The following is a 54,884-nucleotide window of genomic DNA, read 5'->3' as shown; positions in this document are numbered from 1 at the left end:
GCTCGCGCAGCCCCTCGGGCAGGCAGCTCGCGTCGGGGTCCACGGTCAGCAGCCGGTGCATGACCCCGCCCAGGGTCTCCCCGTGGAACGGGTCGTGCCTGGTGGCCGCGAACAGCACCACCGCCCCCCACGCGAACACGTCGGCCGCCGCTCCGGCCCGCCCGCCGGTCAGCGTCTCGGGCGCCAGGTAGGTGCGGGTGCCGTCCACCGTGCCGGCGGCCGGCAGCCCCAGCTCGATGACCTTGGGGCCGGCGGCGGACAGCAGCACGCTCTCCGGGTTGAGGCCCTGGTGCGTCAGCCCCGCCCCGTGCAGCGCCTCCAGCGCCGCGGCGAGGGCGTCGGCCAGCGCCAGCAGCTCGGCGCCCGCGTACGGGCCATGCAGCTCGACCGCCCGCCGCAGGTCGGGGCCGTCCACGAACTCGGCGACCACGTAGGGGAGCCGGCCGTCCACGCCGACCGCGACCACCTCGGCGAGCTGCCGGCAGGAGACGCGCTCGAAGCGCCGCCCGGGAGCCTGCCCGCGCGGCACGGTGACGGCGTAGCGGCGGCCCTCGTCGTCGTAGGCGTCGTAGACCACGCCGCGCCCGCCCGCGCCGAGGCGGCCCGCCAGCCAGAAGCCGCCAAGCCGTTCGGGGTCGCCGGGCACCAAGCGCATAGTCACTAGCGTTTAGATGCGTGGCGCGGGTGGATGGTTGACGAGACGGACGCCACAGGCCCCCCGCGCGCCTCGGGGGGCCCATGCGTCATGATCATTATGCCAGGTGCCGGGAGCGCAACTCCCGCAGCACCTCGTCCCGCACCTGCTCCGGCCGCATGACACCCACGTCGCAGCGCAGGTCGGCCACCTCCTCGAAGTAACGCTCGCGCCGCGCCCGCATGTCGCTCGGGGCGAAGCCGGGACGGTGGTCGCTGGAGCGCATGCGCTCGGCGAGCACGGCGTCGTCGGCGTCCACCCACACCACGAACGCCTCGTGCAACGCCTGCCGCACCTTCGGGTCCTCGACCGTGCTGGCCGCCGCCGCGATCACCTTCCGCTCGCCGGCCAGCTCGTGCAGGACGTGCTCGGCCTCGTAGCGGTGCAGGGCGTCGGCGCCCTCGCGGGCGGCGATCTCGGCGGCGGTGCCGCCGTAGCGGGAACGGAGGAAGGGATCGCTGTCGGTCAGGGGCAGCCCCAGCGCCTCGGCGATGAGGCGACCGGCGGTCGTCTTACCCGATCCCATCAGCCCGATCACCACGACTGGTTTGTTTTTCGACATGTGGATAGAAGTTCCTCGTGTCAAGGAGGTAAATCAAATGACCATCGCCGGAAGCATCATCCTCATCATGCTCGGTGCGATCCTCGCCTGGGCCGTCGAATTCGACCTCGCCGGTCTCGACATCAACGTGGTGGGGGTCATCCTCATGCTCGGCGGACTGGTCGGTCTCCTGTTCGGCATCTACCGGATCGCCGTCACCCGCAGGGCGGTCGGTCCGATCGACGAACCGGTGCACCGCCATGAGATCGTCGCGGAGCCCGAGACCCGCCGGACCACCGTGTACGAGGAGCGCCGCCGCTACGACGAGCCGCCGCTGTAGGAGGTGAATCGGCATGCCAGGTGTCGAAGAACTGCCGTCCACGGTCAAGCGCTCGCCCAAGAAGGCGCAGCGTACGTGGATCAAGGCGCATGACAGTGCCGTGAAGGAGTACGGGGAGGGCCGGCGCGCGCACATGACCGCGTTCGCCGCCTTGAAGCACTCCTTCGAGAAGGTCGGCGACCATTGGGAGCCGAAGGCCGAGAAGGGCCCGTCCGACAAGGGCGCGACGGACAGGTCCGGACGCACGGCCGAGGGCGTGGACGCCAACGCCAGCAAGGAGCACCTGCTGGGCGTGGCGGCACGGCTGGGCGTGCGAGGCCGTACCAGGATGAAGAAGCAGGAATTGGTCGAAGCCATCAAGAAGGCCAACAGGAAGGCCACCGCAAAGGCGCGGTGACCTCCTGTCCCCCTGACGGACCGGGCCGATCACAACAACCGCTTGACCGCCGCGACGATCGCGCGGCGGTCAATGCGTGCCTCGGCGAGCTGCTCCTCGGGCGTCGCGGAGGCGGGCAGCCCCGTCACCCCCAGCTTGACCACCCGGGGCCCCAGCTCGCTGACGGCGGCCAGCACGGCGTCGCCGAGCCCGCCCTCCAGCCGGTGGTCCTCCACCGTGATCAGGTTGCCGGTGGTGGTGGCCGCCTCGGTCAGCGCCGCCGCGTCCACCGGCTTGATCGAGTACAGGTCGATCACCCCGACCGGGAGGCCGGCCGCGGCCAGCTCGTCGGCCGCCGCCAGCGCCTCGTGGACGGTCACGCCGGCCGCCACGATCGTGGCCCGGTCGTCCGCAGAGCGCCGCAGCACGCGCGAGCCACCCACGGGGAAGCGCTCGCCCGGCTCGTAGATCACCGGCGTGTCACCGCGCGTGGTCCGCAGGTAGGACACGCCGTCCAGGTCGGCCAGCTCGGCGGTCAGCGCCGCCGCCTGGTTGGCGTCGCAGGGGTAGAGCACCGTGCTGCCGTGCACGGCCCGCATCATGGCGAGGTCCTCCAGCCCCATCTGGGACGGCCCGTCCTCGCCGATGGACACGCCCGCGTGCGAGCCGACCAGCCGGATGGAGGCGCCGCTCACCCCGGCCATCCTGATGAAGTCGTAGGCCCGGGTCAGGAACGCCGCGAACGTGGCCGCGTACGGCTTCCACCCGCGTACCTGGAGCCCGACCGCGGCCGCCACGAGCTGCTGCTCGGCGATGTACATCTGGAAGAAGCGCTCGGGGAACGCCTCGGCGAACGCCTGGGTCCTGGTCGAGTCGGCCACCTCGCCGTCCAGCGCCAGCACCTCGCCCCTGGCCGCGCCGAGCGCCGCCAGCGCGTCGCCGTAGGCCGTGCGCGTCGCCACCGTGTCGCCGACCTTGTAGGCCGGCAGCTCCAGGGGGCCGTCGCCGAACCGGAACGGCGCCGGGGCCGCGTCGGGGACGTGCACCTCGACCCGCACGTCCCGCGTCCCGCCCAGCTCCTCGACGGCCTTGTCCGGGTCCTTCAGCGCCTTGCCGTGCGCGCCCTCGCGGTTCTCGACCTCCAGCACGCCCTCGCCCTTGCGGGTCTTGGCCAGGATGACGGTGGGCCGTCTGCGGGTGTTGCAGGCGTCGCCCAGCGCGAAGTCGATCTGCCCGGGATCGTGCCCGTCGATCTCGATGGTGTGCCAGCCGAACGCGCCGAACCTGCGGGCGTAGGCCCCGGTGTCCCAGCCGTGCCGGGTGGGGCCGCGCTGGCCGAGCCGGTTGACGTCCACGATGACCGTGAGGTTGGCCAGGCCCTCGTCGCCGGCGTGCTCGGCGGCCTCCCATATCGAGCCCTCCGCCAGCTCGCTGTCGCCGCAGAGCACCCACACCCGGTACGGCAACCGTTCCAGCCGCCCGGCCATCGCCACGCCGACGCCGATCGGCAGGCCCTGCCCGAGGGAGCCGGTGGCCACGTCCACCCAGGGCAGGCGCGGAGTGGGGTGCCCCTCCAGGCGGCTGCCGCGCCGGCGGAAGGTCAGCAGTTCCTCGTCGTCGATGGCGCCCGCCGCCTTGTAGAGGGAGTACAGGAGGGGGGAGGCGTGCCCCTTGGAGAAGATCAGGTGGTCGTTGGCCGGGTTGCCGGGGTCGCCGAAGTCGTAGCGGAGGTGGCAGGTGAACAACACGGCCATGAGGTCGGCCGCGGACATCGACGAGGTGGGATGACCGGAGCCGGCCGCGGCGGCGGCGCGGACGGAGTCGACGCGTAGCTGCGCGGCCAGCTCGGCCAGGTAGGGAAGATCGCGCTCAGGCATCAGGACCTCCTGGAAGACGGTTCTGCCCCGCCTACCCCGACCGGCCCGGTTAACTCTGAGCGCCTGCCGCCGGACGCGCGCGCGTCAGGGCCACTTGGTGTCGCCGGAGGGCTCGACCGGGCCGTTCAGCACGCCGAGCCGCTCCAGCAGGGTGATGAACGTGGCCGCGTACGGCGAGTGCGCCGTCACCGCCGCCACCCGCGGCCAGTCGACCTGCTCGCGCAGCGCGCGCACCTGGGCCAGCAGCGACCCGTAGTCGCAGGCGTGCTCCGACAGCGGCAGCAGCCACGAGATCACCAGGTCGGTGGCCTCCAGCACGGGCACGATCACGGCCGACGCCTTGAGCGGCTCGGCGCGGTCGAGCAGCTCCTCCGTGATGTCCATGTCGGAGACGCGGAAGATCAGATCCACCAGGCGGCCCTCGTCGTAGGCCTTGACCAGCCAGTCCTCCGGGGGCTTGGCGGTCTCGAAGCCGAGCTCGCGCAGCGCCTGGAGGGCGGCCGGCACGTCGTGCTCGGTGAGGACGAAATCAACGTCATGGAGGGAGGGGGCGGCACCTCTCGCGTAGGCCGCGCAACCCCCGGCCAGCGCGAACTTCACCCCGGCGTCCTTGAGCCCCGAACTGGCGCGCTTCAAGGTGTCCAGGATGGCGTCGGTGACCTCGTGACCGTGGCTGCTCATGAGTGCGGGCTACCCACGCGAAGGTCAAGTAGGCGTTGAACTCGGCGGCAGGAGGGTAGCAGCGAAGACTATGACGGAAATGCTGGAGAAGACGGAACAGGCATATCAGGGCGAGCACCGCCGGCCGCTCGGCGGCTACCTCGGCATCCTCGCCGCCTACGGCGGCACGGTGGCCGTCGCCGCGGCGGCGGCCGCGCTCGCCGGGCGGCGGGCGCCCGAAGGGATCGGGGTGATGGACCTGGCGCTCATGGCGGCCTGCACCCACAAGGTGTCCCGGCGCATCGCCAAGGACCCGGTCACCAGCCCGCTGCGCGCCCCCTTCACCCGCTACGAGGGCCAGAGCGGCCCGGCCGAGCTGCAGGAGAGCCCGCGCAGCGCGCTCGGCGAGCTGCTCGCCTGCCCGTTCTGCCTGGCCCAGTGGGTCGCCACCGCGTACGCCGCCGGCCTGGTGATCGCGCCGAAGGCTACCCGCCTGGTCGGGGCGACGATGACGGCGGTGACGATCTCGGACTGGCTGCAGCTCGGCTACGCCAAGCTCATGAAGTCCGCCGAGTGAGCCGCGTTCCGCTCTCCACCCGATGAGCTCCGGCGCGGGCCCCGATGCGGACGGGGGCCCGCGCCGGTCCGTTCCCGGCGGCCGGACCGAGCGGCCGGACCGAGCGGCCGGACCGAGCGGCCCGGCCTCAGCGGCCCGGTCTCAGCGGCCCGGCCTCAGCGGCCCGGTCTCAGCGGCCCGGCCTCAGCGGCCCGGTCTCAGCGGCGATCCGGTCTCAGCGGCGCCTCAGCAAGGCCGCCGCGCCCGCCGCGACGGCGCCTCCCGCCAGCCCCAGCAGGACCGGGCGGCGGTGCTGCGACAGCCAGAGCTGCGGGCTGCGCCCGGTCGAGCGCTGGTCGAACGTGCCGTGCGCGCCGTAGTCCGTGTCGTCGTCGGCCGGCTCCCACAGGTTCGACACGCCGGTCGGCGTCTTCTCGTCGGTCTGCTGCGACTCGATGCCCGTCCGCGCCAGGTAGCGGTCCACCAGCGCCGGGGCGACCCGCTGCGCCATGAGGGTCGCGGCGGTCATGCCGCCCACCCAGTACTCCTTGCGCTCCGGGTGCTCGGCCGCGTACACGATGGCCCTGGCCGCGACCTCCGGCTGGTAGATGGGCGGCACCGGCTGGGGGTGCCGGCGCAGCTTGCTGCGCACCCACTCGAACTGCGGGGTGTTGACCGCCGGAAGCTGCACGACCGTGATGCGGATGTTGCTCTTGTCGGCCAGCAGCTCGGTGCGCACCGACTCGGTGAACCCCTGGATCGCGTGCTTGGCCCCGCAGTACGCCGACTGCAGCGGGATCGAGCGCTGCGCCAGCGCCGAGCCCGTCTGGACGATCGCCCCCTGGTTGCGGGGGCCCATGAGGTCCAGTGCCACCTTCGTGCCCCAGACGTACCCCAGGTACGTCACCGCCGTGGTCCGCTCGAACTCCTCCGGCGAGATGTCGGTGAAACGGGCGAAGACGCTGGAGAAGGCCGTGTTGATCCAGACGGAGATGGGGCCCAGCTCCTTCTCGATGCGCTCGGCCGACGCCCTCACCTGCTCGTAGTCGGCCATGTCCGTCTCGTAGACCTGGCCGATGCCGCCCGCGGCTCCCACGTCCACCGCGGCGGCCCCGAGCCCGGTCGTCCCACGCGCCAGGAGCGCCACCTTCGCGCCCTGTTTGCCCAGCTCACGCACGACCGCGCGGCCCACGCCGCCGCTCGCGCCCGTCACCACGACTACTCGCCCGCGCAGTGGTGCCATGGACAGATCAGCCCGCCTCTCCGTCTCCGCGTCGTTGCTTCTGGCGCCGTACGGCCAGGATCATGTCGATGACCGTGACCACGGCGAGTGCGATGGCGATGCCGGTGATGACCGGTGCCCGCGCGATGAGTCCCAACACCGTGAAGGCGAACAGGAACACCAGCAAGAACGACCCCACCCTGATGTGTACGACATCGCGGGGGGTCGCCGGCACCATGGCGTGGCCCCTGGCGGACCGCTCCTCGTGCCACTCTCCCTTATCAGACATGCCGCTCACCTGCCCGTCCTGTTTGCCGCCTAACGTGATGGGTAGCCCGGCCCTTGTGTCCGAGCTGCAGCCGAGTGACCGAAGTGAGCCGGGAATCGTCCGGCGACGCCGAGGGCGCGGGTTCAGCTATGTGGACCCGAGCGGCGCTCCGGTCCGCGACCCCGAGACCCTGGCCAGGATCAAGGCGCTGGCCATCCCGCCGGCCTGGACCGACGTGTGGATCTGCACCGACCCCTACGGGCATCTCCAGGCGGTCGGCACCGACTCGGCGGGGCGCCTCCAGTACCGCTACCACGACCTGTGGCGCGAGCAGCAGGACCGTGCCAAGTTCGACCGGGTGCTGGAGGTGGCCGAGCGGCTGCCGGCGTTCAGGAAGGTCGTGGACGAGCAGCTCCGCGGGCGCGGCCTGACCCGGCAGCGGGTGCTGGCCACCGCGGCCCGGCTGCTGGACATCGGCTTCTTCCGCATCGGCGGCGAGAGCTACGACACCTACGGCCTGGCCACCCTGCGGATGGAGCACCTGACCTTCGCCAAGGACTACGTGGTCTTCTCCTACCAGGCCAAGGGCGACATCCCCCGGGAGGTCGAGGTGGCCGACCCCGGCGCGTGCGCGGTGCTGCGCGCGCTCAAGCGCTCCGGCGGCGAGGGCGAGCTGCTGCGTTACCGGCGCGACGGCGGCTGGGCCGACATCCGCAGCGAGGACATCAACGACTACCTCCGCGGGATCATCGGCTACGAGGTCACCGCCAAGGACTTCCGCACCTGGCACGCCACGGTGCTGGCCGCCGTCGGGCTGGCGGTGTCCCGGCCCGCCGTCGAGGAGGGGGAGGCCAAGAAACAACGGGCGATCACCCGCGTGATGCGGGAGGTCTCCGAGTACCTGGGCAACACGCCCACGGTCGCCCGGGCGTCGTACGTGGACCCCCGCGTCATCGAGGCGTACGACCAGGACAGGACCATCGGCGCGGCCCTGACCGAGCTCGGCGCGGCCGCCGACTTCGGGCAGCTCGCGACCGCGGGGCCGGTGGAACGGGCGGTTATCGAGCTGATTCGTGCCGTTTGAGCTGTTCATGCCCGGGCACGCGACGACAGAGTGAGGAGGCGAAGCATGGAAGCTCCGCAGTACGTCGCGGCCCGCGTCCAGCAGGCGCTGGCCGAGGACGGACGCACGCACGAGCTGGGCATCCGCGTGGACATCCGCGGCGACCAGCTCTTCCTGCGCGGGCAGGTGAGCGGGGCCGAGCAGCGCGAACGGCTCGGCCAGGTGGCGCACGAGGCCGCGCCCGACCTGCGCGTGCACAACGAGATCATGATCGTGGAGGTCACCGAACCGGGAGAGGATGAGCACCTTGACTGAACTGCGCATTGCGGCCGTCGGAGACATCCACCTGGGTGAGGACGTTCGGGGCCAGTACCGCAAGCGCCTGGAGGGCATCGAGGAGCGCGCCGACGTGTTCATGCTGGCGGGCGACCTCACCCGGCACGGCACCCTGGAGGAGGGCCGGCTGGTGGCCGACGAGCTGCGCGGCCTGCCCGTCCCGACGGTCGCCGTGCTCGGCAACCACGACTACCACTCCGACCTGCAGTACGCGATCGCGAGCGAGCTGCGCGACGCCGGCATCATCGTGCTGGAGGACGACGGCGCGGTCATCCAGTGCGGCGACACCAAGCTCGGCGTGGTGGGCGGCAAGGGCTTCGGCGGCGGCTACGCCGGCAAGTGCGCGAGCGAGTTCGGCGAGCGCGAGATCAAGAACTTCGTGGCCCACACCCGCAACATCGCCGAGGCGTGGAAGGTCGCGCTGAAGGAGATGACCGCCGACCTGAAGGTGGTCCTGTCGCACTACTCCCCGATCAAGGAGACGCTGGACGGCGAGCCGCCGGAGATCTACCCCTTCCTCGGCAGCTACCTGCTGGCCGAGGCGGTCGACACGGCCGGCGCCGACCTGATCCTGCACGGGCACGCCCACAAGGGCAGCGAGAAGGGCATGACGCCGGGCGGCATCCGGGTGCGCAACGTCGCGCTGCCCGTCCTCGGCCGCGCCTACGCGGTCTACTGCCTGCGCGAGAGCGAGAAGGACTGACCCCCGCCCCCCGCCGGAGCGTGCCCCCGCTAGAGCACCCGCGCCGCCATGACGCACACGTCGTCCTCGGCGTGGTCACCGCCGAGCCGGCTCAGCAGGCAGTCGATCATCGCCTCGGGATCGTCGCCGACGCAGAAGCGCGCGGCCTGCACCAGCGCCTGGATGCCGTCGTCCAGGTCCGCGCCGCGCCGCTCCACGATGCCGTCGGTGTAGAGGACCAGGACGTCGCCGGGCCGGAGCCGGGTCGTGGTCGGCTCGTACTCGGCGGCGTCGAACGCGCCGAGCATCAGGCCGGTGGCCCCGGTCAGCGCCTCGGCGCGGCCGTCCCTGACGAGCACGGGCGCGGGATGGCCGGCGTTGGTCCAGCAGTACGTGCGCTCCTTCGGGTCGTAGTGGCCGACGATCGCGGTCCCGGTCACCGTGACGCCCTCGTTGCCGTGCACGATGAGGTCGTTCAGCCAGGTGGTGAGCTGCCCGGCGGACGCGCCGGTGTAGGCCAGCCCGGCCAGGCCCGAGCGCATCTGGAGCATGAGGCTGGCCGCGGTCAGCCCGTGCCCCATCGCGTCGCCGATGCAGAGCAGGACGCGGCCGTCGGGGATGAGGCGGGCCTTGAACCAGTCGCCGCCGAGCCGGGTGAGCTGCTCGCCGGGCAGGTAGCGCACGCCCACGGCGAGGTCCGGCAGGTTGAGCAGGCCGCGGCGCATCGGCAGGATCGTGTTCTGGAGCTGCACGGTGACCCGGTGCTCCTCCTCGGCGCGCCGGCGCTGGGAGCTGGCCTGCTGGTGCGCCACGGCCAGGGCGCGCTCCCTGCGGCGGCTCCTGGTCACGTCCTGGGCCAGGCAGCGGACCTTGACCGGCACGCCGTCGGTGTCGAGGATCGGCTCGCTGAAGACGCTCAGGTGACGTACGCCGTGGCGGTGCTGGATGCGGTATTCGGTCTCGACCGCCTCGCGGTGCTCCAGCAGGGAGCGCATCTGCTCCTCGACGAGCGGCAGGTCCTCCGGGACCACCATGCCCGGCAGGTCCTCCAGCGCCATCGGGCCCTCGGCGCGGTCGCGGCCGAACATCTCGTACATCTGGGAGGTCCACAGGGTGCGCTCGGTGGCCAGGTTCCACTCGCCCCAGCCCAGCTCGGCCAGGCGCTGGGCGCGTTCCCAGCCGGAGACCAGCAGCTCCTCGTCGTCCAGGGCGCGCCAGCTCACCAGCAGGCCGTCGTCCACGCGGGCCGCGCGCACGCTGAGCGTGGCCGGCCAGAGCAGGTGGTCCACGACCTCCACGAACTCCAGGGGCTCGCGGCGCATCGGCTCGCCGCTCTCGTACGCCTCGATGTAGTCGTCGAGCAGGCCGGAGCCAGCCACGCCGGGGCTGGCCGTCATGAGCCGGCGCCCGGTCAGCTCGGCCGCCGTGACGCCGGCGGGCGTGCGGGCGTGCCGGTTGGCGGCCAGGATGCGGAAGTCGACCACCCGGCCGGCTCCGTCGGCGACCGGGAGGAGATAGAGGGCGGAGGCGTGGACGGCCTCCAGCATGCCGCGCACCCAGGCGGGCACCTCCGGCGGCGCCGCCGGCTGGTCCTCCGGCGGGCGCTCGACGCCTTGGGCGATCTCGACCAGGTCGAGTCCGCTGTGCTGAGCCATCCTGGCGAGCTGCTCGGCGGCCTCGCCCGGTCGGATGTTCATCTCGGTGGCGAGCCGTGCCGTGGCCTCGTCGAGGATGGCTTCCCTGCGCATGTGGTGACGCAGCCTGGCCAGCTGCTCACGCACTCTCGCCGTGGCCGCACTGGTCTCGTAACGGCTCAACGGCGGGTACTTGCTCACATAGCTGTCATGCCCTGAGGGGCAGTGACAAAGTTCGTTTCAGACTCTTCTTTAGTAAACAAACGGTGTGGAGCCGCTGGGCCGCTCTCGGAGGACCGGCCCAGCGGCGGTACGGAACAGAGCTTCGGGCGGCAGGCGCCCCTAGACATTGAAGATGCTGACGCCACCCGGGCCGACCAGGAACCCGAGGACGATGAGGACGATCCCCCACAGGAGGTCGCGACGGGCCAGAATCACGTAGATCCCGGCGATGACGAGGATTACCGCGATGATCCAGAGCAAAGTAGCCATGCGCCTTCACTGCCCCCAGCGGAGGCTCCATAACATGTTTTTCAGCGGACCAAGGGGCAGGGTCATTTCATGACCACTTTCGGCTATTTCCTGTCCTGCGAAGAGCACGGCCCGAAGGAGCTGGTCCGGCAGGCCAAGGCCGCCGAACGCGCCGGCTTCGAGGCCCTGTGGATCTCCGACCACTTCCACCCCTGGCTCGACGAGCAGGGCCAGGCCCCGTTCGTCTGGTCGGTGATCGGCGCCCTGGCCGAGGCCACGTCCCTGCCGATCACCACCGCCGTGACCTGCCCGCTGGTCCGCATCCACCCGGTCGTCGTCGCCCAGGCCGCCGCCACCACCGCGGCGCTGACCGGCGGGCGCTTCCGGCTCGGCGTGGGCACCGGCGAGGCGCTCAACGAGCACGTCGTCGACTCCCGCTGGCCGCCGCTCAGCGAGCGGCTGGAGATGCTGGAGGAGGCCGTCGAGATCATGCGCGAGCTGTTCACCGGCAAGCTCGTGACGCACCGGGGCCGCCACTACAACGTCGACACCGCCCGCCTCTACACGCTGCCGGACGAGCCGGCCCCCATCTTCATGTCCGGGTTCGGGGAGAAGTCCACCGAGCTGGCCGCGCGCATCGCCGACGGCTACATCACCACCATGCCGGACGCCGACGCGGTCAAGCGCTTCCACGAGGCGGGCGGCGCGGGCAAGCCGGTCTGCGGCGGGCTCAAGGCGTGCTACGCCACCGACGAGGCCGAGGCCCGCAGGACCGTCCACCGGCTGTGGCCCACCCAGGGCATCAAGGGCGAGGCCTCGCAGCTGCTGCCCCTGCCGCGGCACTTCGAGCAGCTCGCCGAGATGGTCGGCGAGGACGAGGCCGTCGGCTCCAGCCCGGTCGGGCCCGACCCCGACCAGCACCTCCAGGCGATCCGGCAGTACGTGGACGCCGGCTTCGACGAGGTCTACGTCAGCCAGATCGGCCCCGACCAGGACGCCTTCTTCGACTTCTACGCCAAGGAGGTGCTGCCCCGCCTGCGTTAGAGGGGGAGGCGGAGGCCGGGTCAGCCGCGCCGGGCGGCGTTCTTGACCCGGCGCAGGATGCGGTCCCACTCGGTGCCGAACGGGTTGTCCTGCACCAGGTACGTCCACGTCGCCGCGGGCCGCCTCAGGTCCGGCTCCGGCGACTCGAACGCCTCCAGCGAGCGCCGCTCCACCTCGGCCAGCAGCGACTTGTACTCCGCCACGGCCTCGCGGTGGAACTCGTCGATGGGGCTCATGCGGCCCAGCGCCCGCAGGTGGATGCCCTCGCGCAGGTCCTGGAGGAAGGCCAGGTGCTCGGTCCAGCAGGTGTCGATGGCGTGCAGCACGATCTGCCGGGCCGTCTCGTCCCTGGTGTCCTCGGGCAGCTCCGCCCAGCGCTCGGCGTCGGCCGCCTCCAGCGCCCTGGAGGCGGCGTCGCCGTGCAGGACCTTGTCGCGCCACTCCAGGATCAGCTCGCGCTGCTGCTCCAGCAGCCGGGTGTAGCGCCAGGTGTTGCGGTGGATCTCCAGGTTGACGCCCTCGGCGACGCGCTGGGCGTGCCCCACCAGGTAGGCCCCGCGCCGGTGCCGTACCACGCCGTCGGGATCGGCGGCCGGCGGCCGCTCGTCGGGGACGAACTGCGTGATCAGGTCGTCCTGCATGCTGACGAAGAAGACCGAGCCGCCCGGGTCGCCCTGGCGGCCGGCCCGGCCGCGGAGCTGGTCGTCCAGGCGGCTGCTGGCGTGGCGGCCGGAGCCGATGACGTACAGGCCGCCCAGCTCGGCCACGCCCTCGCCGAGGCGGATGTCGGTGCCGCGCCCGGCCATCTGGGTCGAGACGGTGATCGCGTCGCGCTCGCCGGCCCGAGAGATGATCGCGGCCTCCTCGGCGTCGTTCTTGGCGTTGAGCACGACCGGCTCCATGCCGCGCCGCTGGAGCAGTCTGGCCAGGTTCTCCGACTCGGCCACGTCGAGCGTGCCGATGAGGATAGGCCGGCCGGTGGCGTGGACCCGCTGGATCTCCTCCACCAGCGCCGCGTCCTTGTCGGGGACGGCCGGGTAGATCCGGTCGGGCTCGTCCTCGCGTACGCACGGCCGGTTGGACGGGATCACCGCCACCTTGAGGCCGTAGAACTCGCCGAGCTGCTCGCTCACCGCGACCGCGGTGCCCGTCATGCCGCAGATCTGCGGGTAGCGGCGGATCAGGCCCTGGACCGTGATCGAGTCGAGGATCTCGCCCTTCTCGCTGGGCGGCAGCGCCTCCTTGGCCTCCACCGCCGCCTGCAGGCCGTTGGGCCAGCGCTGGAGCAGCGCCACCCGGCCGCGCGAGGGGTTGATGAGCTGCACCTTGCCGTCGCGCACGATGTAGTCGACGTCGCGGGTCAGCAGCGCGTGGGCGTGCAGGGCCAGGTTGAGCTCGATGAGCGCGCCGGGCTCGTTCTCGTCGTAGAGCTCGACGCCGAGCAGGTTCTCCACGCTGTCGGCGCCCTTGGGCGTCAGGTAGACGTTGCGGGCCTGCTCGTCGATCTCGTAGTGGTAGCCGCGCACGAGCTGCCTGACCAGCGCCGCCATCTCGGGCACCGCGTCGCCGGGGTCGGCCGCGCCGGCCATCACCAGCGGCACGCGGGCCTCGTCCACGAGCACGGAGTCGGCCTCGTCGATCACCGCGACCTCGGGGGCGGGCACGATCAGCTCGGCGGCGTCCGTACGCAGGCGGTCGCGCAGCACGTCGAAGCCGATCTCGCTGACCGGCCCGTACGTCACGTCCTTCGCGTACGCCGCCCGCCGCTCCTCCGGCGAGGAGTTCTGGTCGATCCAGCCCACGCTCACGCCGAGCGCCTCGTAGAGCGGCGCCATCCACTCGGCGTCCCGGCGGGCCAGGTAGTCGTTGACGGAGATCACGTGGACCCGCTTGCCCTGCAACGCGTAGCCGGCCGCGGCCATCGCGCCCGACAGCGTCTTGCCCTCGCCGGTGGCCATCTCGGCCACCTTGCCGTCGAGCAGCGCCAGGGTGCCGAGGAGCTGCACGTCGTACGGCCGCAGCCCCAGGGTGCGGTCGGCGGCCTCCCGCGCCACGGCGCAGAACTCGGCCAGGTCGCCCATGCCGGGCCTGGGCAGCTCGGCCAGCCCCTTGATCCGCTCGGCGCGCTCGCCAGCCGCCTTGACGACCTTCTGGTAAGGGGTCAGGGGGACGCCGCCTGGACGGTCCAGGAGATTCCTGAACATTCCCTTGAATGAGGCCACAGTTCCTCCAACGCACGCTTCGCCGTCACCGTTCCCCCGATGGCGGGGTGGGAGCGCAGCGGCGACGCGGGCGCGCGCCGCCGTACCGGACCTTAACCCATCCGGCCGCGTGGACCGATCGACTCGCGCCGCCGCCCCTGCTCCGCCCCCGCCCGGGCCCGCCTCAGCCGGTCTCGGGCCGGGCCGCGAGGACCGCCACCGCCGCCAGCAGCAGCGCGCACCCGCACCAGGCGAGCGGGGCCAGCCGCTCGCCGAACAGCAGCACGCCGAGCAGCGCCGCGCCCACCGCCTCGCCCAGCGAGATGATCGAGACGGTGGTGGCGCGCAGCACCGTCAGCGCGCGGAAGAACAGCCCGTACGCCAGCGCCGTCGGCACCGCGCCCAGGTAGAGCAGCAGCGCCACCGAGGCCGGGCTCACCTCCGGCACCACGTGACCGGTCAGGGCGAACGGCGCCAGGCAGGCCGCGGCCACGACGAAGCCGCCGGCCGCCGTTCCCGCCGGGTCGTCGTCGCGGCGGTGGCGGGACAGGAGGGTCACCCCGGCGTAGCCGGCGGCCGAGGCGAGCGCGAAGCCGATCCCGGCCGCCGCCGAGCCGCCCGCCCCGGGCCCAGTTCCGTTCAACGCGGCGCTGTTCGATACGGTCCCGTTCAACGCGGTTTCGGCCGTGAGCAGGACCAGCCCGGCCAGGGCGGCGGCCAGCGAGCCGAGGGCGAGCGCGCCGAGCCGCTCGCGCAGCAGGAAACGGCTGCCCAGCGCGGCGAGCACAGGCGTGGCGCCCATCGTGACGACCGTCGCCACGGCCACCCCCGCGCGGTCGATCGCGGCGAAGTACGCGGTCTGGTACAGGGCCATCCCGGCCCCGATCGGCACCACGCGCCGGCCGAACCGCGCGGGCCGGGGCGCGAGGGCCAGCAGGAAGGCGGCGCCGAGCAGGTAGCGCCACAGGGACACGCCGACGGGGCCGAGCCCGCCGAGGTCGAAGAGAAGGGAGCCGGCCGCGCCGCCGGTGCCCCAGGCGGTCGCGGCCACGGACACGTAGACGGCGCCCCGCCGGGCGGAGACATGGGTCATGACAGGAGCTCTCCGGAGGAGGTGGTGGAAAGGGGCCCGTACGCGGGCAGCGACCACCCCCGGATCACTCGGATCGGATCCGGAAAGTCCGTGCGAGGCCGCCCGCTACAGGGCGGGCGGCGGGGAGCAGATCAGACGTCGCGGCACGACGCCCAGCCTAGCGACGTCCCGATCGGCGAGCATCACGGTTTACGGGCCACGCCGCCGAGGAGCAGCTCCTCCCAGGGCGCGAGCGGCCCCGGCACGCGCTCGTCGGGCCGCCACTCCGGGAAGTGCACGACGCCCGGCTCCTCCAGCGCCAGCCCGTCGAAGTAGGCGGCGATGACCTCCCTCTCGCGGAAGTAGCCGGTGCCCATCGTGGCCTGGAGCAGCACCTCCAGCGCCTTGGCCTTGGGGCTGGGGGAGGCCATGAAGTTGGAGGCGGCCAGGTAGCTGCCCGGCGGCAGGGCCGCCATGTAGCGGCGCACGAGGCCGTGCGGGTCGTCCTCGTCGGGGAACAGGTGCAGCAGCCCGACGGCCATGATCGCGGTGGGCCGTGACAGGTCGATGAGCCGGGTCAGCGACGGGTGCCCGAGCACGGCCGCGACGTCGCGGGCGTCGGCGGTGATCGCGTCGGCGTACGGGTTGCCGTTCATGATCGCGCGGGCGTGCGGCTCGACCATGGGGTCGATGTCCACGTACACCACCCGGCAACCCGGATCGGCGAACTGGGCGACCTCGTGCGTGTTCTCCACCGTGGGCAGCCCCGCGCCCAGGTCCACGATCTGGCGGATGCCCGCCTCGCGCACCAGGAAGTCCACGACCCGGCCGATGAAGGCGCGGTTGCACCAGACGAGATCGACGACCTCGGGCACCGCGTCCTTGAGCCGGCGGGCCACCGAGCGGTCGGAGGCGAAGTTCTCCATGCCGCCGAGCAGGGCGTCGTGGACCCGGGCCACGCTCGGCCGCGACGGGTCCACGCCGGGTGGGGCCCACTCTCGCGGGCTGTCGAGACTCACCTGACCCCCTCGTCGCGCTCGCTCCGATGCGCGGATCGTATCCGCACCCGGCGCCCCGATGCCCTCTCTGGCGGTCGTTTGTCAGGAGAGTCAGGCCGGGATGTGGGCGGTCACGCGGCGGGCGCCCCGGCCGGGAGCGCCCGGGGCGCCGGCGCGAGGAGCAGGCGCCGCAGTACGGGCGCGAGCGGCCGCTCCACGTACCGGTGCACCGCGTACGCCGCCCCCAGCATGGCCAGGACCAGCCCGGCCACCAGCACGTGCGCCTCCACCCGCCCGCCCAGCCTGGCCAGGACGACGAACCCGACGTGCGCGTGCAGCAGGTACAGCGGGTACGTCAGCGCCCCGGCGGAGGCCAGCCACGGCCGCCCGAGCCGCCGGGTGGCCCGCAGCGCCACGAGCGTCATGACCAGGAAGGCGGCGACCACCACGGCGGTGACGACCACGGGGGAGTACTCGACGCCGTAGCGCCGCCCGACCGCGTCGGCGTACCCGAGGGCCCGGTGGACCGCGTTGCCCAGGCAGATCGGCACCAGCAGCGCGATCTGCGGGCTCGGCCCGAACCGGTGGAGCAGGAACAGCGCCATCCCCGCGATGAAGTAGTGCGCGAACTCCGACTGCACGAGCAGGTCCGCCGCGCGCGGCAGCAGGCCCGCCTCCACCGCGAACGCCAGCCCCAGCCACGTCCACATCCCCGCCAGGACCCGGGCCCGGCTCGTCCCGACCCAGGTGAGCAGCAGGACGACCAGGTAGAAGCGCAGCTCGGCCCAGAGCGTCCAGTAGACGACGTCCACGTTGGGGACGTCCGGCACCGCCTGGAACATCGTCAGGTTCGCCAGCACCTGCGGCAGCGTCACCCGGAACAGCCCGTGTCCCAGCGCGGCCGTGACCAGCGCCGTGACCGCGACGCCCACCCAGTACGCCGGATAGAGCCGCACCACCCGCGACACCAGGAACCGCCGGGGGCCGCGCCCCCACGCGCTCATCAGCACCACGAACCCGCTGATCAGGAAGAACAGGTCCACGCCCAGGTAGCCGTACTTCGACCAGCCGCTCTCGGCCGCGAGGACGACGGGGCTGGTCCCGCCGGCCCAGCCGGAGAAGGTGTAGTGGAACAGCACGACGGCGAGCGCCGCCAGCAGCCGCAGCCCGTCGATCTCGTACAGCCGTCTCTGCGCGACGGCACGGTTCTCCATGACGGCACGGTGCGCCCGGCCGGTTGCGGGCGGGTTGACGGCAAGTGCTTTGCAAGACGTTTAGGCGGCCGTTGCCCGGTAAGTCGGAGGGAGCCCGAGGAAGAAGACGAAAGAGAGAGAGGAGCGAGCTCTCATGGAGCTCTGGGACTATCGACCTGACGTCTACGACCGAGGCCAGAGCCTGGATCTCGTGGGCTACCACGTCCAGGCGACGGACGGCAAGATCGGGTCCATCGACGAGGCGACGTACGACGTAGGCGAGAGCTACGTCATCGTCGACACCGGCCCCTGGATCTTCGGCAAGAAGGTCATGCTCCCGGCACAGGTCATCACGAGCATCGACCCCCAGGAGCGCAACGTGTACGTGGCGCGCACCAAGGCCGAGATCAAGGACGCACCGGAGTTCGACGAGGCCCGGTTCAAGGAGCCCGACTACCGCGCGGGACTCGGTGACTACTACTCCCGGTTCCCCCGGTAGCTCCTGACCTGCCGTGAGAGGGGCCGCGCCCGCAAAGGGCGCGGCCCCTCGCCGTTCCCGTTCCCGTACCTGACAAAAGATGGCAGGTACGGATGGAACGCTGGAGCCATGACGACGAAGGCGAAGCTCCTCGCGGTCAGCATCGACTGCCCCGAGCCCAGGAAACTGGCCGAGTTCTACCACGGGATCACCGGCTGGGAGATCACGTACGCGGAGGACGAGTACGCCGCCGTGAGCGACGGCACGACCAACATCTACTTCGGCCGCGTCCCCGGCCGCGAGCCGGCGGCCTGGCCCAGCGACCACAAGCAGTTCCACCTGGACCTCCAGGTGCCGGACGTGGAGAAGGCGGCGGCGGAGTACGTGGCGCTCGGCGCCACCCGGCCCGACTTCCAGCCGGGCGTCACCGAGGAGGGGACGCGCTGGATCGTCCTTCAGGACCCGGCGGGCCACGCGTTCTGCGTCTGCCGCGAGACGTCCTGAAACATCTGCGGTGAGGCGCCCCGCGAGGGGAAGATGTCGGTGCAGGTCGCGGGGGCGGCCGAGCGATATTTAGGCAACGATCCGCCGAAAGTATGATTCGCACGCTCCACGAGCCTCCTAAGCTGGAGCAATGCTCGTGGAAGGATCCCTGCCCCTGCGTGGGCGCCCATGACCTGGGCCGGCCTGATCATCGCCCTGGTGGGCGCGCTGGGCTACGCCCTGGGCGCCGCCCTGCAACAGTACGAGGCCGTGGCCGAGGGCGCCTCGCTCAAGCTCGTCCGCCGCCCCCGCTGGTGGATCGGCGGCGTCATCGGCTTCACCGGGGCCTGCCTGCACGCCGTGGCGCTCAGCCTCGCCCCGCTGGTCGTGGTGCAGCCCATCAGCGTGGCCACGCTGGTGTTCGCGGTGCCGCTGGCCGCGTTCCTGTACGGGCGCAGACCGTACCGGGCGGAGATCATCGGCTCGCTCGCCGTGGCCGTGGGGCTGCTCTGGCTGATGCTGCTGGTGCCCGAGCACGACGTGACGCCGCGTCTCGGCAACGGGAGCGCGCTCGGGTTCCTGGCCGTGATCGGCGGGATCGTGCTGGTCACGCAGCTCGCGGCGGCCCGGATGCACGGCCCGGGGCGGGCGATGCTGCTGTCCGTCGGGGCGGGCGTGGTCACCGCGAGCGTGTCCACGTTCGTGCGGGTCGTGGGCGGCGGCATGGAGGGCGACTGGGGGCGGCTCGTCCATTGGTTCACCCTCGCCGTGCCCGTGCTGCTGGTGTGCGCCGTGGTGCTGCTTCAGCGCTCGTACGCGGTGGGCTACTTCGGCATCGCCTACGCCGGCGTGCAGGTCGTCGATCCCATCACCTCGGTCCTGGCGGGGGCGCTGCTGCTCGGCGAGCCGCTGCCGACCAGCCCGGCCACGGCGGTCCCGGCGATCCTGGCCGCCGCCCTGACCATCGGCGGCACGGTCACCCTGGGCCGCCTGGCCCCCGACCACACCCGCCCGGCCGCCTCCGCCGCGGCCACGGCGCCGAGCCCGGTCACGGCCGCCTCGGACGCTCACTGACCGCCTGCCGCTCCTGGGAGGCCGCGGGCGGCTCGCCCGGGGGGCGCCAGGCCAGCACCTCGTCCAGGGAGCGCACCAGCAGGTCCGGCATCATCCTCGCCCCCAGGGACACCGCGGCGTCACGTACCCTCACGGCGACCGGGTTGCGCAGCTTGGTGGCCCGGCAGACGCTCCACGACCGCCGCGCCACCTTCCGCGTACGCGCCAGCCGCGCCGCCGTGTAGGCGCCCAGATCGCCGCCGGCCGCCGCGTGCGCGAGCACCACGGCGTCCTCGATGGCCTGGCAGGCGCCCTGCCCGAGGTTCGGCGTCATGGCGTGGGCCGCGTCGCCCACCAGCACCGCCCTGCCCCGGTGGTAGGCGGGCAGCGGCTCGGCCAGGTGGTGGACGTCGTTGCGGATGATCCGCGCCGGGTCGGCCGCCCGCAGCAGCGCCGGGATCGGCTCGTGCCAGCCGCCGAAGCGGCGGATCAGCTCCTCCCGCTCGTCGGCGAGCACGGCCCCCTGGGGCAGCACGTCGGTGGCGTACACGTAGACGAGGTCGCCGGCCAGCGGGCTCACCCCGAACACCCGCCCCCTGCCCCAGCTCTCGGTGCTGCGGATCTCCAGCTCCCCCCGGGGGACCAGCCCGCGCCAGGCCGTCACCCCCGAGTAGGCCGGGCCGGGGTGCCCGGGGAACATCGCCCGCCTGACCGGCGAGTGGATGCCGTCCGCGCCCACCACGAGGTCGGCCCGCAGCTCCTCGCCCTCCTCGGTGCGGACCACGCCGCCCTCGGGGTCCACCCGCGACACGGCCGTGCCGAGCCGCAGGGCGTCCGGGCCGAGGGCGTCCACCAGCACCTCCATCAGCCTCGCCCGCAGCATCACCACCACCGAGTCGTCGTACCGGCCCGCGGCGGCCTCGGGCGTGGTGCGCATCAGCCACCGCCCGTCGGCGCGCTTGATCCCCACCTGGCCCTGGATCCTGGACAGCGCCCGGATCCGGTCGCCGAGGCCGAGCGTGTCGAGCGCCTTGAGCGCGTTGGCGGAGATCGCCAGCCCCGAGCCGACCGGCTCGATCGCGGGCGCCCGCTCCAGCACGCGCACCTCCCAGCCGCGCTGCCGCAACGCGATCGCGCCGGCCAGCCCGCCGATCCCGGCTCCGATGACCACTGCCTCCGGCATGTCAGGTCCTCCCGCTCACTACGTCTGTAGTGACAGGCTACTACGCCTGTAGTCCGCCCGCACTACCGCTGTAGTATCGACTTCCGTGAGACGCTCGGACCTCGTCGCGGACACCGCCATCGCCCTGCTGGCCGAGCGCGGCATGCGCGGCCTCACCCACCGGGCGGTGGACGAGGCGGCGGGCCTGCCGCCCGGCTCCACGTCCAACCTGGCCAGGACGCGGGCCGCGCTGCTGGAGCTGACCCTGGCCCGCCTGACGGAGCTGGAGGCGGCGGTGCTCGCCCCCGCCCTGGAGGCCGAGACCCTCGACCGCGCCGCCGCCCCCGGCCTCCTGGCCCGGGCGCTGCACGCCCAGCTCCAGGACCGCGCCCGCACGCTGGCCCGCTACGAGCTGGCCCTGGAGGCCACCCGGCGCCCCGAGCTGCGCGCGATCTACGACCGCGCGGGCCGCCGCTTCCGCGACCCGGCCGTCGCCCTGCTCGCCGCCCTGGGCTCCGCCGCCCCGTCCCGCCACGCCCGCCAGCTCGTGGCCTTCGGCGAGGGCCTGATGTTCGACGCCATCGCCGGCGCCGGCACCACCCCCACCCTGGACGAGCTCGGCCAGGCCGTCGACGACCTCCTGGCCGGCATGCTGCGCTGAACGCGCGCCCGTCTCCCGGGTCCGCTCAGGTCAGGACGGCTTGGCCGGACGGACCTGTCAGGGTCGCGGTCAGGTGAGGGGTGGGCTCCTGGACGAGGGGCGGGACGGGGGCGCCGAGGGACTCCAGGTCCGCGCGGAGGCGGGCGGGGTGCGGGTGGGCGAGGGTGAGCGAGGTCAGCTCCGCCTGCGGCAGGCCGCTCGCGGTGGGGTGGCGGGTGGTGCCCCAGTCGATGAGGAACGGCACCAGCCCGCCGTGCCCGGCGTGCCGCGGCGGGGTGAGCCGCCAGGTCAGCAGGTCGCCGGACGGGGCGCGGCGGGACATCTCCCGCGGCTCGCCCGGGTCGTACCCGCGGGCGCGGGCGCGGGCCACGGCCGCGTCCAGGTCCTCGACCGTCACGGCCCAGCCCACCAGGGCGGGCCCGGTTAGCTCGTCGATCCGGAACCACCGTGGCGCGGCCGGCTCCTCCTGCTCCGGGTCGGGCCCGATGAGCTCCAGGTAGCCGCGGCCGCCGAGGCCGATGAGCCGGTTGCGGGTGCCGAGCCCCGGGTGCCGCCCGCCCGTGGCGGCCCGCACGCCGAGCAGGCGCTCCAGCTCGGCCGCGGTGGCGTCCAGGTCGGGGGTGGCGTACACGAGATGGTCCAACGTCATGACGGGCATTGTCCCCCGGGGTCCAGCGGGCCGGGGTCCAGCAGGCCGGGGTCCAGCGGGCCGGGGCTCAGCAGGTCGGGCGGTAGGGCAGCTCCGGGAGCTGCCGGGCCCACTCGGCGGGGGAGAGCGGGCCGTAGCGGGAGCAGATGGACGCGGCCGGGTTGCGGGGCGGCCGCGCGGGCTCCAGATCGAGGGTGAGGACGAGACCGCGCCCCGCCAGCACCCGCAGCTCCCGCCCGCCCGGGACGAAGACGGCCTGCGCGGGCCGGTCCACCCCGGCCGCCGCCACCGCCCGCTCGGCGACCAGCAGCGGGCGCTCCCCGAGCCGCCACACCCGGACGCGGTCGCTGTCGGTGACGGCCAGCAGCCGCCCGTCGGGGCTGAAGCGCAGGCGGCCGGGCGAGGGACGTAACCGGGTCATGGCCGTGGGCACGCCGTCCAGGCCGTAGACCGCGATGCCGCTCTCCTCGGCGATCGCCACCCGCCGGCCGTCCGGCGCGAACGCCGTGTACTCCCACGGCATCCGGTCCAGCCAGGCCGCCCGCGCCTCCCGGCCGTCGCGCCTGATCCGGGAACGGCGGCCGGCGAACACCAGCGCCACCCGGTCGCCGGGGCCGACCACCGCGTACTCGCCGACGAAGACCGCCCGCCGGGCCCGCAGGTCCCACGCCCACCGCTCGCCCGACTGCCGGGCCGCCGCGAACAGCAGCCCGCCGCCCGGGCTGAACCACGCCGCCTGCTCGCCGGGCGCGCCCAGCCCCCGCCCGAACGGCGGCCCGACCGCGGGGGAGCCGAGGGTCCACAGGTACGAGCGGTCCACGCCGACCAGCGCCAGCGTCCGTCCGTCCGGCGACCAGGCCAGGGCGCGCACGCTCTGCTCCGGCCCCGCCACGCGGGCCAGCTCGCGGCCGGTGGCGAGGTCGTAGACCCGCAGCGTGCCCTCCTCCAGCGCGGCGAGCAGGGCGCCGTCGCCGCTGATGGCGTGCAGCGTGCGCGGCCCCGTGCGCGGATCGGCGAACACCGCCACCGCCGCGTCCGGGGCCGTCAGCGCCCGCCACGCCTCAGGGACCGGCGCCAGCCGCCAGGCGGCCACGCTCAGCCGGCGGGCGGTGACCGGGTCGGTGAGCCGGAGCTGCTCCGCCCGCGACGCCGCCACCCTGGCCATCGCCCCCTCCAGCCGCCGCTCGGCAGCGCCGCGCTGCGCCATCCCCTGCCAGAGCCCCACTGCCAGCACCACTGCCAGCACCACCGGCAGCAGCGCCGCCACGGCCGCCCACCGCCGCCGCGTCCGCCTGCGGGCCCTGGTGAGCGCCGCGTCCAGGAAGGTCTGCTCGGCCGGGTTCAGCGTCAGCCGCCGCCGCCCGCCGGCCGCCCAGGCCAGCGCCCGGTCCAGCGGCTCGCCCCGCAGCAGCCCCGCGGCGCGGCGGCCGTCCGCCTCCCAGCGCCGCGCGGCCGCCGCCAGCTCCCGGTGGACGGTCAGGCCGTCCCGCTCGGCGTCCAGCCACTCCCGCAGCCGCGGCCAGGCCCGCGGCAGCGCGGCACAGGCGATCCCGACGCCCCCCGCCGGCGCTCCCGGCTCCTCCGTCTCGGCGAGCAGGCCCTCCTTGGTGTACGCCGCCAGCACCCGGCCGAGGGCCGCGGCCTCGTCGGGCGGGCGTCCCGCCAGCAGGTCGTCCCTGGCGGCCGGGGCGACGGTGGCGGCGTCCGGGCCGGCCAGGCGCAGGAACACCTCCGGCACCAGGTCCTGCTCGCCCGGCCCGAGCCGCTGGTAGACGGCCTCGGCCCGGTCGCCGAGCGGCGGGTCGTCCACGGGCTCGGGGGGCGGCAGCGGGCCCTGCTGGGACTGGGGCACGTCGAGCAGGGACATCAGGAGTTGGCGGGCGGCAGGGCGGCGCTCGGGGTCGGGGTGCAGGGCGGCGGCCACCAGGGCGCGCAGGGGGCGGTCCAGGCGTTCGCCGCCGCCTAATCGGCGCTCGGGGCCGTAGGCGGCGAAGAGCATCAGCCGCCCCCAGGCGTGCACGTCCCCCGCGGCGCCATCACCCCCGTCGTGGGCGGTGCCGTGCAGGCCGAGGCCGACCAGGCGGGGGCCCTCCGCGCTCAGCAGCACCTTGTCCGGGGTGAGCGCCCCGTGGGCCGCGCCGGCCTCGTGGACGGCGGCCAGCGCCGTGGCGGTGGCGGCGGCCAGCCGGTAGAGCTCGCCCCCCGCGTACGGCCCGTGCCGGTCCACGGCCCGCCGCAGCGTGAGCCCGGGGACGTACTCGCTGACCAGGTAGGGCGGATCGGCGTCCGGGCAGGCCGCGACGACGGCGGCCACCGACAGCGAGCGCACCCGGCGGGCGGCCGCGACGTCGCCGCGGGCGGGCATCGCCAGCGCGTACCGCTCGCCCGCCTCGTCGTACGCCTCGCGGACGCTCACCCGCCCGCCGCCGTCGAGCCGGGCGCCGAGCCAGTAGCCGCCCAGCCGGTCAGTCATGCGGGATGGGACGCCGCCTCTCTACGAGCGGTTCAGCAGCCGGGCCCGGTGCTCCGGCCATTCCTCTTCGAGGATGCCGAAAACGGCGGTGTCGCGCCAGGTGCCGTCGGGCCGCTTGCGGTGGCGCCGCAGCGTGCCCTCGTGCACGCCGCCGATGCGCCTGATGGCGGCCTGGGAACGCAGGTTGAGCGCGTCCGTCTTGAGCATGACGCGGTTGTACCCGAGCCCGAAGGCGTGGTCCACGAGCAGCAGCTTGCAGGCGGTGTTGACGGCGGTGCGCCAGACGGCGCGGCCGTACCAGGTCCAGCCGATCTCGATGCTGGCCTCGAAGCCGGGCACGTCGCAGTAGGTGGTCCAGCCGACCGCCCGGCCGCCCTCCCGGGGCACCACGGCGAAGGGGACGTGCTTGTCGTCGTGGATCAGCCCGAGGGCGATCTTGCCCAGTTCCTCCTCGGTGCGCGGCGTGGCGGTCGGCAGCCACCGCCAGACCTCGTCGTCCCCGCCGCCGGCCGCGAACAGGTCGGGGAGGTGGGACAGGGAGAGCGGTTCGAGCCGGACGGCGTCGTTCTCGAGCACGACGGGGGCGGGGAGCTGCGCGGTCATGACGGCAACCCTAAGGAGTCCCGGTCGTCCAGATAATGGCCACCTGCCGGTTTTTGTGAGGAACCACCTGTCGACACTCATACCGGCCGGTCGGTAGGCTCGCCGCATGGACTTCGCCTATGACCGAGTCACCGAGGACCTGCGCGAGCGCCTGCTCCGCTTCATGGACGAGTGCGTCTACCCGGCCGAGTCCGCCTTCGAGGAGCAGGCGGCCACGAGCGGCTGGAGCCCCCCGCCGCTGCTGGACGACCTCAAGGACGAGGCCAGGAAGCGCGGCCTGTGGAACCTGTTCCTGCCGGGCGAGCACGGCGCCGGGCTGACGAACCTCCAGTACGCCCCGCTGGCCGAGATCATGGGCCGGAGTCCCGCCATCGCCCCGGTGGCCACCAACTGCGCCGCCCCGGACACCGGCAACATGGAGGTCCTGGCGATGTTCGGCAGCGAGTGGCAGCGCAAGGAATGGCTGCGTCCGCTGCTCGACGGCGAGATCCGCTCGGCGTTCGCGATGACCGAGCCCGACGTGGCCTCCTCCGACGCCGCCAACATCGCCACCTCGATCACCCGCGACGGCGACGAGTACGTCATCAACGGCCGCAAGTGGTTCATCACCGGCGCGATGAACCCCAACTGCAAGATCTTCATCGTCATGGGCAAGACCAACCCGGAGGCGCCCAAGCACCGCCAGCAGAGCATGATCCTGGTGCCGCGCGACACCCCCGGCGTGCTGGCCAGGCGCGGGATGCAGGTCTTCGGCTACACCGACGCCGACCACGGCGGCCACGCGGAGGTCGTCTTCGAGGACGTCCGCGTCCCGGCGGCGAACCTCATCGGCGAGGAGGGCGGCGGCTTCGCCATCGCCCAGGCCCGGCTCGGCCCCGGCCGCATCCACCACTGCATGCGCCTCATCGGCATGGCCGAGCGGGCGGTCGAGATGATGTGCAGGCGGGCGCTGTCCAGGACGGCCTTCGGCAAGCCGATCGCGCAGCAGGGTGTCGTCCAGGACTGGATCGCCGAGTCCCGGATCAAGATCGAGCAGCTCCGGCTGCTCGTGCTCAAGACCGCCTGGCTCATGGACACGGTGGGCAACCAGGGTGCCCACACCGAGATCCAGGCGATCAAGATCGCCACTCCCGTCACCGTGGAGTGGATCCTCGACAAGGCCGTGCAGGTGCACGGCGCGGGCGGCGTCTCCCAGGACTTCCCGCTGGCCGCGCTGTGGGCGGGCGCCCGATCCCTGCGCCTGGCCGACGGCCCCGACGAGGTGCACAAGCGCTCACTGGCCCATCGCGAGATCAAGAGGTACATGTGAACGAGGCGGAGATCAAGGAACGGGTCGCGGCCTTCCTGGCCGGGCACGATCCGGCGGGGGACCGGCTGGAGTTCCTGCGGGCCCGGTTCGACGCCGGCCTGGCCTGGGTGTGGTTCCCCGAAGGGCTCGGCGGGCTGGGCGTGGCCCGCGAGCTGCAGCAGGTCGTGGAGCGGGAGCTGGCCGACACGCCGCAGATCAACGGCGGCAAGCAGGGCATCGGGCTCGGCATGGCCGCGCCGACGATCCTGGCGTTCGGCACGGAGGAGCAGAAGCGCCGCTTCCTGCGCCCGCTGTGGACCGGCGAGGAGATCTGGTGCCAGCTCTTCAGCGAGCCCGGCGCCGGCTCCGACCTGGCCACGCTCGCCACCCGGGCGGTCCGGGACGGCGACGAGTGGGTCGTGGACGGCCAGAAGGTCTGGACGTCCGGCGCCCACCACGCGCGGTGGGGCATCCTGGTGGCCCGCACCGATCCGGACGTCCCCAAGCACCGCGGCCTGACGTACTTCGTGTGCGACATGCACGCGCCCGGCGTCGAGGTGCGGCCGCTGCGGCAGATCACCGGAGAGGCCGAGTTCAACGAGGTCTTCCTCACCGGCGTGCGGCTCTCCGACGACCTGCGCCTCGGCGAGGTCGGCGACGGCTGGCGGGTCGCGCAGACCACGCTCATGAACGAGCGCGTGGCCATCGGCGGCGCGCCCACCCGCCGCGGCGGCGGTGTCATGGCCACCGTGCTGAACGCCTGGCGCGAGCACCCCGAGCTGCGTACCCACGACCTGCACCAGCGGCTGCTGTCGCTGTGGGTGGAGGCCGAGGTCACCCGCCTGTCGGGCGCGCGGCTGCGCGAGCAACTCGCCGCCGGGCAGCCGGGCCCCGAGGGCTCGGGCATGAAGCTGTCGTTCGCCCGGCTCAACCAGGCGCTGACCGGCTTCGACGTCGAGTTCCACCGCGACCTGGGCTACGACGACTGGACGTTCCGCCGCTCGGAGGACGTCGACTTCTACGGCCGCGGCCCCGGCTACCGCTACCTGCGGGCCAAGGGCAACTCGATCGAGGGCGGCACGTCCGAGATCCTGCGCAACATCATCGCCGAGCGGGTGCTCGGCCTGCCCTCGGAACCCCGCGTCGACAAGGACGTGCCCTGGAAGGACCTGCCGCGATGACCTCATCCGCGACCCTGCTGTACTCGGAGATCGAGGAGGAGCTGCGCGCGAGCGTGCGCGCCCTGCTGGCCGACCGCTGCCCGCCGGCCGCCGTGCTCAAGCGCGCCGAGTCCGAGCCGGCGGACCTGGACCTGTGGAAGACGCTGGCCGGCGAGATCGGCGTGGCCGGGCTGCTGATCCCGGAGGAGCTCGGCGGCGCCGGGGCCGGGCCCGGCGAGGCGGGCGTGGTGCTGGAGGAGCTGGGCCGGGCCGTGGCGCCGGTGCCGTTCCTGACCAGCGCCGTGCTGGCCACCCGGGCGCTGCTGCCCACCAGGGACGCCCTGCTCGGCGAGCTGGCCGAGGGGCGCAGGACGGCGGCGCTGGCGGTGTCGCTCGCGGCCTCGCCGTACCGGCCGCTGCGCGGCTCGCAGGTGCGGATCGAGGGCGGGCGGCTGACCGGGACGGTCACCGGGGTGGCCGGGGCGGACGTGGCCGACGTGCTGCTGGTGCCGGTGGACGGCGAGCTGTACGCGGCCGAGGGCGCCTCGGTGGCGGTCGTGCCCTCGCTGGACCTGACCCGGCCGGTCGCCACGGTGACCTTCGACCGGGTGCAGGCCCGGCGGGTGGGGGCCTGCGACCTGGCGGCGGTGCTGCGGTTCGGCGCGGCGCTGCTGGCCAGCGAGCAGCTCGGCGTGGCCGAGTGGTGCCTGGAGACGACGCTCGCCTACGTCAAGGAGCGCCACCAGTTCGCCCGGCCGATCGGCTCGTTCCAGGCGCTCAAGCACCGGCTGGCCGACCTGTGGCTGGACGTCGTCCGGGCCAGGGCCGCCGCGCGCAACGCGGCGGCCGACCCGTCGGGCGTCTCGGTGGCCGTGGCCCAGGCGTGGAACGCGGGGGTCGCGGTGCGCGTGGCCGAGGAGGCGTTGCAGCTCCACGGCGGGATCGGGATGACGTGGGAGCACCCCGTCCACCTCTATCTCAAGCGCGCCAAGGCCACCGAGATCGCGCTCGGCACGCCCGGCGACCACCGGGCGGCGCTGGCCTCACTCGCCGGCGTCCCCGGCCCCGAGGGAGGCGAGCAGTAGGTCGGCGAAGTGCCTGCCCACCTGGGCGCCGGTGAGCGGCCCGTCCGCGTGGAACCACGTGCCCAGGTGGTGCACCGAGCCGAAGAAGTAGTCCACGACCAGCTCGGCCGGGACCTTCGCGGCGAACACGCCGGTGCGCTGCCCCTCGGCCACCAGGGCGCGGAAGCGCTCGTGGTAGCGGCGGCGCTCGGCCCGCACGGTCTTCTGCGTCTCCGGGGCCAGCAGGTGCATCGACCGGAAGAAGATCTTGGAGTCGTCGAGGTTGGCGGTCGTGGTCTCCACGACGTCGGCGGCGGCGCGGTGCAGGCGCTGCTCGACCGTGCCGGGGCCGTCGGCGATCTGCGCCAGGCGGTCCATCTGCATGCGCAGCACCCGGCCGTAGATCTCGCGCAGCAGGTCGTCCTTGGAGTCGAAGTAGTGGTACATGGCGCCCTTGGTGACGCCCGCCGCCACGACGACCTCCTGCACGGAGGTGCTCTCGAACCCGCGCTCGGCGAACAGCCGGGTCGCCTCGGCCAGCAGGCGCTGCCGGACCGGTTCCTCTTTCACCTGATCCCCCTTGGTCACCGCCATAGCATACCGACTGGTCGGTCGCCCGTCTTGCCGGTGCCAATCACCTCACCTTAGGCTTGCCTTGGTTAAGGGGCGGGTATCCCTTGACCGGCGAGGGATCTTCGGCGTGGCAGATCCAGCATCATCACCTACTCTTTCGGGGAGTTTGCCGTGCCCGGTGGCTCGATCTACGTGCAGCCTAGCGACAAGTACACAGGAAACTCCGCGCAGTGGTGGTACGAGAAACTCTGGCGCGAGGACGCCCAGAACCGGCGCAGGTCCAGGTACGTCAAGGCGGGCGTGGGGTTCGTCGTCGGACTGGCGCTCGGGCTGCGCTTCGAGCTGGCCGCCGCCTCCGTGCTGGCCGGCCTCCTCGTCGCCGCCCTGGTGGCCGCGGGTGACTGGTACCTCGACTGGCGCGCCTTCCACGCCACCGCCGTCTGGCGCGGCGCCAAGCACGGCGAGACGATCACGGCCCGGCTGCTGCGCCGCTCGCTGAGCAGGCACGGCTACACCGTGCTGGACGGCCGCGCGGTCAAGGGCGAGGCGTCCATCGACCACCTGGTGATCGGCCCCGCCGGGGTGTGGATCGTGGACAACGAGTCCTGGAGCCCCGACACCGACATCAACGTCTACGCCGGGCGGCTGTTCTTCGGCGAGAAGTACGGCTCCAAGTACGCCCAGGGCCTGGTGCGCACCGCCGAGTCGTTCGCCGAGCTGCTGACCCGCGAGACCGGCATCCCGGTGACGATCTCGCCCATGCTGGCGGTCCACTGCGGGCTGCTGCCCAGGGGCGGCGTGTTCGTGGCCGAAGGGCTCACCGTGCTCAAGCCCCGGGTGGCCGCCAAGGTCATCAGGGCCGCCGAGGGCCGCGTCTACACCGACGAGCAGCTCGAACTGCTGACCCGCACCGCCGCCAAGGAACTGCTCAAGGCCGCCGCCTAGCACCCCGGCGCCTCCGCGGAAAGGGTCTTGAACCGCCCGGGGGTTGTCGGCAGTCTGGAGTTCCAGTGTCGGCCCGTGCTGCCGGGAGAACTGCGATGACGGACGCGACAACGCTCAATCACCTCCTGCTCGACTTATACGGCGCGCACCCGTCGGATCCGGACTGGCTGGCGAAATCCCTGGCCGTGCTCACGGACGACTGCGAGGTGGTCAACGTCCCGCTCGGCGCCACTTTTCACGGGCCTTCCGGGTACGCCCAGTTCATCCAGGCGTGGACGGCCGCCTTCCCCGGCAGCACGATCGAGATCACGAACTCCTTCGCGACCGGCGACCAGGGCGTGGTCGAGTTCATCGGACGCGGGACCCACGCCGGCACGCTGCTCGGCCCCGCCGGGACGATAGCCGCGACAGGGCGCCGGGCCGAGGTGCGCTTCTGCAACGTGCAGCGCTTCTCCGGCGGGAAGGTGAGCAGCTTCCACCAGTACTTCGACCTGATGGGCCTGCTCCGGCAGCTCGGCGTGTCACCCTCCCCGGTCTAGCCGGGCGCGGGGATCGGAAACGGCTCATGGACGCACCGGCGGACCGTTCCCTCGCCGATCTGGAAAGGGTGCTCGACCGGACCGCGGCGGCGCTCCAGGCGCACGGGGCCGCCACGGAGACGATGGAGGTGCTCTTCCGCGAGCTGTTCGCGACCCGACGGCAGGTGCCCGCGGACATCTGGGGAGAAGTGGTCGTCGGCGCGTGCCGCCGCCATCCCCTCGCGGGTCTTCTCCACCAGGACCCGTTCACCTTCCGCGCGTTCCGCAAACCGCGTGGATACGCGGGGGACGCGGTGCTGCTCGACTTCATGTACGCCGCCGAGGACGCGCTGATGCCGCCGGAGTGGGAGGCCGGCACCACGCTGGGCAAGCAGATCTGCCATTACACCTCCACCTGCTCGCAGGGGACCCGGGCCGCCCGGTCCCGCCGGCGCGTGATCATCGACATCCTGAACCGCCGGGCGGCCGGCACGCCGGGGCTGTCGGTGCTCTCCCTGGCGTGCGGGCATCTGCGCGAGGCCAGGTACTGCCCCGCCCTCCGGCAGGGGCGGCTGGGCCGTTTCCTCGCCGTGGACCAGGACAGGGAGAGCCTGGCCGTCGTCTCGCGCGAGCTGGGCCCGTGGGGAGTCGTCCCGCTGGCGGCCTCGGTCCGGGAGGTCCTCAGGGGCGAGGTGGTCCTGAGCGGCTTCGACCTGGTCTACGCGACCGGCCTGTACGACTACCTCGCCGACCCGGTGGCGCGACGGCTCTGCGAGCGGCTCCTGAGCATGCTCGCTCCAGGCGGCCGCTTCCTGGTCGCCAACGTGATGCCCACCTGCACCAGCGCCGCCTACATGGAGGCGTACATGGACTGGTGGCTGCTGTACCGCACGGAGGCGCAGCTGCTCAGGCTCGCCGAGACCCTGCCGGACGAGGACGTCGAAACGGTCCGCGTCTTCACCGACGAACTAGGACAGGTCGCCTTCCTGGAGGTCGAAAAGGCGGCGACGGGGCGCTAGGCCAGCGTCTCGATGAATGCGGTGAGCTGGGCGACGTTGCGGCACTCGTGCATCGGGACGATCGTGCCGTAGTCGCCCGCCACCGAGTCGCCGGTGTCCCACTGCTGCCGGGGCTCGGGGTTGAGCCAGTAGGCGTGGCGGGCCCTGGCGGCCAGCGACTTCAGCAGGTCGAGGGCGGGCGGCTGGTAGTTGGAGCGGGCGTCGCCGAGGATCAGCAGGGAGGTCCTGGGGCCGATGGCGTCGCCGTAGCGCTCGGCGAAGCGCTCCAGGCTGTGGCCGTAGTTGGTGCGGCCGAAGCGGACCATGTCGGCCTCGTTCGCGAGCCTGGTCATGGCCTCGACGACGTCGGCGCCCGGCTGGAAGAAGCGGGTGATCTCGTCCACGGTGTCCACGAAGCCGAACGCCCGCACCTTGGTGAACTGCTCGCGCAGCGCGTACGTCAGCAGCAGCGTGAAGTGCGCGAACGACGAGACCGAGTCGCTGGTGTCGCAGAGGATGACCAGCTCCGGCTTGTGCGGCCGGGGCGGCTTGAAGTGCGTGGTCAGCGGCACGCCGCCGCTCTGCAACGAGGCCCGCACGGTGCGGCGGAAGTCGAGCCGCCCGCGCCGGCCCTTCCTGTGCTTGATCGTCAGCCGCGCCGCCAGCCGCCTGGCCAGCGGGTGGACCTCCCTGCGCAGCCGGGCCAGGTCGGCCTTGGTGATGCGCAGGAAGTCGATCTGGTCGAGCGGGGGGCGTACGGCGGAGCGGGCGATGCGCTCGATGCCGGAGTCCTCGGCGATGCGCCGGCGGACGTCGGTGGCCACCTCCTCCTCGAAGCGCCGGATGCCGGCGTTGACCCGCTGGCGCACGGTCTTCTCGGCGAGCCCGCCGCGCTCCTGCCCGGCCAGCACCTCGCGCAGGATGCGGGCCATCAGCGTCTCGGGGGACAGCGCCCGCATGACGCTGTAGGAGAACCAGTTCTGCCGGCCGGGCCCGGCGGACTGCTGCCGCCCGAACCGGCCCACCATCGCCTGCGCGAACGCGCGCAGCTCCGCCTCGCCGCCGTCGGTCAGCAGGCGGGCCAGGTACGCGCGCAGCTCCTCGACGGTGGCGCTCTCCGGGTCCACCGGACGCTCGCGGGGCGCCTGCAGCTCGGTGGTGGCCGCCGGGAACCACAGGTCGAACAGCACGTCGAACCCCGGCCGGTAGGCCGGCTTCTTGACCAGCGTCGCGGCGTAGGCCGCCCGCAGCGACTCCCGGTCGGACAGCTCGACCACGCGCAGCGCGTTGGCGGCGTCCAGCCCCTCGGCCACCGACACCGGCACCCCGGCCTCGCGCAGCGCCTGCACGAACCCCACGTGCCGGTCGACCAGCGAGCCCGGCTCAGGCATCGGGGAGCCCCAGCTCCTTGACCGCCCGCGTGTGGTCGGAGGCGTGCTTGAGCACCACGCCCAGCGTGCCCGCCACGGTGGCCTCGTCCAGCTCCTCGCGGCCGAGGGCGAGCAGCGTGTTGGCCCAGTCGACGGTCTCGGCCACCGAGGGCGCCTTCTTCAGCTCCAGCGCGCGCAGCGTCGCGACGGTCCTGGCGAGCTGCTCGGCCAGGTCGGCCCGGATCGTCGGCACCTGGCTGAGCACGATGTCGCGCTCGCGCTCCGGCGTCGGGTACTCGATGTGCAGGTAGAGGCAGCGCCGCTTGAGCGCCTCCGACAGCTCGCGGGTGGCGTTGGAGGTGAGCACGACGTACGGCCGCCGCCTGGCCGCGATCGTCCCCAGCTCGGGGATCGTCACCTGGAAGTCCGACAGCAGCTCCAGCAGCAGCCCCTCGACCTCGACGTCCGCCTTGTCGGTCTCGTCGATGAGCAGCACGGTGGGCCGCTCGGACCTGATGGCCTTGAGCAGCGGGCGCTCCAGCAGGAACTCCTCGCTGAAGATGTCGTCGTCGGCGCTGGTCGCCTGGATGCGCAGGAGCTGCTTCTTGTAGTTCCACTCGTACAGGGCGCGGGCCTCGTCCAGGCCCTCGTAGCACTGGAGCCTGATCAGCTCGGCCCCGGTCGCCGCCGCGACCGCCTTGGCGAGCTGCGTCTTGCCGACCCCGGCCGGCCCTTCGACCAGCAGCGGCTTGCCCAGCGCCGCGGCCAGGAACACCGAGGTGGAGATGGCGTCGTCGGAGAGGTAGTCCACGGCGGCGAGCCGCGCCGTCACGTCGGCGGGCGAGTCGAACATCGATGCTCCTGTCTGCAGGCCGAACTTTATTCTAGCCCCAGGACGCCTTCCGCCACCGATTCGACCAGGATGCGGATGACCGGTATATTCCTTCCTGCAAGCGCCGCTAGCTCAGTTGGTCAGAGCAGCTGACTCTTAATCAGCGGGTCCGGGGTTCGAGTCCCTGGCGGCGCACAACCTCTGATCAGGCCCGGCTTCTGTTACGGCAGCCGGGCCTGATCTTTGATGGGGCCGTGACGAGGCCAGGGCGAGCGCGTCAGCGAACACCAGTCGGCGTCCGGCCTCGCGAATGAGGCGGGCTATGGCTTCGGCGGTGTCATGAGCGCCCTGTGGGTCGACGGTTACGTAGGTATCGGCCGTCAGCACGATGCTGGAATGACCTAGCTGGTCCTGAATGGCCTTGAGGTCCGCACCTGCCTGAAGCGCGAGACTGGCCGGCCGTGTTGAGTGGTGAAGAGGTAGCCACCGCCGTCTGCGCCGGGGAGGGCGAGTCCGGCCTGTTGGAGGTCGCAGTGACGGCATAGCGCGGTGACGGTGGTGCGATCGAGGGCAATGGTGCGGCGACTCCCGATCAAGATGGGTAATGGTGAGTGAATCGCGGGGATGTTTGCGATGATGAAGGGGGCCGGGTCGCGCGAGGGAGGTGAAGTGGGTGTCCTACAGTCCGAAGCTGGCGGCGGCGTTGTCGGGTGCCACGCTTCGTCAGCTCGCGCACTGGCGTAAGGCCAGTTCTGGGCGTGGCGCGGTGCTGGTGCCGGAGGTCTCGCCGGTGCGTCCGGTGCTGTATTCGTTTCGGGACCTGGTGGCGTTGCGTACGTGTGTGAAGCTGCGCAATGACGCGTCCTTGCAGAAGATCCGCCGGGCGTTGGACACGCTTCGCGACGACCTGCAGGAGCGTGAGCATCTGTCGGCGTACCAGTTGGTGACCGATGGTTCGACGATCTACTTGGTCGAGCAGGGTCAGGCCACCGATCTGGTGCATCGCAAGGCCAATCTCGTCATCCATGACATGGTCGAGGTGTTGCGGCCGTTCTACCGCGACGGACGGCACATTCCGGACCTGCTACGTCCCCGGGAGCACGTCACGGTCGACCCGGCGGTCCGCGGTGGGATGCCGGTGATCGAAGGGACCCGCGTGCCGTACGACGAGATTGCGGCGCTGCTGCGGGATGGTGTTCCGGCTGAGCGGATCGTGGAGTATTACCCTAGCGTGTCGGCCACAGCGGCGTTGGACGCCGCCGACTTCGCCGACTACGTCGACAGTTACGAGCCTCCCAGGGAGCAGCGTGAGGCTGCTGCTGGATGAGAACGTCCCCCGTCCGCTGCACCAGGTCCTGACGAGTTTCGTACTGAATCACGACATCGTCCACCTGCTGGATCTTCCTGGCTGGTCGGGCACGCGCGATGAGACCCTGTATCCGCGAGCCGCGGCCGAGGGGTTCCACGTGGTTCTCACCAACGACGGCCGTCAGATGCAGCGACCGCGGGAAGTGGCCGCTATCGCCGTCTCTGGTCTGCACCGGATCGAATATCCGCACAAGCACCCTGGGCTGGTCGGGATGGGCGCCGCGATCGCGACGGTTGCCGCTGGATTGCCGAGCGCGCTGGCGTTGCTGGAAGAATCCAGCGGACCACGCTTGATCACTTTACGAGGCGTCGATCCCACGGTGGCCAGCCGGCTACGGGTGATCGACCCTGCGCTGAATTCGCCCAAGTTCTGGCCTACGTCTTCGTAGCCTGAGGGAGCCGCCAGGCTCTTTGCATCAGGTGCGGAGGACTTCGGGTGATCTGTGCCCGGTCCGCTACGCCGAGTAGTGGTCGTGGTCGTGGCTCAAGTACTGCTGCGATGCGACCAGGAACGTTACTGGTTACGGAGGGCGGCGCCAGGATCGGCCGTCTGTTCCCGCGGCTGCGTCCCAGACCGTCTACGACCGGCAGCTGCGCGATCTGGGCTCGCAGATGTCAGTGGCGGCATCGTGGCTAGCCCGCCGGATTCCGACCTGGCACGAACCGCTGCGCCCTTTCCCGGCTGGCTACGCCAACGCATCGAAGCGATCATCTGGACCCTGAAGAACCAGCTCGGCCTCGAACGCCACAACGCCCGTACCACCGACGGCCTCTAACCGCCCATCGGTTACCGCCTCTGCTGCTTCCGGTGGTGTCCATGACAAATGGTGACAAGTGCGGTTATCGGAATGAATTCAGTGCTCATCAAGGAGCCTGAGCCACAGTCCTCCCGTCAGCCCCATCGGGCTCAGAAGTACGACCGTGAGAGGACTCGACATGACTAGACACGACCCCACCGGTCGGCCCGTCGCCCCCGTGGCGCCCGTGGACCGTCCCGGCCGGCGCTTCCTGACCCACGGCATGATCGCGGTCGTCTCGTTGGTCATCGGGGTGGGGATCGGCGCGGGTGGCGACACCGGGACCTCGGCGGCCTCCCCGCGCCCCGCCGGCACGGTGACCGAGACCGCGCGGGCCGCGTCTGTGCCTGCCGCGTCTGTGCCTGCCGCGTCCGTGCCGGCCGTGACCGGAGAGGTCGCCGTCGAGCCCGCGGTGAGCTCGGAGGGGGAAGGCGGACCGCTGGCCGCCTTCCCCGGTGACGGTCAGTACCTCGTCGGCGAGGACGTCAAGCCCGGCACCTACAAGACGGCCGGGGCCGACGGCTCCGGCTGCTACTGGGCCCGGCTGAAGGACGCCTCCGGCGAGCTCGACGCGATCATCGCCAACGACAACGTCCAGGGCCAGACCAGGGTGGCACTCAAGAAGGGCGAGTTCTTCGACACCAGCGGGTGCCAGGACTGGAAGCGGGTGGGCTGAGCTGACGTCGTTGTCCCTCGTCGTCCTGGTGATCGTGCTCGTGCTGGTCAGTGCGACGATCGCCTGTCTGGTCGCCTGTGGCCGCGCGGCGGACGAGCGCGTCGCGTTGAAGCCCGCCGAGGAGCAACGGGCCCAGGCGGCGACCGTGCAGGCCGTCCGCCAGGAGCTCGATTGGCCGAGCTCAAGGCGGCCGAGCAGGGCACGCGGACGCCCGGCGTCCCGGAGCTCGTGGGATCGGCCGACGCCGCGGCGGGGGTACGGGCGATCCCGTCGGTGCCTGGTGCGGGGGACGGGATCGCCGGGTGATCGTTCGTCCGCTACTTCTCGGGCGGGGCCGGGATCTCGCGCTTGGGGGCGACGTAGGTCGAGGGCGGGGTCGTGTGGATGACGGCCCGCTGGAAGTTGATCGCGGCGCCCTTGGTCGGCTGGAGGTTGAAGAGCTGGCCCATCGACTGCGAGCTGGTGGCCAGGGTGCCGCCCGCGACCGCGAGGAAGCCGTACAGCACCTTGGTCTTCTGGGCGATCATCGCGTTGGTGAGGATGGACAGGCGCTGGAGCAGCATGTCGCCCATCGCCCTCATGTACGGGGTCGCCTTCATGGCCTGGCAGGCGACGATGTACCCGAGGACGGCGGAGGCGAGGACGCCGATCTGCATCCAGTAGACGGCGTAGGCGTCGCGGACCTGGTCCACCTGGGACTCTAGGTTGTAGCAGAGGCCGCTGAGCTTCTGCAGGTCGCCGCCGAACACGCTGGCCGCGTTCAGGAACTCCTCGCGGTCGTCGGCGATCCAGCCCGACCTCGACAGGAAGACGGCGTTGCCCAGGAGGCCCGGGTACTCCACCTCCAGCGCCTTGGCCAGCGAGTTCCAGTTGGCCTTCGCGTCACCCATGCCGGGCAGGTTCGCTATGGCGGTGGTGGCGATGGTGACGCCCACCATGATGGCCGGGGCCGACTTGGCGGCGAGCTTGAGGTCGTCGAGGGCGGCCTTGGCATGGAGCGCGGCGTAGGGCATGGGGCAGGTCCTCCTGTCACTGGTAGACGACTTTGCTGGCTTCTTCGGCTTCCCGCCAGTTCTTCTTGATCGTCTCCAGGGCTTCGATCCAGTTGTTGATGGTCTCGATGGCGTCGTCGACGTAGTGCTTGACGTCGTCGCGGGTGCTGTCGTACTTGCCGACGAGGAGGACGCCGAGGGTGCCGAAGCCGGGGAAGGGCACTGCGGTGCTGTCCACGGAGCTTTTCAGCCGTTCCAGGCCCGGCAGGAGGTACTCGCGCAGGTTGCGCTGGATGTCGGCGATGGTCTTGGACGTGACGTACTTGTCCTGGGCCACGTTCTCTCCTCGGCGTCCTCGTTTGTCGGGTGATGAAACACCGGCTTAACGCGGCATGAGCGTATCGAGTATTTTGTCCCGAGTCAGGGGTGATCAGTGTTACAGAAGTGATAAGAGGGGACGAACGTGCTTGATCCCGGTGATATCAGCCCGGAAGCTCTGGAACGGGTGGCCAGGGAGACCGACGAGGCCCTGCGGCGCCTCACCGACATGCAGCAGCGCCTCGGCAGCGTACGCGGGACCGGCACGGCCGCCGACGGCCAGATCGTCGTGGGCGCCGACAGCACCGGACGGATCGACTCGATCAAGCTGAACCCGCGCGTCATGCGCCTGGCCAGCCAGGACCTGGCCGAGCACCTGCTGCGCGCGGTCAACGCGGCCCAGGACGACTGCAACCGCCAGGCGCAGGCGCTGATCGCCGAGGCGGGCGTGATCACCTCCGTGGACGAGGCGGCGCTGCAGTCCATGGAGCGCCGCCTGACCGAGGCCCACGAGGCGTTCGTCAAGGAGATGGGCGGCTCCTGACGGCCCCGCCGCCGGTCACGGCCGGCCCCTCACGTGGCGTCGGCCTGGGCGCGGGCCCGCCACAGCAGGAAGACGAAGTACGGCGTGCCGATCAGGGCCGTGACGAGGCCGGCCGGCACCTGCGCCGGGGCGATGACCGTGCGGCCCAGCGTGTCGGCGAGGCTCACCAGCACCGCCCCCAGCAGCGCGGCCACCGGCAGCACGCGTGAGTGCCGCGAGCCGACCAGCGCGCGGGCCGCGTGCGGGGCGATGAGCCCGACGAAGCTGACCACGCCCACCGCCGACACCGCCGTGCCGGTGAGCAGGACGGCGGCGCCCAGCGCCACCAGGCGCACGGGCTCCAGCGGCACGCCCAGGACGCGCGGCGTGTCCTCGTCCAGCGAGAGCAGGTCCAGGTCGCGGCGCAGCCAGGCCAGCAGCGGGACGGCCACCAGCAGCGCCAGCGCCACCGGGACGAGCTGGGCCGGCACCCGGCCGTAGGTGGAGCCGGACAGCCAGGTCAGGGCCATCGCGGTGTTCCACGGATCGACCTTGACGATGATCAGCACGGTGATCGAGGTGCAGGCGGCCTGCATGGCGACGCCGATCAGGACCAGGCGGTCCGAGTGCAGGCCGCCGCGCCAGGACAGCACGTACACCAGGGCGAAGGCGGCCAGCGCGCCCACGCCGGCGGTCGCCGTCATCGCCCAGACGCCGGCCAGCGGCACCACGGTCAGCAGCGTGACCGCCCCCACGCCCGCGCCGGCCGTGACGCCGAGCACGCCGGGCTCGGCCAGCGGGTTGCGGCACACGGCCTGGACGGCGGCGCCCGCGACGGCCAGCGCGGCCCCCGCCAGTACGGCGGCCAGCACCCGGGGCCAGCGCTGGTCGAGCACGAACGTGAGCGCTCGCCCCGAGCGGCCCTGCGACCAGTTGAGCACGTCGCCGGTGAGCAGCCACCGGTCGCCGCCCAGCATGCCCGCGACCAGCGCCCCCGCCAGCAGCACGGCGCCGATCGCCACCACCGCGAGGAAGGCGGCCCGGGTCCGGGTGGCGCCGGTGCGGGCGGCGGGCGGGCGTCGGGTGGGCCCCGCGTCCCGGTAGCGGCGGGCCAGCCAGATCATCACGGCCGCGCCGAGCACCGTGGTGACCACGCCGGGCGGGACCTCGACCCCGGCCTGCCCGCCCAGGACGGCCCGCAGCAGGATGTCCGAGCCGAGCACGATCAGCGCGCCGGCCACCCCGGACAGCGGCAGCAGCGCGCGGTTGCGGTGCAGCCCGGGGACGGACCGGGGCAGCAGCCGTACGATCACCGGCGCGCACAGCCCGACGAACCCGATCGGCCCCGCGATCGTCACGGCGGCGGCGGCCAGCAGCACGGCCAGCAGGGTGAGCCACAGCCGCAGGCGGCGCACGTTCACCCCGAGCACCGCGGCCGTGTCGTCGCCCAGGCCGAGGATGTCCAGCCGCGGCCCGGCCAGCACCGCCGCCACCAGCACGGCCGCGATGAGCGGCCCGAGCTGGGCGACGGCCCCGAAGTCGCTCTGCACGAGCGATCCGCTGCCCCAGGCGAACAGCCCGGTGGTCTCCTCCTCGAACAGGATCATGACGAGGTTGGTGAGCGAGCTCAGCGCCAGCGCGGTGGCGGATCCGGCCAGGATGAGCCGGGTCGTCCCGGTACGCCCGCCCGCCGACAACGCCATCACCAGCCCCGCCGCGCCCAACCCGCCGACCAGCGCGAGCCCGCCCGACACGGGCACCGGCAGCGCCGGCCCGAACGCCGCCGCCGTGGCCACCGCCAGGTACGCCCCGGAGCTGACGGCCAGCGTGTCCGGCGAGGCCATGGGGTTGCGCGCGATCGACTGCAGCAGGGAGCCGGCGACGCCGAGCGCGACGCCCACGGCCAGCCCGGCCAGCAGCCGGGGCAGCCGGGAGGCCAGCAACACGCGGGCGGCCTCGTCGCTGCCGCCGAACGGCAGCGCCAGCAGCTCGAACGCGCCCACCGACGAGGTGCCCTGCGTCACGTGCACGGCCGCGACCAGGACGGTCGCGGCCAGGGCGAGCACGAACACCCCGGCGGTGCCGAGCCGCCGCAGCGGCGTGCCCGGCGGCGCCCCGGCGAGGGACGCGGCCGGGCGTGCCTCGGTGCTCAACCCGCGTACGCCTTCACCAGCGCCTCGGCGTACTGCCGGCACGACAGCGGCCCGCCGAAGGTCCAGATGCCCGGGGGCAGCTTGGTGACCTGCTGCTTCTTGACGAACGGCAGGGACTTCCAGATGGCGTTGGAGGCCAGCCCGTCGGCGAAGACGTCCTCGCCGTCGGAGGCGTTGTAGAAGAAGCGGGTCTCGGGGTCCTTGAGCGCGGTCAGGCCCTCGACGTCGGTGGTGCCGAGGCCCCACTGCTCGTCCACCTTGCCGGTCCAGGCGTTCTTCAGCCCGAGCCGCTCGGCGACGTCGGAGACCAGCGAGCCCTTGCCGAACAGGCGGACCGAGATCGTGCTGCCCTGCTTCCACCCGTCGGCCATGGCGAACGGCTTGCCCGCCGCGCCGGCCGCGGCCAGCTTCTCCTTGCCGTCGGCCAGGGCGGCGTCGAGGTCGGTGAGCAGCTTGGTGGCCTGGTCGGTCCTGCCGACGGCGGTGGCGATCATGGTGAGGTCGTCGCGCAGGCGCTTGAAGTTGTCGGTGCCGTCGCTGCCCTTGGTCACCAGCACCGGCACGAACTTCTCCAGCTGCGCCACCAGCGCCGAGTCCCGCTCGGCCTCCATGACCACCAGGTCGGGCTGGAGCGCGCTGATGGAGTCCACGCTGGGCTCCTGCCGGGTGCCGACGTCCTTGACGGAGGCGTCGAGCTTGGCGGCGGTGTCCCAGACGCCGTAGCCCTTCACGTCGGCCGCGCCGACCGGCATGACGCCGAGGGAGGCCAGCATCTCGGTCTCGGCCCACTCCAGGCTGACGACCTTGGCCGCCGGGCGGTCGAGCGTGACCTGCTTGCCCCGGCTGTCGGTCACGCTGATCCTGGTCGCGGCGGAGGGACTGCCGCTCGGCCCCGCCTCTTCGGTCACGGGGGCCTCGGTCGTCCCGCACGCGGCGAGCAGGACGGTGGAGGCGAGGGCGAGCAGGGTCTTGCGCATGGTCTTTCCTGTCATGTCGTTACGGGGACCGCACGGGTGTGCCGGCCGATCGGCCGGGTGGTCACCGTGCCCGTGCGGGGGTCGTGGGAGACCTCGATGCGGATGCCGTAGGCGTCGCTGAGCAGCTCGGCGGTGAGGACCTCGGCGGGCGGCCCGTCGGCGCGCACCCGCCCGCCGTGCAGGAGCACGACGTGGTCGGCGATCTCGGCGGCCTGGTTGAGGTCGTGCAGCACGACGCCGATGGCGACGCCGTGCTCGTCGGCCAGGTCCCGGACGAGCTCCAGCAGCTCCACCTGGTAACGCAGGTCCAGGAACGTGGTGGGCTCGTCGAGCAGCAGGACGCCGGTGTCCTGGGCCAGGCAGGTGGCCAGCCAGACGCGCTGCAACTCGCCGCCGGACAGCTCGTCCACCGGGCGCTCGGCCATCGGGGCCACGCCGGTGAGCTCCATCGCGCGGAGGATCGCCGCCGTGCCCTCGGGGTCGCCGGCCCGCCAGCGCCGCCGGTAGGGGTGGCGGCCGTACCCGACGACGTCGCGGACCTGCACGCCGCCCGGGGTGGGGCGGCTCTGGGAGAGCAGCGTGACCCGGCGGGCGAAGTCGCGGGCCGTCAGGTCCAGCGTGGGGGTGCCGTCGGCCAGGGTCACGGCGCCGCTGTCGGGGCGGTGCAGCCGGGCCAGCGCGCGCAGCAGGGTGGACTTGCCACTGCCGTTCGGGCCGACCAGGGCGGTGACGCGGCCCGGGCGGAGGGCGATGCGGGCGTCCTGGACCACCTGCTTGCCGTGGTAACTCAGGCACAGCTCCGCGCCGCGGAGGGAGGTCTCCTCGGTCATGGAGATAAGGTTAGGCTAACCTTTGAAGAGGGGGAATACCGGGGGTCCGGAACGGCCGCGCCGACAGACCGTCATGGCTGCGCCGACAGGCCGCGGCGGCGGCGGAGCGCGAAGCCCGCGGCGGAGGCGAGCAGCAGGAAGGACCCGGTCAGGATCAGCGGCCGCCCGTCCGGCCCGGCCTCGCCCCCGCCCCCGGTGGCGACGCCGCCCTCCGGGGTCCTCGTGGGGGTCTCGCTCTCCTCGGGGGTGACCTCGGGGTCCTGCTCCTCGTCCGGCTCGTCGTCGTCGGTCGGGGTCGCGCTGGAAGTGGGGGTGGGGGTGGGGGTCGGACTGGGGCTGGACGACGCGCCGGCGGCGGTGATCTCCAACGGGTGCTCGGTGCGGGCGTTCGTGTTGGTGACCTCGCACTCGATGACCCGCTCCTGCGGACTGGACCCGAAGTTGATGGCGCCGACGTGCACCGTGCCCTTGCCTGTCCCCTGCGGAGTCGTCGTCAGGTTGACCGTCGTCGTGGGGAGGACGATGGGGGCTCCCGCGGTGACGCCAGTGAGCTGGGCGACGCCGGTGGCCGAGGTCAGCTTGTCGATCCTGCTGATGCCCACGTAGGCGTACAGGTTGAGCCCGGCCTCCACGTCCAGCACCGGGGCGATCAGCTGGGTCGAGCCGGAGTAGGAGCCCTTCCACCCGATCGTCAGGTTCTCCTGCACCGTGCCGGTGGGCGGGACGTCCAGCTCGACGCTCACCTTGATGTTCTGCTTCTCGCCGGTGGCGACCGTCGTGCACGTGTAGTCCACCACTTCGGGGGCCGCCGGGGCGTTGGCTAAGACGAGGGCGGCCAAGGGGACGATCAGGTGCGTGCGCACGGTGGCTCCCGGGGGCGGCGAGGAACGAAGACGCTTAAGTTTGCACGATCCAGACGTTCCGGCAAGGTCAGCGGCGGCGCGGCGTGTACGGCGGCAACGCGCCGAAGTCCCGGTCGGCGTCCGGCCACCGGCGGCGCGCCAGCTCGGCCGCCCGGCGGGCCCAGCCGGCCAGCCGGGGCAGGGCCGCGTCGCCGGCGCGGGCGGCGGACTCCAGGGTCGCCACGAGCTGCGCGCGGCTGTCGTCGCCCGGCGGGCGGGCGTCGAGGGCGGGCAGGCGTTCCAGGCGGACGAGGGCGTACCAGAGGCAGGCCGCCGCCAGGCCCAGGCCGTAGCGGCGGTCGTCCTCGGCCTCGGGCACGCCCCGGGCCAGCGCCCCTCGGTACTCGGCGGCGAGCCCGTCGTCCGCGACCCACAACCAGCCGGGGCCGGGGACGTGCAGGCAGACCGCGTCGTGCAGGGCGTGCGTGCAGCCGGCGAACTCGAAGTCGATGAGGCGGGCGTCCGGCTCGCCGACGGCGTGGACGAGCGCGTTGTTGGTCTCCGGGTCGCCGTTGCTCAGCGCCAGGAACGGCCCCGGCTCCAGCAGCTCCGCCACGGCGGCGGCCAGCTCCCGCCCGGCCGGGCCGGTGACCGGCGCGCCGAGGGCGGCGGCCTGCTCCACGCCCCGCCGGTGGTGCTCGGTGAAGTGGCCCGCGCGGTCCTGCTCCGGCGAGACCGGGCCGAGCGCGGCGCGGCGGGCGTAGTAGGCGCCGGCCCGGCCGGCGGTGGCGGCGCCCAGCGTGCCGCGGGCGCGGGCGAAGGCGGCCAGCCGGCCGGCGTGCGCGGCGGCGCCGTCCTCGCGCAGCAGCCGGTCCAGCGGGGTGCGCGGAGCCAGGTCCTCCAGCACGACCAGGCCGCCGTCCAGGTCGGCCGCGAGCACGCGCGGAGCGAGCGCGAGGCCGAGGTCGTCGGCGAGGAAGCGCAGCGCGGCCACCTCGGTACGGGTCCGCCAGCCGCGCGAGCGGGCCCCCAGGACGTGCGGGCGCGTCCACTTGGCGATCACCGGCGTGCCGTCGCCCAGCCGCGCCCGGGCCACGGCCCAGGGCGGCACCGGCTCCCAGCCGGCGACGGCGACGGACAGCAGGGCCTCCACCTCGGCCGGCGAGCCGATCTCCGTTGCGACCATCCGCGCAGCCTAGGGGAATCGGCCCGGAGGAAGGGGGCATTCCCTCCCGATCGGGACGCGTGCGTGCGTGCGGCGGCGGGACGAGCGCGAACGGGAAAGCGCGAACGGGAAGCGCGCGAACGGGAAGCGCGCGAACGGGAAGCGCGCGAACGGGAAGCGCGCGAACGGGAAAGCGTGCCGACGGCCCGGCGCGGCGCCGGGCCTCTACGCTTGGGCTCATGGCCTTCGTCGTGACCACGGGCGCCAGCGGCAAGCTCGGCGGGCGGGTCGCCGCCCGGCTCGCGGCCGCCGGTGCCGAGCAGCGGCTCGTCTCCCGCGACGCCGGGCGTGCCCCCAGGCTGGCCGGCGCGAGCGCCGTGAGCGCCGACTACGGCGACCGCGCGGCGGTGCGGCGCGCCCTCGACGGGGCGGGCACGGTGTTGTTCGTGTCGGCGTCGGAGAGCGCCGACCGCCTCGACCGGCATCGGGCGTTCGTGGACGCGGCCCGCGAGGCCGACGTGTCCCACCTGGTCTACGTCTCCTTCTACGGCGCCTCGCCGGAGGCGACGTTCACACTGGCCCGCGACCATTGGGCGACCGAGGAGCACATCCGCCGCAGCGGTCTGCCGTTCACGTTCCTGCGCGACAACCTCTACGCCGACTTCCTGCCGGGCATGGCGGGCCCCGACGGCGTGATCCGCGGCCCGGCGGGCCGGGGGAGGGTGGCGGCGGTGGCCCAGGACGACATCGCCGACGCGGCCGCCGCCGTGCTGCTCGACCCGGCCGCGCACGAGGGCGCGACCTACGACCTCACCGGGCCCGAGGCCCTGACGCTGGAGGAGGTGGCCGCCGCGCTCACGGCGGCGACCGGCCGCCCGCACGCCTACCACGAGGAGACGGTCGAGGAGGCGTACGCCTCCCGCGCGGCCTACGGCGCGCCGGCCTGGCAGGTGGAGGCGTGGGTCTCCACCTATCTCGCGATCGCGGCCGGCGAGCTGGCCGGCGTGAGCGACGCGATCCCGGCGCTCACCGGCCATCCGGCGACCACGCTGGCGGAGCTGCTGGGCGGTTGAGCGGCCGTTCGGGCGGTTCGCGAGGTGTTGCCCGGCTCGTTGGGGCGCGTTATTTTCTCACCAGTAGTTACTTAAGGGGCGGGGCATGGACGACAGGTACTCGCCGGTCCAGGACGTGCGCCGGCACCACCGCCGGCTCGTGCTGCGCAGCCTGCGCGACGACGGCCCCCAGCCGCGCGCCGACCTCGCCCGGCGCCTCGGCCTGTCCGCCACCACGATGACCAAGGTCGTCGGCCAGCTCCTCGACGAGGGCCTGGTCGCCGAGGGCGCCGTGGAGGGCGCCGGCCAGCGGGTCGGCCGGCCCTCGACCGGCATCGCCATCCGGGCCGACGCCCGGCACGTCATCGGCGTGCGGGTCGGCGCGGGCACGGTCGAGCTGGGGGTGTGCGACCTGCGGGCGCGGGTGCTGGAGAGCGCGTCGTTCGCCTTCGACGCCGCCGACGGCCCCGAGCGGGTGGTCGCGCGCATCGCGGAGGAGGCGTCCAGGCTGGCCGCGGCCGTGCCCTCCGGCCGGCTGCTCGGCGTCGGGGTCGCCGCCCCCGGCCCGGTGGACGCCGCGCACCGCCGCAACGTCCTGTCGGTCAACCTCGGCTGGCGCGACGTGGCCTTCGCCGACCCGCTGGAGGACGCGCTCGGCGTGCCCGCCGTCGTGGACCACAACGTGCGCTCCATGGCACTCGCCGAGAGCCGCTACGGCGCCACCGGCGGCGCCGACCCCCTCCTGTACGTCCACGTCCGCACCGGCGTGGGCGCCGGCCTGGTGATCGGCGGGCAGCCGTTCCGGCCCGGCGCGTACGGGGTCACCGAGCTGGGCCACCTGCGCGTGCTGGAGAAGGGCCGCACCTGCGCGTGCGGCGCGACCGGCTGCCTGGAGACCGTCGTGTCGGAGCCGTACCTGGCCGAGCGCCTGGGCCGGCGCTCGCCCGACCCGCTCGCCGAGCTGGACGACGCGCTCCTCGGCGAGCTGGCCGACCACCTGACCACCGGCCTGGCCAGCGTGGTCAACCTGCTCAACCCCGAGCTGATCCTGCTCGGCGGGATCTTCCGCACCGCCCCGGAGCCGGTGCTCGACCGGGTGCGCGCCGCGCTGCGCGCCAAGGCGTTCCCCGCGCTCCGCGACACGGTCCGGGTGGAGCGCCCCACCCTCGGCGGCGACGCCGGGGTGGTGGGCGGAGCCGCCGTCGCCCTCGATAGTTTTCTGTACGAAAGGTAGGCACTGTGGGTAACCGTGTGTACGCCCCGCTGTCCGCGTTCGACCCGGTGGCAGGCTCCGTCGTGCTGGAGCCGGAGAAGGACGCCGAGGGCTACTGGGCGGGCGCGGCCGGCGTCCTGCACGACGGCGAGCGGTTCTGGCTCACCTACCGGCGGCGCCGGCCGAGGGGCGTGGCGGCCGAGCGCGGCTGGCAGTGCGCGGTGGCCGTCAGCGACGACGGCCTCACCTTCACCGACGTGTGGACCGTCCACAAGGACGAGCTGGGCACCCCGTCCATGGAGCGCTTCTGCCTCGTGCCGGTCAACGGCGGCTACCGGCTCTACCTGTCGTACGTGGACCCCGCCGACAACCGGTGGCGGATCGACGCGCTGACCGCCGAGCACCCCTCGGGCTTCGACGTCACCCGGGCCCGGCCGGTCCTCACCGCCGCCTCGACCGGCACCGAGGGCGTGAAGGACCCGTACGTGATGCGCGCCGGCCCGGTCACGTACCTGTTCGCCAGCTACGCCGCGCCCCTCGACCGCCCCGACCCGCGGGCCCACGCCACCGCCGACATCTACAACGTCGGCGCGACCGTCCACCCGACCGGCCTGGCCACCAGCCTCGACGGCGAGTCGTTCACCTGGCGCGGCGGCGTCCTGCCGGTCGGCACCGGCTGGGACCGCTACCAGGCCAGGCTCAACAGCGTCGTCCCCATCCCCGGCGGCGGCTACGTCGGCTTCTACGACGGCTCGGCCACCCACGCCGAGAACTACGAGGAGCGCTGCGGCGTCGCGATCTCCTCCGACCTGTTCTCCTGGCGCCGGCTGTCGGAGTACGGCCCCTGGGTGACCTCCCCGTACGGCACCGGCTCGGTCCGCTACCTCGACGCGCTCATCCACCACGGCCAGTGGTGGCTCTACTACGAGATGTCGCGCGCGGACGGCGCGCACGAGCTGCGCGTGCAGCGCGTCCCGCTGCCCCGGGGAGCCGAATAGCCGGATGGGCCGGATGTTGTCCGCCCGTCCCACTACGCTCCCAGGGAAGGGTGTTCTTGGGGGCGGAGGGATTGGTGACGGTCAACGGAGCGGCGAGCCGGGACATCGCTGGAGCGGCGGCCGCGGTGCAGGTGACGGGTGAGGTGGTCGGCCGGGTCCTGGGCACGCAGGCGGCCTCGCCGCTGTCGTTCTGGGTGGGCCTGGAGCCGGGCAAGGTGGTCCAGCTCGACGACGTGGTGGTGACCAGGCGGGAGGTGCCGGGCCACGGGCCCGTGCTGGTCGCGGGCGTGGTGACCACCGTGGAGGCCCGGCACGAGGGGGCGGCGTACGACTCCGACGTCTTCCTCATCGCCGACGGCGCGCTGCCGGCCGCCGTGGTCGAGGTGGCCGAGGTGCGGGTGACCCGGGTCGAGCCGGAGGTGTTCGTGCCGCCGCTGCCCGGCTCCCAGGTCTACCTCGCCGGCTCCGGCGACCGCGACCAGGCGCTCTACTTCGACGTCATGGAGCGCCGCATCCCGCTCGGCACCGGCCGCGACGGGCAGCCGCTCTACGTCAACTTCGACTTCCTCGACGGCACCCGGGGCGCCCACGTGTCGATCTCCGGCGTGTCGGGCGTGGCCACCAAGACCTCCTTCGCCACGTTCCTGCTCTACTCGATCTTCAACTCCGGCGTGCTGGACGCCGAGTCCGCCAACACCAAGGCGCTGATCTTCTCCGTCAAGGGCGAGGACCTCCTCTTCCTCGACCACGACAACACCCGGCTCGACCAGCGCGCCCGCGACTCCTACGCCCGCCTCGGCCTGCCCGCGCGGGCCTTCGGCAGCGTCCACGTCTTCGCTCCGCCGCGCCCCAACGACCCCAACGGCGTCCCCCACGTCTCGGCCCGCACCCAGGGCGTCAGCGCCTTCTACTGGACGCTGGTCGAGTTCTGCCAGGAGGAGCTGCTGCGCTTCGTCTTCGCCGACGCCGACGATGAGCGGGCCGGCTACTCCCTGCTCGTCGGGCAGGTCGCGGCCCGGCTGAAGTCGTGGGCCGAGCCGGTCGGCGACGGCGGCGCGGTCCGCGTCCAGGGCACGACCTGCCGCACGTTCGCCGACCTGGTGGAGCTGCTGTCCGACCAGCTCCAGGAGGAGGACAGCCGCCGCGACTGGACCGGCGCGCAGACCCCGCTCGGCACCGTCAACGCCTTCCTGCGGCGGCTGCGCAGCGCCGTGCGCCCGCTGTCCCCGATCGTCCGCGGCGACCTGCCCTTCTACCGCAGCCACTCGGTCGGCACCTCCGATGCCCAGGTCTCCATCGTCGACCTGCACAACCTGCCCGAGCGGGCCCAGCGGTTCGTGGTGGGCGTGGTGCTGCGCGGTGAGTTCCACCGCAAGGAGTCCTCCGGCAGCGCCAAGCCGCTGCTGTTCGTGGTGCTGGACGAACTGAACAAGTACGCGCCGCGCGAGGGCGACTCCCCGATCAAGGAGATCCTGCTGGACGTGGCCGAGCGGGGCCGCTCGCTCGGCGTCATCCTCATCGGCGCCCAGCAGACCGCCTCCGAGGTGGAGCGGCGCATCGTCTCCAACAGCGCCGTCCGGGTCGCCGGCCGCCTCGACCCGGCCGAGGCCGCCAGGTCCGAGTACGGCTGGATGCCGCCGGCCGTGCGCGAGCGCGCCACGATCGCCAAGCCGGGCACCATGTTCGTGGCCCAGCCGGAGATCCCGGTGCCGCTGGCCGTGGCCTTCCCGTTCCCGGCGTGGGCCACCCGGCCCTCCGAGGCGGCGCCGTTGTCGGTCGCCCCGCATAAAGTGAGCGCCGATCCGTTCCAGGGGCTCCCGTCCGCTCCCGAGGACGACATCCCGCCCTTCTGACGACCCACAGGTGGTTTCGTGAAGATCCTGCACACCGCGGACTGGCACGTGGGCAAGGTGCTCAAGGGCCGGCCCCGCCTCGACGAGCACCGGGAGGTGCTGCGCGAGCTGGTCGCCGCCGCCCGCACCCACGACGTGGACGCCGTCATCGTGGCCGGCGACCTGTTCGACACCTCCGCGCCCACGCCCGAGGCGCAGTCGCTGGTGCTCAACGCGCTCATGGCGCTGCGCGGCGAGCACCGCGACGTGATCGTGCTGGCCGGCAACCACGACAACCCCCAGTTGCTGGAGGTCTACCGGCCGGTGCTGGGCAAGCTCGGCATGCACGTGGTCGGCGTCTTCCGCCGTCCCGACGCGGGCGGCACGCTGGCCTTCACCGCGCGCACGGGCGAGCCGGTGCGCCTGGCGGTGCTGCCGTTCCTGTCGCACCGCTACGTCGTCCGCGCCGCCGAGGTGCTGACCGGCACCCCCGCCGAGCACAACCGCGACTACGCCTCCCGCGTCGGCGAGCTGCTGGGCGCGCTCACCGCCGGCTTCCACGGCGACACGGTCAACCTCGTCACCACGCACGGCACCCTGCCGGGCGGCGCGTTCGGCGGCGGCGAGCGCGAGGCCCAGTCGATCTTCTCCTACTACTTCGAGCCCACCGCCTTCCCGCCCACCACCCAGTACGCCGCACTCGGCCACCTGCACCGCCGCCAGCAGATCCCCGGCCCCTGCCCGATCTGGTACAGCGGCTCGCCGCTCAACGTCGACTTCGGCGAGGAGGGCAACACCCCGGGCGCGCTGCTCGTCGAGGTCTCGCCCGGCCGGCCCGCCGTGGTGCGCGAGCTGACCTTCACCTCCGCCCGCCGTCTGCGCACCGTGCGCGGCACGCTGGAGCAGCTTGAGGGCATCGACCCCGGCGACGACTGGCTCAAGGTCGTGGTCGAGGAGAAACCCCGCGTCGGGCTCGCCGACGACGTGCGCGAGCTGCTGTCCGGCGCCGCCGTCGACGTCTCGCTGGACGAGAAGTTCCGCCCCGTGCCCGCCACCCGCCGGGCCAGCTCCGCCGGCCGCAGCCCGCGCGAGCTGTTCCGCGACTACCTCGCCGCCACCGGGCGCCACGACGACCAGGTGGCCGCCCTGTTCGACCGGCTCTACGACGAGGTGACCGGCTGATGCGTCCCTTGCTGCTCCACCTCGACCACTTCGGCAGCTTCCGCGAGCCGGTGATCGTCGACTTCTCCGACACCGAATACTTCGCGCTGGTCGGCCCGACCGGCGCGGGCAAGAGCACGATCATCGACGCCGTCTGCTTCGCCCTCTACGGCACCGTGCCGCGCTGGGGCCGCGAGGGCGCGGTCGCGCACGCCCTCGCGCCGTCCGTCAACGCCGGCAAGGTCGCGATGGTGTTCGACAGCGACGGCCGCCGCTACGGCGTGGTCCGCGCGATGGTCCGCGACGCCAAGGGCGCGGTCCGCACCAAGGAGGCCAGGCTCGACGAGCTGGACCCGGCCGCGCCGCTGGAGCAGGCGTTCGAGGCCGTGCTCAAGCCGCTGGCCGAGGGCGAGGGCGTCACTCCGGAGGCGCAGCGGGTCACCGGGCTGGAATACCGCTTCTTCACCCAGTGCGTGGTGCTGCCGCAGGGCCGCTTCGCCGAGTTCCTGCACGCCGCCCCGCGCGAGCGGCAGGACCTCCTGGTGCAGCTCCTCGACGCCGACGTCTACGAGCTGATCAGGCAGCGCGCGGCCCGCGAGGAGGAGAGCTCCAGGCAGGAGGCGTCCTTCGCCCGCGACCAGCTCGCCAAGCTGACCGGCGCGACCGAGGAGGCCGAGCGCGAGCTGGCCGAGCGGCTGGCGGCGCTGCGCCGGCTGTCGGAGGCCATCGGCTCCGACCTCGACCTGCTGCGCGCCCGCGAGGCCGACATCCGCCGCGCCGAGCAGGAGCGCGCCGCCGTCGCCGAGCGGCAGGCGGTGCTGGCCAGGCTGGCCATGCCGGAGGCCGTCCCCACCCTGGCCGCGGCCCGCCGCGCCGCCGCCGCGGCCGTCGAGCGGCTGGCCGGCGAGGTCGCCACGCTGGAGGCCGACGAGCACGAGGCGTTCGAGGCGCTGGCCGCGCTGGGCGACCGCGGCGCGCCCCGGGCCGCGCTGGCCGCGCTCGACGCCCGCGAGCGCCTGGCCGCCGACGCCGCCCGCACCCGCGGCGAGTCCGCCGAGGCGGCCGCGGCGCTGGAGGGCCTGGCCGCCGCGGCCGCCGCCGCGGAGCAGGCCGTCGCCCAGGTCGAGGAGCGGCGCGAGCGCCTGCGTGACGCGCACGCCGCCGCCCACCTGGTGCACCGGCTGGCCGTCGGCGAGCCGTGCCCGGTCTGCCACCATCCGGTCACCGAGCTGCCGCTCCACCAGTCGCCCGCCGACATGCGCACCGCCGACCGCGCCCTCGCCCAGGCCCGCGAGCGGGCCCAGCGCGCCCGGGCCGCCCACGCCAAGGCCGAGACGTCGGCGTCCATGCTGGCCCGGCAGGCCGAGCGGCTGGAGGCCGAGCTGGCGGGGCTGCCCGCCCCCGGCGACCGCGCCGAGCTGGAGGCCCGGCTGGCCGCCATCGCCAAGGCCGACTCGGTGGCGGGGGAGGCCCGCGCCGCCGTCCGCGCGGCCCGCGGCCGGCTGCAACGCGCCCGCGACCACGCCGAGCAGGTCGAGCGCCAGGAGGCGTCGGCGTGGCAGGCCCTGGAGTCCGCCCGCGACCGGCTGCTCGTCTCCGGCGGCCGGCTCGTCACCGACGGGCGGCTCGTCGCCGACGGGCGCTCCGGTCCCGACGGGTCGTTCGGTCCCGACGGGCGCTCCGGTTCCGACGGGTCGTCCGGTTCCGACGGGTCGTCCGGTTCCGACGGGTCGTCCGGTTCCGACGGGTCGTCCGGTTCCGACGGGCGCTCCGGCGCCGGAAGGCCGGACGACGCGCCGCCGCCCCTCGTCCGCGACGACCTGCACCGCGCCTGGAGCGAGCTGCTGAGCTGGCGCGACCGGGCCGCGGACGCCGCCCGCGCCGTGCTCGCCGCGTGCGAGGAACGGCTGGCCGAGGCCCGCGACCGGCTCGCCGCCGACCGCCGCAGGCTGGCCGAGCGCCTGGCCGAGCACGGCGTCACCCCGCCGCGCGACGCCTCGCCCGACCAGCTCGGCGCCGCCGTCGCCGGCACGCTGGCCCGCGCCGAGGGCGCCCTCGACCGGCTCAAGGAGGAGCGCCGCCGCGCCGCCGACCTGGAGAACCGCGCCGCGATGAAGGAGCACGAGGCCAAGGTCGCCCACGAGCTGGCGCTGCGGCTGCGCGCCAACGCCTTCGAGCGCTGGTTGTGCGCCGAGGCCCTGGCCGTGCTGGTCGCCTCGGCCTCCGAGACGCTGCGCGAGCTGTCCGACGGCCAGTACGAGCTGGCCCTCGCCGACAAGACCGGCGACATCGAGGTCATCGACCACGGCGAGGCCGGGATGCGGCGCAGCGCCCGCACCCTGTCCGGCGGCGAGACCTTCCAGGCCGCCCTGGCCCTGGCCCTGGCGCTGTCCGGGGCCGTCGCCAGGAGCCTGGACTCGATCTTCCTGGACGAGGGCTTCGGCACCCTCGACCCGGCCACCCTCGACACCGTCGCCACCACGCTCGAACGCCTCGCCGCCGGCCAGGACCGCATGATCGGCGTCGTCACCCACGTGCCCGCGCTGGCCGAGCGGGTACCGGTGCGCTTCGAGGTGCGGCGCGACGGCAAGGGCTCCCACGTCCACAAGACCGGGATCGCCCTGTGAGCGGCTTCACCATCGACCCTTGGGACCCTGGTTACGCCGCCGCGCTCGCCGTCGAGAACGCCGCCGAGCTGGGCGCCACCAGCGCCGAGCTGGTGCTCGACATCGAGCGCCCGCCGGCCGCCTGGCGGCCGCTCACTCCCGCGCCCGGCACCGCCCTGCCCGGCACGCTGCTGGTCGCCGACGGGGTGCGGCGCGTGGACGCGCGCGTCTGGGTGCACGACCCCGACACGCCCATGCCGGTGCCGGGCATCGCCGCCTCCTACGCGGCCGGCATCGTCCGGTGCGGCCCCGAGGGCGCCGAGCCGGCCGAGATCGAGGTCTGCCGGACGCTCATCTCCGCCTCGCCGCACACGCCCGAGGTCAAGACCCCGCACGCCACCTACCACCCCAGCAAGGCCGCCGACGCCAGCTTCGAGGAGCTGTCCCTGGCGTTGCAGCGGCAGGTCACCCAGCTGGAGGTGGACCTGGCGGTGCGCCACCGCACCAAGAGCGACGACCTGCTGCTGGTGGACGGGCCGCTGCGGGGCCGCAGCCACCTGCCGCGCACGGTCGGCTACATCAAGACCCACCACACGGCCTACCTGCCGCCGCCGCAGTCCGCCGTGGTGGGGGAGCTCGCGCCGGGGCAGCGCACGCCGGTGTTCCTCATGGGCACGAGCTGGCGGCGGCACGCCTGGTACGTCCGGCTGCCGGTGCAGTCGCCCGCCCCGTGGGCGGGGGTGGCCCGCTGCGAGGCCAGCGCCGAGCTGGAGCCCGCCCAGGTCGTGCAGCTCGCCGACGCGCTGACCCTGGCGCTGCCGCCGCTGGCAGGCGTCGACTACAAGGACCCGCGCGCGCCCCAGAACCTCGTCCCTATCGGCGGCCTGGAGAAGCTCCTGCGCCATCACCTGGGCGACGCCCGGCTGCTCTACCGGTCACTGCGCACCGCCGCCCAGGGCGGCTGAGCGGGGGAGGGAGGCGGTGACCACGAGGCCGCCGCCGTCGCGGGGGTGGGCCCGCACGTCGCCGCCGTGCGCCAGGGCGATCGAGCGCACGATCGACAGCCCGAGCCCCGCGCCGGGCGCGGTGACCACCCGCTCGTCCCCGAGCCGGTGGAAGGGCTTGAACAGCAGCGGGACGTCGTACGGCGGCACGTCGGGCCCGGTGTTGCTCACCTCCACCTCGACCCGCCCGTCCCCCGCGGCACGGCTCACCACCCGCACCCACCCGCTCCCGTCGTCCACGTTGTAGCGCAGGCCGTTCTCGACCAGGTTGTGCACCAGCCGTTCGAGCAGCAGCGCGTCGCCGGTGGTGGGGGCGGGGGCGGTGACCTCGTACACGGTGACCTTGGCCGCGGTGGCCTCGTCGGCGCTCTGCCGCACCACGTGCGTCACCACGTCGGCCAGGTCCACCGGCGACCGCTCGGCGATCTCCCGCTCCGACCTGGCCAGCAGCAGCAGGCCCGAGATGAGCCGTTCGTGCCGGGTGTTGATCTCCAGCAGGCTCTCGCCCAGCTCCTTGACGTCCGGCGAGGCGGTACGGCGGTGCATGGCCAGCTCGACCAGCGCCCGGTTCAGGGTCAGCGGCGTGCGCAGCTCGTGGGAGGCGTTGGCGACGAACCGGCGCTGCCCGTCGAAGGAGTGGTCCAGCCGCTCCACCATGGTGTCGAAGGTGTCGGCGAGCTGCTTGACCTCGTCCTGCGGCCCCTCCAGCGCGATGCGCTCGTGCAGCCCGCGCTCGGCCATCGGCGCGGCGGCGATCCTGCGGGCGGTGTCGGTGACCCGGTGCAGCGGCGCCAGCACCCGCCCGGCGACGACCCAGCCGAGCGCGACCGCCGTGCCGC

At 73.2% G+C, this 54,884-nt stretch carries 56 protein-coding genes and 1 tRNA gene (2 of these 57 cut by a window edge); 30 read left to right on the top strand and 27 right to left on the bottom strand.

Features of this window, described 5'->3' with window-relative positions; genetic code table 11:
- Together AB0H75_RS23675 and AB0H75_RS23670 are read right to left on the bottom strand one after the other, a co-directional pair.
- Nucleotides 1-655, bottom strand: partial view of a hypothetical protein gene (locus AB0H75_RS23675; protein ID WP_367799436.1) — the 5' portion only. It extends 2,936 nt beyond the left edge of the window; the window shows 655 of its 3,591 coding nt (coding positions 1-655); its start codon is at nt 653-655; its stop codon lies beyond the left edge, outside the window.
- Between the two features lie 97 nt (nt 656-752).
- Nucleotides 753-1,256, bottom strand: a complete 504-nt coding sequence (locus AB0H75_RS23670) for a shikimate kinase (protein WP_367799434.1) — start codon at nt 1,254-1,256, stop codon at nt 753-755.
- A 37-nt stretch (nt 1,257-1,293) separates the two neighbouring features.
- Here AB0H75_RS23670 and AB0H75_RS23665 point away from each other — a divergent pair, with 37 nt between their 5' ends.
- A complete protein-coding gene (locus tag AB0H75_RS23665) occupies nt 1,294-1,575 on the top strand; it encodes a DUF6458 family protein (RefSeq protein ID WP_367799432.1) in 282 nt (93 codons plus the stop codon).
- Nucleotides 1,576-1,588: 13 nt separating this feature from the next.
- A complete protein-coding gene (locus tag AB0H75_RS23660) occupies nt 1,589-1,972 on the top strand; it encodes a ChaB family protein (protein WP_367799430.1) in 384 nt (127 codons plus the stop codon).
- Between the two features lie 29 nt (nt 1,973-2,001).
- Here the strand turns inward: AB0H75_RS23660 and AB0H75_RS23655 are convergent, their stop codons facing one another.
- Both AB0H75_RS23655 and AB0H75_RS23650 read right to left on the bottom strand, forming a co-directional pair.
- Nucleotides 2,002-3,828: a transketolase gene (locus AB0H75_RS23655; RefSeq protein WP_367799428.1), complete on the bottom strand. Its 1,827-nt coding sequence runs from the start codon at nt 3,826-3,828 to the stop codon at nt 2,002-2,004.
- Between the two features lie 84 nt (nt 3,829-3,912).
- Nucleotides 3,913-4,509: a nucleotidyltransferase gene (locus tag AB0H75_RS23650; RefSeq protein ID WP_367799426.1), complete on the bottom strand. Its 597-nt coding sequence runs from the start codon at nt 4,507-4,509 to the stop codon at nt 3,913-3,915.
- 79 nt (nt 4,510-4,588) lie between these two features.
- Here AB0H75_RS23650 and AB0H75_RS23645 point away from each other — a divergent pair, with 79 nt between their 5' ends.
- On the top strand, nt 4,589-5,065 hold the full coding sequence (locus tag AB0H75_RS23645; protein WP_367799424.1) for a DUF1360 domain-containing protein: 477 nt from the start codon (nt 4,589-4,591) through the stop codon (nt 5,063-5,065).
- 214 nt (nt 5,066-5,279) lie between these two features.
- Here AB0H75_RS23645 and AB0H75_RS23640 read toward each other — a convergent pair whose 3' ends face one another.
- Both AB0H75_RS23640 and AB0H75_RS23635 read right to left on the bottom strand, forming a co-directional pair.
- A complete protein-coding gene (locus AB0H75_RS23640; protein WP_367799422.1) occupies nt 5,280-6,287 on the bottom strand; it encodes an SDR family oxidoreductase in 1,008 nt (335 codons plus the stop codon).
- 7 nt (nt 6,288-6,294) lie between these two features.
- On the bottom strand, nt 6,295-6,555 hold the full coding sequence (locus AB0H75_RS23635) for a hypothetical protein (protein WP_367799420.1): 261 nt from the start codon (nt 6,553-6,555) through the stop codon (nt 6,295-6,297).
- Between the two features lie 130 nt (nt 6,556-6,685).
- Here AB0H75_RS23635 and AB0H75_RS23630 point away from each other — a divergent pair, with 130 nt between their 5' ends.
- The 3 genes from AB0H75_RS23630 to AB0H75_RS23620 are packed head-to-tail and all read left to right on the top strand — an operon-like array spanning nt 6,686 to nt 8,636.
- On the top strand, nt 6,686-7,618 hold the full coding sequence (locus tag AB0H75_RS23630) for a DNA topoisomerase IB (RefSeq protein WP_367799418.1): 933 nt from the start codon (nt 6,686-6,688) through the stop codon (nt 7,616-7,618).
- Between the two features lie 45 nt (nt 7,619-7,663).
- Nucleotides 7,664-7,912 carry a BON domain-containing protein gene (locus tag AB0H75_RS23625; protein WP_367799416.1) on the top strand — a complete coding sequence of 83 codons (249 nt, stop codon included), beginning with the start codon at nt 7,664-7,666 and terminating at the stop codon, nt 7,910-7,912.
- Entirely contained in the window at nt 7,905-8,636 is a 732-nt protein-coding gene (locus AB0H75_RS23620) for a metallophosphoesterase (protein WP_367799414.1), read from the top strand. The genes AB0H75_RS23625 and AB0H75_RS23620 overlap by 8 nt, the downstream gene beginning before the upstream one ends.
- Nucleotides 8,637-8,665: 29 nt before the next feature.
- Here the strand turns inward: AB0H75_RS23620 and AB0H75_RS23615 are convergent, their stop codons facing one another.
- Together AB0H75_RS23615 and AB0H75_RS23610 are read right to left on the bottom strand one after the other, a co-directional pair.
- Entirely contained in the window at nt 8,666-10,450 is a 1,785-nt protein-coding gene (locus AB0H75_RS23615) for a PP2C family protein-serine/threonine phosphatase (RefSeq protein WP_367799412.1), read from the bottom strand.
- A gap of 141 nt (nt 10,451-10,591) precedes the next feature.
- Complete coding sequence (locus AB0H75_RS23610) at nt 10,592-10,741, bottom strand: GPGG-motif small membrane protein (RefSeq protein ID WP_020543887.1); 150 nt, start codon at nt 10,739-10,741, stop codon at nt 10,592-10,594.
- Nucleotides 10,742-10,810: 69 nt separating this feature from the next.
- On the opposite strand from AB0H75_RS23610, the gene AB0H75_RS23605 reads away from it, so the two are divergent.
- A complete protein-coding gene (locus AB0H75_RS23605) occupies nt 10,811-11,764 on the top strand; it encodes a TIGR03557 family F420-dependent LLM class oxidoreductase (RefSeq protein WP_367799409.1) in 954 nt (317 codons plus the stop codon).
- A gap of 20 nt (nt 11,765-11,784) precedes the next feature.
- Here the strand turns inward: AB0H75_RS23605 and secA2 are convergent, their stop codons facing one another.
- From secA2 to AB0H75_RS23585, 4 genes are all read right to left on the bottom strand, one after another.
- Nucleotides 11,785-13,968 (bottom strand): accessory Sec system translocase SecA2, encoded by a 2,184-nt coding sequence (gene secA2 / locus AB0H75_RS23600; RefSeq protein ID WP_367799407.1) that lies wholly within the window; start codon nt 13,966-13,968, stop codon nt 11,785-11,787.
- A gap of 181 nt (nt 13,969-14,149) precedes the next feature.
- A complete protein-coding gene (locus AB0H75_RS23595) occupies nt 14,150-15,058 on the bottom strand; it encodes a DMT family transporter (protein ID WP_367799405.1) in 909 nt (302 codons plus the stop codon).
- A 182-nt stretch (nt 15,059-15,240) separates the two neighbouring features.
- Nucleotides 15,241-16,056, bottom strand: coding sequence for an SAM-dependent methyltransferase (locus AB0H75_RS23590; protein WP_367799403.1), 816 nt, complete (start codon nt 16,054-16,056; stop codon nt 15,241-15,243).
- Between the two features lie 110 nt (nt 16,057-16,166).
- The gene (locus AB0H75_RS23585; protein ID WP_367799401.1) at nt 16,167-17,249 is read right to left on the bottom strand and encodes an acyltransferase family protein; all 1,083 of its coding nucleotides are present in this window, start codon (nt 17,247-17,249) and stop codon (nt 16,167-16,169) included.
- Nucleotides 17,250-17,382: 133 nt separating this feature from the next.
- On the opposite strand from AB0H75_RS23585, the gene AB0H75_RS23580 reads away from it, so the two are divergent.
- The 3 genes from AB0H75_RS23580 (at nt 17,383) to AB0H75_RS23570 (ending at nt 19,263) form a co-directional block, all read left to right on the top strand.
- On the top strand, nt 17,383-17,727 hold the full coding sequence (locus AB0H75_RS23580) for a PRC-barrel domain-containing protein (RefSeq protein ID WP_367799399.1): 345 nt from the start codon (nt 17,383-17,385) through the stop codon (nt 17,725-17,727).
- Between the two features lie 108 nt (nt 17,728-17,835).
- Entirely contained in the window at nt 17,836-18,210 is a 375-nt protein-coding gene (locus AB0H75_RS23575; protein WP_367799397.1) for a VOC family protein, read from the top strand.
- A 168-nt stretch (nt 18,211-18,378) separates the two neighbouring features.
- Nucleotides 18,379-19,263, top strand: a complete 885-nt coding sequence (locus AB0H75_RS23570; RefSeq protein ID WP_367799395.1) for a DMT family transporter — start codon at nt 18,379-18,381, stop codon at nt 19,261-19,263.
- Here AB0H75_RS23570 and AB0H75_RS23565 read toward each other — a convergent pair.
- Entirely contained in the window at nt 19,238-20,425 is a 1,188-nt protein-coding gene (locus AB0H75_RS23565) for an FAD-dependent monooxygenase (RefSeq protein WP_367799393.1), read from the bottom strand. The genes AB0H75_RS23570 and AB0H75_RS23565 overlap by 26 nt on opposite strands.
- Before the next feature lie 85 nt (nt 20,426-20,510).
- On the opposite strand from AB0H75_RS23565, the gene AB0H75_RS23560 reads away from it, so the two are divergent.
- A complete protein-coding gene (locus AB0H75_RS23560) occupies nt 20,511-21,065 on the top strand; it encodes a TetR/AcrR family transcriptional regulator (RefSeq protein WP_367799391.1) in 555 nt (184 codons plus the stop codon).
- A gap of 25 nt (nt 21,066-21,090) precedes the next feature.
- On the opposite strand, the gene AB0H75_RS23555 is transcribed toward AB0H75_RS23560, so the two are convergent.
- The 3 genes from AB0H75_RS23555 to AB0H75_RS23545 form a co-directional block, all read right to left on the bottom strand.
- Nucleotides 21,091-21,714 carry a VOC family protein gene (locus AB0H75_RS23555; RefSeq protein WP_367799389.1) on the bottom strand — a complete coding sequence of 208 codons (624 nt, stop codon included), beginning with the start codon at nt 21,712-21,714 and terminating at the stop codon, nt 21,091-21,093.
- A gap of 67 nt (nt 21,715-21,781) precedes the next feature.
- Nucleotides 21,782-24,187 carry a hypothetical protein gene (locus AB0H75_RS23550; protein WP_367799387.1) on the bottom strand — a complete coding sequence of 802 codons (2,406 nt, stop codon included), beginning with the start codon at nt 24,185-24,187 and terminating at the stop codon, nt 21,782-21,784.
- Nucleotides 24,188-24,208: 21 nt separating this feature from the next.
- Nucleotides 24,209-24,790 carry a GNAT family N-acetyltransferase gene (locus AB0H75_RS23545; protein ID WP_367799385.1) on the bottom strand — a complete coding sequence of 194 codons (582 nt, stop codon included), beginning with the start codon at nt 24,788-24,790 and terminating at the stop codon, nt 24,209-24,211.
- 106 nt (nt 24,791-24,896) lie between these two features.
- On the opposite strand from AB0H75_RS23545, the gene AB0H75_RS23540 reads away from it, so the two are divergent.
- The 3 genes from AB0H75_RS23540 to AB0H75_RS23530 are packed head-to-tail and all read left to right on the top strand — an operon-like array spanning nt 24,897 to nt 28,323.
- Complete coding sequence (locus AB0H75_RS23540; protein ID WP_367799383.1) at nt 24,897-26,099, top strand: acyl-CoA dehydrogenase family protein; 1,203 nt, start codon at nt 24,897-24,899, stop codon at nt 26,097-26,099.
- Nucleotides 26,096-27,259, top strand: coding sequence for an acyl-CoA dehydrogenase family protein (locus AB0H75_RS23535; RefSeq protein WP_367799381.1), 1,164 nt, complete (start codon nt 26,096-26,098; stop codon nt 27,257-27,259). Before AB0H75_RS23540 ends, AB0H75_RS23535 begins: the two co-directional genes overlap by 4 nt.
- Nucleotides 27,256-28,323, top strand: coding sequence for an acyl-CoA dehydrogenase family protein (locus tag AB0H75_RS23530; protein WP_367799379.1), 1,068 nt, complete (start codon nt 27,256-27,258; stop codon nt 28,321-28,323). The genes AB0H75_RS23535 and AB0H75_RS23530 overlap by 4 nt, the downstream gene beginning before the upstream one ends.
- Here AB0H75_RS23530 and AB0H75_RS23525 read toward each other — a convergent pair.
- Entirely contained in the window at nt 28,282-28,896 is a 615-nt protein-coding gene (locus AB0H75_RS23525) for a TetR/AcrR family transcriptional regulator (RefSeq protein WP_367799377.1), read from the bottom strand. The two genes, AB0H75_RS23530 and AB0H75_RS23525, sit on opposite strands and share 42 nt — an antisense overlap.
- Before the next feature lie 150 nt (nt 28,897-29,046).
- On the opposite strand from AB0H75_RS23525, the gene AB0H75_RS23520 reads away from it, so the two are divergent.
- The 3 genes from AB0H75_RS23520 (at nt 29,047) to AB0H75_RS23510 (ending at nt 31,357) form a co-directional block, all read left to right on the top strand.
- On the top strand, nt 29,047-29,820 hold the full coding sequence (locus AB0H75_RS23520) for a nuclease-related domain-containing protein (protein WP_367799375.1): 774 nt from the start codon (nt 29,047-29,049) through the stop codon (nt 29,818-29,820).
- Between the two features lie 95 nt (nt 29,821-29,915).
- Nucleotides 29,916-30,359, top strand: a complete 444-nt coding sequence (locus AB0H75_RS23515) for an ester cyclase (RefSeq protein ID WP_367799373.1) — start codon at nt 29,916-29,918, stop codon at nt 30,357-30,359.
- 26 nt (nt 30,360-30,385) lie between these two features.
- On the top strand, nt 30,386-31,357 hold the full coding sequence (locus AB0H75_RS23510; RefSeq protein WP_367799371.1) for a hypothetical protein: 972 nt from the start codon (nt 30,386-30,388) through the stop codon (nt 31,355-31,357).
- Here the strand turns inward: AB0H75_RS23510 and AB0H75_RS23505 are convergent.
- Together AB0H75_RS23505 and AB0H75_RS23500 are read right to left on the bottom strand one after the other, a co-directional pair.
- Complete coding sequence (locus tag AB0H75_RS23505; RefSeq protein ID WP_367799369.1) at nt 31,354-32,727, bottom strand: VWA domain-containing protein; 1,374 nt, start codon at nt 32,725-32,727, stop codon at nt 31,354-31,356. The genes AB0H75_RS23510 and AB0H75_RS23505 overlap by 4 nt on opposite strands.
- Nucleotides 32,720-33,559 (bottom strand): AAA family ATPase, encoded by an 840-nt coding sequence (locus AB0H75_RS23500; protein WP_367799367.1) that lies wholly within the window; start codon nt 33,557-33,559, stop codon nt 32,720-32,722. Before AB0H75_RS23500 ends, AB0H75_RS23505 begins: the two co-directional genes overlap by 8 nt.
- A gap of 100 nt (nt 33,560-33,659) precedes the next feature.
- On the opposite strand from AB0H75_RS23500, the gene AB0H75_RS23495 reads away from it, so the two are divergent.
- The 5 genes from AB0H75_RS23495 to AB0H75_RS23475 all read left to right on the top strand — a co-directional run bounded on the left by AB0H75_RS23495 (nt 33,660) and on the right by AB0H75_RS23475 (nt 36,685).
- Nucleotides 33,660-33,733, top strand: a tRNA-Lys gene (locus AB0H75_RS23495).
- A gap of 478 nt (nt 33,734-34,211) precedes the next feature.
- Nucleotides 34,212-34,865: a DUF433 domain-containing protein gene (locus AB0H75_RS23490; protein ID WP_367799365.1), complete on the top strand. Its 654-nt coding sequence runs from the start codon at nt 34,212-34,214 to the stop codon at nt 34,863-34,865.
- Nucleotides 34,846-35,295 (top strand): DUF5615 family PIN-like protein, encoded by a 450-nt coding sequence (locus AB0H75_RS23485; RefSeq protein ID WP_367799363.1) that lies wholly within the window; start codon nt 34,846-34,848, stop codon nt 35,293-35,295. Before AB0H75_RS23490 ends, AB0H75_RS23485 begins: the two co-directional genes overlap by 20 nt.
- A 547-nt stretch (nt 35,296-35,842) precedes the next feature.
- Nucleotides 35,843-36,379 (top strand): hypothetical protein, encoded by a 537-nt coding sequence (locus AB0H75_RS23480; protein ID WP_367799361.1) that lies wholly within the window; start codon nt 35,843-35,845, stop codon nt 36,377-36,379.
- Nucleotides 36,380-36,550: 171 nt separating this feature from the next.
- Nucleotides 36,551-36,685, top strand: coding sequence for a hypothetical protein (locus AB0H75_RS23475; RefSeq protein ID WP_367799359.1), 135 nt, complete (start codon nt 36,551-36,553; stop codon nt 36,683-36,685).
- An 11-nt stretch (nt 36,686-36,696) separates the two neighbouring features.
- On the opposite strand, the gene AB0H75_RS23470 is transcribed toward AB0H75_RS23475, so the two are convergent.
- Together AB0H75_RS23470 and AB0H75_RS23465 are read right to left on the bottom strand one after the other, a co-directional pair.
- A complete protein-coding gene (locus tag AB0H75_RS23470; protein ID WP_367799357.1) occupies nt 36,697-37,392 on the bottom strand; it encodes a hypothetical protein in 696 nt (231 codons plus the stop codon).
- A gap of 16 nt (nt 37,393-37,408) precedes the next feature.
- Entirely contained in the window at nt 37,409-37,708 is a 300-nt protein-coding gene (locus AB0H75_RS23465) for a hypothetical protein (protein ID WP_367799355.1), read from the bottom strand.
- Nucleotides 37,709-37,834: 126 nt separating this feature from the next.
- Here AB0H75_RS23465 and AB0H75_RS23460 point away from each other — a divergent pair, with 126 nt between their 5' ends.
- Nucleotides 37,835-38,233: a YbaB/EbfC family nucleoid-associated protein gene (locus tag AB0H75_RS23460; protein ID WP_367799353.1), complete on the top strand. Its 399-nt coding sequence runs from the start codon at nt 37,835-37,837 to the stop codon at nt 38,231-38,233.
- 29 nt (nt 38,234-38,262) lie between these two features.
- On the opposite strand, the gene AB0H75_RS23455 is transcribed toward AB0H75_RS23460, so the two are convergent.
- The 5 genes from AB0H75_RS23455 to AB0H75_RS23435 form a co-directional block, all read right to left on the bottom strand.
- Nucleotides 38,263-40,365: an iron ABC transporter permease gene (locus tag AB0H75_RS23455; protein ID WP_367799351.1), complete on the bottom strand. Its 2,103-nt coding sequence runs from the start codon at nt 40,363-40,365 to the stop codon at nt 38,263-38,265.
- Nucleotides 40,362-41,342: an ABC transporter substrate-binding protein gene (locus tag AB0H75_RS23450; protein WP_367799349.1), complete on the bottom strand. Its 981-nt coding sequence runs from the start codon at nt 41,340-41,342 to the stop codon at nt 40,362-40,364. The genes AB0H75_RS23455 and AB0H75_RS23450 overlap by 4 nt, the downstream gene beginning before the upstream one ends.
- Nucleotides 41,343-41,353: 11 nt before the next feature.
- Nucleotides 41,354-42,172 carry an ABC transporter ATP-binding protein gene (locus AB0H75_RS23445; RefSeq protein ID WP_367799347.1) on the bottom strand — a complete coding sequence of 273 codons (819 nt, stop codon included), beginning with the start codon at nt 42,170-42,172 and terminating at the stop codon, nt 41,354-41,356.
- Between the two features lie 71 nt (nt 42,173-42,243).
- Nucleotides 42,244-43,035 carry a hypothetical protein gene (locus AB0H75_RS23440; RefSeq protein WP_367799345.1) on the bottom strand — a complete coding sequence of 264 codons (792 nt, stop codon included), beginning with the start codon at nt 43,033-43,035 and terminating at the stop codon, nt 42,244-42,246.
- 67 nt (nt 43,036-43,102) lie between these two features.
- Nucleotides 43,103-44,200, bottom strand: coding sequence for a hypothetical protein (locus AB0H75_RS23435; protein ID WP_367799343.1), 1,098 nt, complete (start codon nt 44,198-44,200; stop codon nt 43,103-43,105).
- 218 nt (nt 44,201-44,418) lie between these two features.
- On the opposite strand from AB0H75_RS23435, the gene AB0H75_RS23430 reads away from it, so the two are divergent.
- The 7 genes from AB0H75_RS23430 (at nt 44,419) to AB0H75_RS23400 (ending at nt 54,006) form a co-directional block, all read left to right on the top strand.
- A complete protein-coding gene (locus AB0H75_RS23430) occupies nt 44,419-45,252 on the top strand; it encodes an NAD(P)H-binding protein (RefSeq protein WP_367799341.1) in 834 nt (277 codons plus the stop codon).
- An 85-nt stretch (nt 45,253-45,337) separates the two neighbouring features.
- A complete protein-coding gene (locus tag AB0H75_RS23425) occupies nt 45,338-46,465 on the top strand; it encodes an ROK family transcriptional regulator (RefSeq protein ID WP_367799340.1) in 1,128 nt (375 codons plus the stop codon).
- Between the two features lie 5 nt (nt 46,466-46,470).
- Nucleotides 46,471-47,442 carry a hypothetical protein gene (locus tag AB0H75_RS23420; RefSeq protein WP_367799338.1) on the top strand — a complete coding sequence of 324 codons (972 nt, stop codon included), beginning with the start codon at nt 46,471-46,473 and terminating at the stop codon, nt 47,440-47,442.
- Between the two features lie 74 nt (nt 47,443-47,516).
- On the top strand, nt 47,517-49,295 hold the full coding sequence (locus tag AB0H75_RS23415; RefSeq protein ID WP_367799336.1) for an ATP-binding protein: 1,779 nt from the start codon (nt 47,517-47,519) through the stop codon (nt 49,293-49,295).
- Between the two features lie 18 nt (nt 49,296-49,313).
- Complete coding sequence (locus tag AB0H75_RS23410; RefSeq protein ID WP_367799334.1) at nt 49,314-50,456, top strand: exonuclease SbcCD subunit D; 1,143 nt, start codon at nt 49,314-49,316, stop codon at nt 50,454-50,456.
- Nucleotides 50,456-53,062 (top strand): AAA family ATPase, encoded by a 2,607-nt coding sequence (locus tag AB0H75_RS23405; RefSeq protein WP_367799332.1) that lies wholly within the window; start codon nt 50,456-50,458, stop codon nt 53,060-53,062. Before AB0H75_RS23410 ends, AB0H75_RS23405 begins: the two co-directional genes overlap by 1 nt.
- Nucleotides 53,059-54,006, top strand: coding sequence for a hypothetical protein (locus AB0H75_RS23400; protein WP_367799330.1), 948 nt, complete (start codon nt 53,059-53,061; stop codon nt 54,004-54,006). The genes AB0H75_RS23405 and AB0H75_RS23400 overlap by 4 nt, the downstream gene beginning before the upstream one ends.
- Here the strand turns inward: AB0H75_RS23400 and AB0H75_RS23395 are convergent.
- A protein-coding gene (locus AB0H75_RS23395) for a sensor histidine kinase (RefSeq protein WP_367799328.1) crosses the window boundary here: on the bottom strand, nt 53,977-54,884 show its 3' portion. Its footprint extends 313 nt past the window's final position; 908 of the gene's 1,221 nt are visible here — the last part of the coding sequence; its start codon lies beyond the right edge, outside the window; the stop codon is at nt 53,977-53,979. The two genes, AB0H75_RS23400 and AB0H75_RS23395, sit on opposite strands and share 30 nt — an antisense overlap.

It is taken from the genome of Nonomuraea sp. NPDC050783, from assembly GCF_040802095.1.
Classification (GTDB): domain Bacteria; phylum Actinomycetota; class Actinomycetes; order Streptosporangiales; family Streptosporangiaceae; genus Nonomuraea.
The sequence above is the reverse complement of the archived record's forward strand: the minus strand, read 5'-3'. Positions and strand labels throughout refer to the sequence as shown.

Bases quoted from the DNA above. Each gene is read 5' to 3' on its own strand.
- AB0H75_RS23670 (WP_367799434.1), bottom strand. From the start codon at position 1,256: ATGTCGAAAAACAAACCAGTCGTGGTGATCGGGCTGATGGGATCGGGT.
- AB0H75_RS23665 (WP_367799432.1), top strand. From the start codon at position 1,294: ATGACCATCGCCGGAAGCATCATCCTCATCATGCTCGGTGCGATCCTC.
- AB0H75_RS23660 (WP_367799430.1), top strand. From the start codon at position 1,589: ATGCCAGGTGTCGAAGAACTGCCGTCCACGGTCAAGCGCTCGCCCAAG.
- AB0H75_RS23655 (WP_367799428.1), bottom strand. From the start codon at position 3,828: ATGCCTGAGCGCGATCTTCCCTACCTGGCCGAGCTGGCCGCGCAGCTA.
- AB0H75_RS23650 (WP_367799426.1), bottom strand. From the start codon at position 4,509: ATGAGCAGCCACGGTCACGAGGTCACCGACGCCATCCTGGACACCTTG.
- AB0H75_RS23645 (WP_367799424.1), top strand. From the start codon at position 4,589: ATGCTGGAGAAGACGGAACAGGCATATCAGGGCGAGCACCGCCGGCCG.
- AB0H75_RS23640 (WP_367799422.1), bottom strand. From the start codon at position 6,287: ATGGCACCACTGCGCGGGCGAGTAGTCGTGGTGACGGGCGCGAGCGGC.
- AB0H75_RS23635 (WP_367799420.1), bottom strand. From the start codon at position 6,555: ATGTCTGATAAGGGAGAGTGGCACGAGGAGCGGTCCGCCAGGGGCCAC.
- AB0H75_RS23625 (WP_367799416.1), top strand. From the start codon at position 7,664: ATGGAAGCTCCGCAGTACGTCGCGGCCCGCGTCCAGCAGGCGCTGGCC.
- AB0H75_RS23610 (WP_020543887.1), bottom strand. From the start codon at position 10,741: ATGGCTACTTTGCTCTGGATCATCGCGGTAATCCTCGTCATCGCCGGG.
- AB0H75_RS23605 (WP_367799409.1), top strand. From the start codon at position 10,811: ATGACCACTTTCGGCTATTTCCTGTCCTGCGAAGAGCACGGCCCGAAG.
- secA2 (WP_367799407.1), bottom strand. From the start codon at position 13,968: ATGTTCAGGAATCTCCTGGACCGTCCAGGCGGCGTCCCCCTGACCCCT.
- AB0H75_RS23595 (WP_367799405.1), bottom strand. From the start codon at position 15,058: ATGACCCATGTCTCCGCCCGGCGGGGCGCCGTCTACGTGTCCGTGGCC.
- AB0H75_RS23585 (WP_367799401.1), bottom strand. From the start codon at position 17,249: ATGGAGAACCGTGCCGTCGCGCAGAGACGGCTGTACGAGATCGACGGG.
- AB0H75_RS23580 (WP_367799399.1), top strand. From the start codon at position 17,383: ATGGAGCTCTGGGACTATCGACCTGACGTCTACGACCGAGGCCAGAGC.
- AB0H75_RS23575 (WP_367799397.1), top strand. From the start codon at position 17,836: ATGACGACGAAGGCGAAGCTCCTCGCGGTCAGCATCGACTGCCCCGAG.
- AB0H75_RS23570 (WP_367799395.1), top strand. From the start codon at position 18,379: ATGACCTGGGCCGGCCTGATCATCGCCCTGGTGGGCGCGCTGGGCTAC.
- AB0H75_RS23565 (WP_367799393.1), bottom strand. From the start codon at position 20,425: ATGCCGGAGGCAGTGGTCATCGGAGCCGGGATCGGCGGGCTGGCCGGC.
- AB0H75_RS23555 (WP_367799389.1), bottom strand. From the start codon at position 21,714: ATGACGTTGGACCATCTCGTGTACGCCACCCCCGACCTGGACGCCACC.
- AB0H75_RS23550 (WP_367799387.1), bottom strand. From the start codon at position 24,187: ATGACTGACCGGCTGGGCGGCTACTGGCTCGGCGCCCGGCTCGACGGC.
- AB0H75_RS23545 (WP_367799385.1), bottom strand. From the start codon at position 24,790: ATGACCGCGCAGCTCCCCGCCCCCGTCGTGCTCGAGAACGACGCCGTC.
- AB0H75_RS23540 (WP_367799383.1), top strand. From the start codon at position 24,897: ATGGACTTCGCCTATGACCGAGTCACCGAGGACCTGCGCGAGCGCCTG.
- AB0H75_RS23530 (WP_367799379.1), top strand. From the start codon at position 27,256: ATGACCTCATCCGCGACCCTGCTGTACTCGGAGATCGAGGAGGAGCTG.
- AB0H75_RS23525 (WP_367799377.1), bottom strand. From the start codon at position 28,896: ATGGCGGTGACCAAGGGGGATCAGGTGAAAGAGGAACCGGTCCGGCAG.
- AB0H75_RS23515 (WP_367799373.1), top strand. From the start codon at position 29,916: ATGACGGACGCGACAACGCTCAATCACCTCCTGCTCGACTTATACGGC.
- AB0H75_RS23510 (WP_367799371.1), top strand. From the start codon at position 30,386: ATGGACGCACCGGCGGACCGTTCCCTCGCCGATCTGGAAAGGGTGCTC.
- AB0H75_RS23505 (WP_367799369.1), bottom strand. From the start codon at position 32,727: ATGCCTGAGCCGGGCTCGCTGGTCGACCGGCACGTGGGGTTCGTGCAG.
- AB0H75_RS23500 (WP_367799367.1), bottom strand. From the start codon at position 33,559: ATGTTCGACTCGCCCGCCGACGTGACGGCGCGGCTCGCCGCCGTGGAC.
- AB0H75_RS23480 (WP_367799361.1), top strand. From the start codon at position 35,843: ATGACTAGACACGACCCCACCGGTCGGCCCGTCGCCCCCGTGGCGCCC.
- AB0H75_RS23470 (WP_367799357.1), bottom strand. From the start codon at position 37,392: ATGCCCTACGCCGCGCTCCATGCCAAGGCCGCCCTCGACGACCTCAAG.
- AB0H75_RS23450 (WP_367799349.1), bottom strand. From the start codon at position 41,342: ATGCGCAAGACCCTGCTCGCCCTCGCCTCCACCGTCCTGCTCGCCGCG.
- AB0H75_RS23445 (WP_367799347.1), bottom strand. From the start codon at position 42,172: ATGACCGAGGAGACCTCCCTCCGCGGCGCGGAGCTGTGCCTGAGTTAC.
- AB0H75_RS23435 (WP_367799343.1), bottom strand. From the start codon at position 44,200: ATGGTCGCAACGGAGATCGGCTCGCCGGCCGAGGTGGAGGCCCTGCTG.
- AB0H75_RS23430 (WP_367799341.1), top strand. From the start codon at position 44,419: ATGGCCTTCGTCGTGACCACGGGCGCCAGCGGCAAGCTCGGCGGGCGG.
- AB0H75_RS23425 (WP_367799340.1), top strand. From the start codon at position 45,338: ATGGACGACAGGTACTCGCCGGTCCAGGACGTGCGCCGGCACCACCGC.
- AB0H75_RS23405 (WP_367799332.1), top strand. From the start codon at position 50,456: ATGCGTCCCTTGCTGCTCCACCTCGACCACTTCGGCAGCTTCCGCGAG.